This is a genomic window from Nonomuraea sp. NPDC049129 (assembly GCF_040648495.1).
GTDB lineage: Bacteria > Actinomycetota > Actinomycetes > Streptosporangiales > Streptosporangiaceae > Nonomuraea.
Genome location: NZ_JBEZDU010000034.1, coordinates 57,672 through 111,332, shown reverse-complemented (window position 1 = coordinate 111,332; position 53,661 = coordinate 57,672). Strand labels below are relative to the sequence as shown.

The window sequence follows — 53,661 nt, the reverse complement described above, 5'->3', positions numbered from 1 at the left end:
CAACCCATTGGACGCGCCATCCTGATTGACCGCCGACCCCCGCACCACCGCCAGCACCCGATGACCCAACCGCCGCGCATCCGACAACCGCTCCAACAAGACGAAGCCCACTCCCTCGGCCCAGGCGGTCCCGTCGGCCGCCGCCGCGAAGGCTTTGCACCGCCCGTCCGGGGCGAGCCCGCGCTGACGGCTGAACTCGACGAACATCCCCGGCGTGGCCAGGACCGCCACCCCGCCCGCCAGCGCCAGCGTGCACTCTTCGTCCCGCAGCGCACGGGCCGCCAGATGCAACGCCACCAGCGAGGACGAGCACGCCGTGTCCACCGTGATCGCCGGGCCCTCCAGGCCGAAGGTGTAGGCGATCCGGCCCGAGGCGACACTGTTGGTGCCACCGGTCAGCAGATAGCCGTCATGCCCGCTGCCTGCCTCGTGCAGCCGCGGGCCGTACTCCTGCTCGGTCGCGCCCACGAACACACCGGTATGGCTGCCGCGCAACTCCGACGGCACGATCCCGGCCCGTTCGAAGGTCTCCCAGGCCACCTCCAGCAGCAGGCGTTGCTGGGGATCCATCGCTTCGGCCTCGCGCGGGGCAATGCCGAAGAACTCGGCGTCGAACTCGGCCGCGCCGGACAGGAAGCCGCCGTGCCTGGTGTAGGACGTCCCGGGGTGTTCGGGGTCGGGGTGGTGCAGGGCGGCCAGGTCCCAGCCGCGGTCGGCGGGGAACCCGGTGATCGCGTCCGTACCTGAACGGGCCAGTTCGAAGAGTGCCTCAGGGGTGTCGGCGCCGCCGGGCCAGCGACCGGCCATGGCCACGATGGCAATCGGTTCGTCAGAGCGGGATGAGACGGGTTCCGCCGCGGTGTCGCCCGGCGAGGTCAGGAAGCGGACGACGGCCTCGGGGGTGGGGTGATCGAAGGTCAGCGTGGCGGGCAGGGGCGGGCCGAGTACGGTGCTGAGACGTTCGCCGAACTCCATCGCGCCCTGAGAATCCAGGCCGAGTTCCTTGAACGTTCGGTTCTGGCCGATCTCGGCCGGGGTGTCATGCCCGAGCACCGCCGCCGCGCTCTCCCGTACGAGATCGAGGAGTTCCTCGGGCGAACGCGGGGCAGGCGTTGCTTCGGGCTCGGCGGGGGCTGGGTCCGGCGTGATCCAGAACCGTCTGCGTTGGAAGGCGTAGGTCGGCAGCGGCACCCGCCGTCCAGGCACGTTCCAGGTGACGGCGGCGCCGTTGAGGTGGGCGGCGGCGATCGCGGCCCGCGCCGATTCCTCCTCGGGGCGGCCCGCGCGCAGGATCGGGACGGCGACGGCGCTGCCCGGCTCGATGCCCTCGCGTATGAGCGTGGTGAGCGCCCCGCCCGGCCCGAGCTCCAGATATGTTGTCACGCCCGCGCTCGCAAGGTTCCGCACCCCTTCGGCGAAACGCACCGTTTCCCGGATATGCCGGGCCCAGTAGTCGGCTGAGCACAGCGTCTCGGCCCGCGCCGGCCCGCCGGTCGCGTTGGAGATCACGGGGATGCGCGGCGGCCGGAATCCGATCCCGGCCGCGATCTCGCGGAAACGCGCCACAGCCGCGTCCATGTGCGGCGAGTGGAACGCGTGGCTGACACGCAGCCGCCGCGTCCTGCGGCCCAGCTCCGACAGCCGGCCCGCGACCCGCTCCACCGCCTCGGCGTCCCCCGAGAGCACCACCGAGGACGGCCCGTTCACCGCCGCGAGGGACACCCGGTCCGACAGCAGCGGGACGACCTCCTCCTCGGTGGCCCGCACGGCCACCATCGCGCCGCCCCCGGGCGCCTCCTGCATGACCTGGCCTCTGGCTGCCACCAGCAGAGCAGCGTCGGCGAGCGAGAACACTCCCGCCACATGCGCCGCCGCCAGCTCACCGATCGAGTGGCCCACCACAAAATGGGGGATCAGCCCGTATCGCCGTTCCGCCAGCCGGAAAAGCGCGACCTCGATGGCGAACAGCGCGGGCTGGGTGTGGCAGGTCTGGTCGAGCAACGCCGACTCCGCGCTGCCGGGTGCCGCGAACAGCAGGTCGCGAAGCGGGCGGGCGAGGTGGCGGTCCAGTTCGGCGCACACCTCGTCCAGCGCCTCGGCGAACACCGGTTCGGCCGCGTACAGCTCCTGGCCCGCGCCGGCCCGCTGGCTGCCCTGACCGGGGAACAGGAACGCGGTCGGCCCGGGGTTCCTGCGCCCAGCGACGGCACCGGCCCCTCCCCCGGCCTCGGCCAGCGCGTCCAGGCGGCCGAGCAACTCGCCGCGTTCGCGGCCGAGCACCACCGCACCGTGCTCGAAGCGGGTCCGGGTGGTGAGCAAGGAGTGCCCGACGTCTACCGGGTCCAGTTCCGGATGCCTTCGCACGTGCGCCGCGAGCCGTTTCGCCTGCGCGCGCAGAGCTTGATCGGTGGTGGCCGACAGCGCCCATGGGATCAGCCCGGCCGCGTTCGGGGCAAGCGGTGTGCCGGGGCCGGACGCCGGAGGCCCTTCGGAAACGATGAGGTGGCAATTGGTGCCGCCCATGCCGAACGAGCTGACCCCGGCCACCAGTGGCCGGTGCGCGCCGGGCCAGGGCCCCGCCTCCCGCCGCAGGCTCAGGTTCAGCTCGTCGAGCGGGATCCGCGGGTTGGGCGTCTCAAAGTTGAGGCTCGGCGGAATCACCCGGTGCTGAATGCTCAGGACGGCCTTGAGCAGCCCCACGATGCCCGCCGCGCCTTCCAGATGGCCGACGTTCGTCTTGGCCGACCCCACCACCAGCGGGCGCTCGCGATTCCCCCCGTACGCGGCGTGCAGCGCCCGCGCCTCGATCGGATCGCCGAGCGGAGTACCCGTGCCGTGGAGCTCAACGTACTGGATGTCGCGCGGGTCCACGCCTGCCCGTGCGGTCGCGAGCGTCAGCACCTCACGCTGGGCGTCCGCGCTCGGCACGGTCAGCCCGTCGGTCGCGCCGTCGTTGTTGACCGCGCTGCCGAGAATCACTCCGTGCACGGTGCGCCCCGCGGCGAGCGCGTCGGCCAGCGGCATCAACACGACCACGCCGCCGCCTTCGCCGCGGGCGTATCCGTTGGCGCGTGCGTCGAAGGTGTAGCTGCGCCCGTCCGGCGACAACCCGCCGAACTCGGTGGCCGCCGCGGTGCTGTCCGCAGCGAGGTTGAGGTTCACCCCGCCCGCGAGCGCCAGGTCCGCGTCGCCCGCGCGCAGGCTCTCGCAGGCCAGATGCACCGACACCAGCCCGGACGACTGGGCCGTGTCCACTGCGAGGCTGGGGCCCCGCAGGCCCAGCGCGTAGGAGATCCGGTTGGCCAGCAGCCCTCGGTTGAGTCCGGTAAGGGTGTGCCGGGTGAGGGGGCCCGCGCGATGCCTCAGCACCGCATAGTCGTAGGCCATCGCCCCCATGAACACGCCCACCCGCCGGCCTGTCAGCGTCGCAGGGACGATGCCCGCCTCCTCCAGCGACTCCCAGCTCAGCTCCAGCAGCAGCCGCTGCTGCGGGTCCATCTCGGCGGCCTCCCGAGGCGAGATGCCGAAGAATGCCGCGTCGAAACGATCGACCTCGTCCAGGAAGCCGCCCCGAGCCGGGCTGCGGCCCTCTGGCGCCCGCGTGACAGCGTCGCCGCCCTCGGCGAGCAGCCGCCAGAACGCCTCCGGGTCGGACGCGCCGGGCAGCCGGCAGGCGAGCCCGACAATGGCGATGGGCGGAACATCAACACGAGTCATCGTGCGCTGAATTCCTCTCATAGCGGGACGCGCTCCAGACGGGATCGAGTCTTGCTATTCGTTCGACATTCACAACACCCTTATCGCCCCCTAGGCGAGGACGGCTGGTAGGGGAGCCTGCCGACCTGCATTTCGCCGCGTGCCCCTAAACGGTTTGACGCCTAATAGGGGTTGCGATGAAAAACATTTCTCGTAGCGTCCTTTTTCAGGGACTTTTGGCAAGGAGAATAATGATGGACGCGCTCATCGACGCCGCGGTACGCGGTGCGACAACGGAGGAACTCCTCCGCACCCCGGTTCCTGAGAGCTACCTGGCCGCCCACCTTCGCCACGAGGACGTCGGCCTGCTGGCCGGCGAGAAGGACAAGGACGTACGCCGGACCCTGCACGTCGGCCAGGTGCCGATGCCCGAGCTGGCGCCAGACGAGGTGCTGATCGCGGTGATGGCCAGCTCGATCAACTACAACACCGTCTGGCAGTCCACCTTCGAGCCGGTGTCCACCTTCGACATGCTCAAACGGCTGGCGAAGGCGGGCGGCTGGGAGGCCAGGCACGACCAGCCGTACCAGGTCGTGGGGTCGGACGCCGCCGGCGTGATCGTGCGTACCGGGCCGGGCGTGCGCAACTGGAAGGTGGGCGACCACGTCTGCGTCAACCCCACCTACGTCGACGATCAGGACCCGGTCACGCACGCCGACGGCATGCTCGGCATCGACCAGAAGGCCTGGGGTTACGAGACCAACTTCGGTGGGCTGGCGCACTACGCGGTGGCGCGGGCCAGCCAGTTGCTCCCCAAACCCGGGCACCTCACCTGGGAGGAGGCCGCCGTCATCCCGCTGTGCGGGGGCACCTCGTACCGCATGCTGGTGAGCGAGCGAGGCGCCCGCATCAAGCAGGGCGACGTCGTGCTGATCTGGGGGGCCGCGGGCGGGCTCGGCTCGTTCGCCGCTCAGCTCGTGCGCAACGGAGGCGGGATCGCCGTCGGCGTGGTCTCCTCCGAGGAGAAGGGCGAACTCGCCAGACGACTCGGCTGCGACGTCGTCATCAACCGTGAGGAGATCGGCCTCGGCGACGCCACAGAGGACACCAACAAGCGGGCCAAGCGCCTGGGACGTGCCATCCGCGCCACGACCGGCGAGGACCCCAGCGTGGTGTTCGACTACGTCGGCCAGGCGACTTTCGGCATGTCGGTCATCGTGGCGGCCCGCGGCGGCACGGTCGTGACCTGCGGGTCGAGCACCGGCTACGCGCACACCTTCGACAACCGCTATCTGTGGATGAACCTCAAGCGCATCATCGGCAGCCACGGCATGAACCTGCACGAGGCGACCCAGATGATGCGCCTGTACCAGCTCGGCAAGCTCTCCTCGGTGCTCTCGGCCGTCTATCCGCTCGCGGAGGCCGGTGAGGCCGCCCGCCTGGTGCAGCGCAATCAGCACGTCGGCAAGGTCGGTGTGCTCTGCGCGGCGCCCGGCGAGGGCCTGGGCGTCACCGACTCGCGGCTGCGGGCCGAAGTCGGCGAGCAATGGCTGAACCCGCTACGGACCCGGCAGAACTGACAGACGCGGAGATTCTCCAGCAATGACCACCCATCGCGACATCGATGTATTCGACCAGGATCGCTACCTCGACGCCGTTCCCCATGAGGACTTCGCGCTCCTGCGCGCGAACGCACCGGTGTACCGCAACTCTGACCCGCAGCTTTCTGAGGGGCACTGGGCTGTCACCCGGCACGCCGACATCTCCTATGTCGCCCGTCATCCCGAGCTGTTCTCCTCCCATGAGAAGGGCTCGCAGCCGCTGGAGTTCGACGAGGTCGCCATCACCATGCAGCGGATGATGATGGTCAACCAGGACCCGCCCGCGCACAGTCGGATCCGGAGCCTGGTCAACCGTGGATTCACTCCGCGAGTGATCGGGCGCATGCGTGACGGCGTCGCCCGGGAGTGCGAGCGGATCGTGGAGGCGTTCCTGGACTCGGGCGAGAAGGAGTTCGTCGGCCCGGTCGCGGCCGAGCTCCCGCTCGTGGTGATCGCCGAGGTGATGGGGCTTCCACGGGAGGACCGGCACCGGATCTTCGAGTGGTCCAAGGGCATTGCGGGCGAATCCGACCATGGCGCGGGCGGCGCCGAGGGCGCCCGCGCCGCCGCCGTGGACATGATGGCGTACGCCGGAGCGGTCGGCGCGGCCAAGCGCGGCTGTCCTGCCGACGACACCGTGTCCCGGCTGGTCAGTTCCGACGACAGCGGCGCGGCCTTGACCGAGGGCGAGTTCCAGGCGTTCTTCGTGCTGCTCACGGTGGCGGGGAACGAGACCACGCGCTACGCCATCGCGGGCGGGGTGGAGGCCTTCGCCGAGCATCCGGATCAGTGGGAGCGGCTGCGGGCAGACCCAGAGCTGGCGCGGTCGGCCGCCGAGGAGATCGTCCGCTGGGTCACCCCGACCAAGGTGTTCCGCCGTACCGCTATGGCGGACGTCGAGCTGGGCGGGCGGACCGTCAGGGTGGGTGAGAAGATGGTGATGCACCTGACCTCGGCCAACCGGGACGAGGCGGTCTTCGACGCCCCGTTCACCTTCGACATCGGCCGTGACCCCAACCCGCACCTGGGCTTCGGCGGCGGCGGCCCGCACTTCTGCCTGGGCCGCCACCTGGCGCTGCTGGAGATCGAGCTGATGTTCCGCACGCTCGCCGAACGCGTGGCGCGCTTCGAGATCAGCGGCCCGATCCAGCGGTTGCGCTCCTACCAGTTCAACGGGATCACCGACCTGCCGGTGCGGCTGATCCCCTGCTGAATCTCCGGCTACCCCTCCGCGCGCGGGACCGCCGCGAGCAGTTCCCGCGTGTAGGGGTGGGCGGGTACGGCGAAGATGTCCCCGGTCGCGCCGGCCTCCACGACGCGGCCGTCCTTCATGACGATGATCCGGTCGCTGACGTGGCCGATCACGCCGAGGTCATGCGAGATGAACAGCATCGCCACCCCGAGATCGCGGCGCAGGTCCGCGAGCAGGTCAAGGATCTGCGCCTGCACCGACACATCCAGCGCCGACACCGGTTCGTCGCAGACCAGCACGTCTGGTCCAGGCGCGAGGGCACGGGCGATCGCCACCCGCTGACGCTCGCCGCCCGACAGCTCCAGCGGCCGTCGCCGGAGCAGCGATTCGGCGAGCCCGACTTGGCCGAGCAACTCGGCGGCCCGCACGGCGCGCTCGCGGCCCCGGGGCGCTCCGGCCGCCCCGGCCGCCTCACTCAGGATCTTCGCGACCGTGTGCCGAGGATTGAACGAGCCCAGCGGATCCTGGTAGATCGCCTGGATGCGGCCTCGCCGCCGACGCCGGGCGCGTTCCCCGACGCCGCTCCACGGCTCACCGCGCAGCCGCACCTCGCCGGCGTCGGGTTCGAGCAGACCAAGCACGATGCGCGCCGTACTGGTCTTGCCCGAGCCCGACTCGCCGACCACGCCCACCGCCTCCCCGGACCTGAGCTCGAAGGAGACCCCGCTCACGGCGTCCCGCCACCCGCCACCGGGCGATCGGAACCGCCGGGAGATCCCCTCGACCGCGAGCAGCACCTCGCCTGGCTTGGAGCCTTCGGCCGCGGCGCGTCCCGGCGGCTCGACCGGGCCGATCTCGGGGTACCAGCACAGCGCGCCGCCGTCCGCCGTCCGCGGGAGGCTCACGCGGCAGCGTTCGTCGGCATACGGGCAGCGCGCCACGTAGGTGCAGCCGTCCGGCTCCGGGGCGGGACCCTGGGCCGGCGTGCGACTGAGCCGTTCGCCCTTGGAGTGCAGCGCAGGGACGGCGGCCAGCAGTGCGCGGGTGTAGGGATGCCGCGGTTTCGCGGTGATCTGCTCGGCCGGGCCGTGCTCGACGATCCTGCCGCCGTGCATGACCGCGATGCGGTCGGCCAGCCCGGCGACCACGGCCAGGTCGTGGCTGATCAGCAACAGCGCGGTGCCGCCCCGTTTCAGCTCCCGCAGCAGGCTCAGCACCTGCGCTTGGACGGTCGCGTCCAGCGCGGTGGTCGGCTCGTCGGCGAGCAGCAGCTCAGGCCCGGCGGCGATCGCGGAGGCGATCAGCGCCCGCTGCCGCAGCCCGCCCGACAGCTGGTGCGGGTATTGGCGTGCGCGTTCGGCCGGTTCCGGCACGCCCACCTCGGCCAGCAGCGAGCGCACCTTGGCGGGCGTGTCGGACCATGTGGTCACGCGATGCCGTCGCAGCGGCTCGGCGATCTCCGCGCCGACTCTGCGCAGCGGGTCCAGTGCCACCAGCGCGTCCTGGTGGACCATCGCGATCCGGCTGCCGCGCATCCCCCGCCAGCGGGACTCGTCCAACGCGGTCAGGTCGGTCCCGGCGAGGGAGATCTCGCGGGCGCGGATCGTGGACCGGCCGCCGGTGAGCCCCATGAGTGTCCGCGCGGTCACACTCTTGCCGGACCCCGACTCCCCGACTATCGCCAGGCACTCCCCCCGGTCCAGTTCGAACGACACCTCCCGCACCGCGGTCACCTGCTCCCTGCCATGCTGGAAGGACACGGTCAGGCCGTCCACGGTCAACAGCGGCGATCCCGTCACAGTGGGGTCCTTCCTGCGAAGCGGATTCGGGCGTACCTGCCCACGACATTGACCGCGATGACGACAAGGGTGAGGGCCGCTCCGGGGAAGACGGCGATCCACCAGGCCATGCCGAGAAACTCGCGTCCCTCGGCGAGCATTGATCCCCATTCAGGATCGGGCGGTTTGGTGCCCAGCCCGAGGAAGCTCAGTACCGAGGCGTACAGCAGCGCCGTGCCGAAACCCACGGTGGCCAGTGCCAGCACCGCGCCGACCGAGTTCGGCAGGATGTGCCGAACGATGAGCAGGGGCCGCGGCAGCCCGAGGCCGACCGCCGCCTCGACATAGCCCGCCCGCCGTACGACCAGCGCCTCCGCCCGCACCACTCGCCCGTACGCGGGAATGAGCGCGGCCGCGACCGCGAGGGCCACCGTGCCCGTTCCCGCGCCCATGACGGCGACCACGAGCAGCGCGAGCAGCAACGGCGGCAGTGCCAGGAAGATGTCGGCCAAGCGCATCAGCACCTGGTCGGCTGCCCGCCCGCCGAGCCCGGAGAGCAGGCCGAGCACGGTGCCGCCGAGCACGGCGAGCGTGGTCGCGGCCAGGGCGAGCAGCAGCGCGGACCGGGCGCCGTACAACACCCGCGCGAAGACGTCCCGGCCGAGTTGGTCGGTCCCGAACCAGTGGGCGCCGCTCGGCCCGCGCAGCGCGGCCCCCAGATCCGTGCCGATCGGCGATGCGCTCGCGAACAGCCCCGGCGCGAACGCCACCAATGTGAACAGCACGAGTGCCACGCTCGCCACCATCACCGAAGGCCGGGTCATACGGCGGCCTCCGCGCTGCGCAGCCGCGGGTCGATCACCAGATAAAGCAGGTCCACCACCGTGGACACCACGACGAACACCAGCGCGGACAGCAGGACGACCGCCATCACCACCGGCATGTCGCCACTGGTCACCGCCTGCAGGACGAGCGTGCCCAGTCCCGGCCTGCCGAACACCGTCTCAGCCGGCACCACCCCACCCAGCAGCGTGCCCGTCAGCCAGCCCGTGAGGGTCACCAGCGGCACCGCCGCGTGCCGGAAGGCGTGGCGCAGCCGTACCGCGGTCTGGCTCAACCCGCGCGCGCGGGCGGTGACCACGAACGGCTGCTCCAGCGCCGTCTCCAGCCCTTCGCGCAGCACCTGGGACAGCACGCCCGCCAGTGACAGGGCGAGCGTGAGCGCGGGCAGCACCAGCGAGGAGAGCCCGTCCGACCCGACGACCGGAAACAGCCCCAGATGGAAGGAGAAGAAGGTGAGCAGGAGAATGCCCACCCAGAACGACGGCGTCGAGACCGTCACCAGCTCGGCGGCCGAGGCGAGGGCCCGCAGGCGGGGACGCCGGCCCGCGGTGGCGATGGCGCTGATCGTCGCGATCAGCAGCGCCAGGGCCAGAGCCGCCAGGGCGAGCTGGACGGTCGGCCAGAGCTGCCGGGCGATCAGCGTGATCACCGGCTGCTGCAACTGGTAGGAGACGCCCAGGTCGCCGTGCACCAGGTTGCCGAGGTAACGCGTGTACTGCACCAGCACAGGCTGGTCCAGGCCGTAGTCGCGGCTGATCTGAGCGCGTACGGCAGGCGAGGCCGACGTCATTGGGCCGAGCAGCCGGGACACGCGGTCGCCTGGCAGGAGCTGGAGCGCCACGAACGTCAGGGTCGCGGCGCCCAGCAACACGGTGACTGCGCCCAGCAGGCGCCAGGCGACACCACGCAGCACGCTCATGCGCCGTCCCGCCAGGCGTCGTAGAACATCAGCCAGTTGTTCGGGTCGAGGCTCACCCCGTGCACGCTCGACGCGACCCCGGTAAGCGCGGTGGGCACATAGACAGGGACGGTCGCGCCGACCTTGATCACCTTATGCTGCGTCCTGGCGTACAGCTCCGTCCGGGTGGCCGTGTCGTTGGTGGCGGCTGCGGTCTCGGTCCACTTGTCCACCTCGGGGTCCTTGAGGAAGGAGGCGTTCTGCCCGGCGGGCGGGCCGTTGGCGCTGTTGAAGAAGGAGCGCAGCAGATCGGGTTCGAAGCGCGCCCAGCTGAGGTCGAGAATGCCGAACTGCCCCGCGTTGACCTTGGTGCTGTACGCGCCGACGTCGTAGCTCGGTCGAACGACCTCCACGCCGAGCTTCTTCAGGTCGGCCTGGATGGCCTGGGCCAGTACCTCGCGATTCTCCCTGGCGTCGCCGGAGGGCAGCGCGGGCCACTCCAGGGTGAGCCGCCTGCCGTCCTTGGTGCGGTACCCGGCCGCGTCCCGTCCCGTCCAACCGGCCTGGTCGAGGAGCGCGCCGGCCTTGGCCGGGTCGTACGGCCAGCTTCCTGTCAGGTCGCCGGCATAGGCCGGGGTGCTCGGCGACAGCGGACTCCATGCCCGCTTGTACTGGCCGAAATAGACTGTCCGGACTGCCTGGTCGATGTTGATGCCGCGCTGAACGGCGACGCGGACCCGTTCATCGGTCAGCGGGCCGTTGGTGGTGTTGAGGTAGAGGCTGTAGACCCCGCCGGGGAAGTCCCCCCGCAGGATCTTCACCGCCCCTCCCGCCTCGATCGTGCCGACCCGAGCGGGCGGCACCGCACGAGCCAGGTCGACCTGGCGGCTGGTCAGCGCGCCGACGCGGGTCGAGTTCTCCCGCAGGATGCGGATGACCAGGCGGTCGAGATAGGCGGGCCCCCGGTGCTTGGCCAGTTCTGACGGCCACTGGTAGCGGGGGTTGCGGGTGAATTCGATGCTCTGCCCCTTGACATGGTTGGTCTCGATGAACGGCCCCGAGCCGACAGTGACGGCCCCGCCGCCGCAGAGCTTGTCGGCGTTGGCCTTGAGCGCCGCCGGGGAGTACATGCCCAGGTAGCTGGTGCTGGCCGCCTGCAGGAAGGGGACGAAGGGCCGGGTGAAGGTGACCCGCACCTGGTACCGGCCGAGCACCTCGGTGCCCTGGTAGGGGCCGAGTAGGGTCACCGCGTACTGGGATTTGGTGTTTTTGTCGGTGATGTGGTCGAAGTTGGCCTTCACCGCTTCGGCGTCGAACGGGGTGCCGTCGCTGAAGGTCACGTCCTCGCGCAGGTGGAACGTGTAACTTTTCAGATCCTTCGCGCTGCTCCAGGACGTGGCCAGCCAGGGATGGAATCTGCCGGAGGCGTCCTCCGCCACCAGGGAGTCCAGCACGTTGCGCTGGATTTCAGCGGTCAGGTCCTGGGTGCTGACGTGCGGGTCGAGGCACAATGGTGCTGAATCGACGGCGTAAGTGAGCATTCCGCCGCTTTTCGGAACGCTCGATCCACCCGCGGAGCCGCCGCCGGACCCGCAGGCGGCCAGCAACAGCAAGGCGGCGGAAAGTCCGATGCCAAGGCTCGTTTCGTTTCGTGAAGAGCGCATGAATGATTGCTCCGGCGACTCACTGAGAAGGGGATTCCGGAATATTCTGGACCTGCCAGGGAAATGGTGGCGACCCCAGAAGTCCTGCTCCGATAAGGGTCGCGGGGACGGAATTAGGGGGTGCCGGCCTCGATTTCGGTAAGCAGCCTCCGGGCGAGGGCGTCGGCGTTCCTGAAGGCGATGCTGTTGGCGTGCGGCCGGGTGAACCCCACCGGCGTGAAACCACCGCCCACTCCGTGTCCCAGCGCGAACCGGCGAGAGTGCACGCCGTCCCGGGTAACCAGCCGGTGCGCGTCCACGGCCACCCTGCCCAGGCGGTACACCGTCCCGTCTGCGGTCAGGCTCTCCTCGGTCACGTCCCCGCGGGCGTGCAGGGCGCGCAGGAGAGGATCGCGGGTGCGGCGCAGAGAGGTCTCTGGCAGCCGGGACTCTACCAGCGCCCGTGTCTCGATCACCACGCCGGGCACGCTGGCGCTGGTGGCACGGAAGACGCCGTCGGCGGCGGTGACCGTGCCCGTCGCGCCCAGGAAACGGATGACCCCGGCCCGGGCCAGCCCGGCGAGTTCGAGCAGACGGCGAGGCGGTGGCCCGCTGGCGTAGAAGCTGAAAACGCTCTGCGCCCAGTCGCCCAGTTCGACCGCGCGGGCACGGGCCGAGAGCCGGCCTGTGGCCAGCGCGAAGCCGAGAGCGCCGAAAACGCTCAGCATCCCGTGGCAGAGGCCGAGGTCGGCGCTATGCTCGGGATCGGCGTGGCGGCGCACGTCGCCGATGACGTACCTCTGCGTCCACGCCCCGAGCTCATCCAGGCTGCCGAAGGAGCGCCCGGCCAGGGGGTCGAGCATCCGGTCCAGGTCGAACCGGTCTTCCTGCTTGATCACCGCGGCCTCGATCAGTGGCCTGGCCGCGCCGTCCGCGTCGTAGTGGCGCTGAAAGTCGGACCAGGACATGGTCACCCGGTCGGGATGACCGTTGAACAGCTCATGGTAGTAGTGCCAGCCGAGCTCCTTGATGATCAGCGGACCGAGGTCGTCCCGCAGGGACAGCGGCCCGCGCTCATCGTGCAGCGCGGTCAGGGCTTCCGGCGTGAGGTAACGCGCCCCGGCAGACTGTCCTCCCCGAAGTTTGACGGTGATCTTGGAGTGGTTGGGCACACCGCGCCGCGAAGTCACGTACATGATCGGCTCGTGACCGGTGGGCCGGTAGTCGTAGCCCGGCCCGAATCGGCCCCCGCGCCCCTCCGTCAGCAGCACCATATCGTCGATGAAACCCAGTCCCATGCCGCGCATGACGACCGGCTCGCCCGGGGCGAGAATGCTCAGATCGGTGTCGGCCGCGTAGTGCGGCGGCAGGTAGGTGAGGCCGTGAGTGGCGGCGTAAGCGGCGAGTTCCTGGTGCTCTTGGCCGGATTCGGCGTCCAGATGGCCCTGGGTCAACACGACGGCGTCGGCCTCGATCGGCCCCGCGCGGCCTGCCACCCACACGTGCTGACGGCCCGCCCGCTCGGTGAGATCGACGACCTGGCCGCGGTGCGCCCGTACGGTCACTCCGAGCGGAGCCGACTCGACGATGTGCGTGAAGCACCAGGACAGGTAGTCGTTCAACTGCCTTCGGGTGGCGAAGGACCCGGGCCGGAGTTCGGATGACCATTCCCGCAGCGACGGCCCGTGCCTGATGGGTCCCGCCATCCGCACGCTGTCATCGGTGAACATGGTCACGTCGTCCGCCGTCGAGTTCATCCACAGCAGTTCGGGCTGATCCCGCCGCCACACCCGTCCGCCGCCTGGCGGGTGCGGGTCTATCAGGTGGACTTCGAGCAGTCGTGGACCGAGGACCCCGCAGTTGGCGACCAGCCGCTCCAGCATGATCGTCCCAGCTGGCCCTGCTCCCACGATGGCGATGACCAGCGCTCCACCCACGCCCTCCTTCATGATCCTCCTCGGTCGCGCCTTCAAGGCAACGTGACTCTAAAAATGACCACGAACCCGGCCAACCCTTAACACCCCCTAATGCAGGGCTCGGAGCCATTGACTGTGAACCCTTTTGTAGGAGGGTCGCGGTGTCATGGGGTGGTGGCGTGCCAGATCTGCGGCGCGCGGCCGTTGCAGGCCCATTGAGGTGATCTCAGGGAAATAATTCTGATGATGAACGATATTCGGGGCACCGGTGGTGGCGTTTCGGGCCTTTCTGGAGAAGCCGTCGAAGGCCGGAGACAGACGAACGCCGACGGGTGGGCACGCCCAAGGGCAGCCGTGCGCTGACCCCGTTCTGGCAGGCGGTGCTGATCCTGCGCTGGTTCCGGGGCGAGCACGACAGCCCCAAGCTCGGCCGGGATCACGTTGATCTCGATCGACCGCTGCACCGAGCAGACCCTACAGCGGCCCCGACAGTGGGCGGCTGATGCAACGCGAGGCGATGGAACTGAAGGTGTGGCGACCCGGCGCGGACGACCCGAAGCGTCACCCTGTCAGCAGCCTGTTGCAAGCGTCTGTAGCAGACGATCGAAGGCTGGGATATCCGCATATCCGACCGGACGAACGAAGGGAATCTCCGTCACGCCATTGTTCCGCCTTCTCGGAAATCGACGCAAACTGGAATGGTAGCGGAGGACAGCGAATGCGCACGAGAAAGCCTGTGGCTCTGGCCGCCGCAGCCCTCCTCACCGCCGCCTTCGTCGGCATCGCCACCCCCGCTCACGCCGCGCCCACCGACTGCTCCACCGGCCGGGACGGCAAGACCGTCTGGGTTTACTGCAGCGGCGGGTACGGCCAATACCGCGTGAGCATCTACGTCATCAACCCCCCGACCGGCTCCTGGCCCGAGTACGGCCCCTGCGTATACCCCGGGCAGCGCTCGGAGTACACCCCCTACCACAACTACTCCTTCCTCGGGCCGGCGGTCGCCTACTGCTGACAGGGTCAGAGCCGCCCAGTGTGGCGTTCGATGGCCGGCACCCATCGATGAGAACAACTCAAGACCACTCGTACGCCCTGCTCGCGAACGCGCTGCGGTGCCACAACCTCTACCGGACGACCTGGCTGACCGCCAAGGCCACACTGTTCCGGCTCACCCAGGCCGAGACGATCGAGCTGTCGGAGACGAGCCTGCGTGATCGCCGGGTCGCCCGATGGTTCGTGGTTCCGTACGTCGCGGGGATCGCGGGCATGGTCTGGATATTCGCCACGGACGTGTCCGCCGCCGGCTCTGCGTGAGCGCCGTCTGCGCCGGGCCGGCGAACTCCTCTGAGGTGCGGCCCAGTTGCAGGTGTCGCGCGCTCCGCTTCCACACGAGATCCGGGATGGCCTTCACGCAGACGCCCGAACCACGGCGATGGCAGACTGTGATCGTGCGACCACCCCGAGCGAAATTCTTCAACACCACCGGCCCGTGCGATCCACGACGCCACTACATGCTGCCCCCCGTGCCGAGGCTCCCAGAAGCGCGGGCGCTCATCGAGATGGACCGCTACTTCGTGCTGCACGCGCCTCGGCAGACCGGGAAGACGACCATGCTGCGCACCTTGGCTTCCGACCTGACCGCCGAGGGCGACATCGCCGCACTGTCGCTCTCCTGCGAGCGCGCCAAAATCTTCAGCGACGACATCGCCGCCACGGAGACGATTCTGCTGGACTCGCTCCGCAGGGCCGCCGACTTGTCGGGATGGCCCAAGGAACTGCTGCCGCTGGATCCCTGGCCTCAGGTTGCGCCGGGCGGTCGGTTCAGTGCGGCGCTGAGCGAATGGTGCCGCCGCAGCCCGCGCCGCATGGTCCTGATTCTCGACGAGATCGATGCCCTCCAGGGCTCCAGCATGGTCAGCATCCTCAGCCAGCTCCGCGACGGCCACCACGCCCGGAATGAGGGCCGTCCCTTCCCTTCGTCTGTGGTGCTGTGCGGGCTGCGCAACGTGCCCGACTACAAGGTCACCCCCGGAGGCAACCGCGATTGGTCGAATCCGGCCGGCCCGTTCGCCATCATCACCGAGTCACTGCGTATGGGCGACTTCACCAACGACCAGATCGCTGAGCTGTACGACCAGCACACTCAGGCAACCGGTCAGGAGTTCACAAAGGAGGCGGTGGGCCGGGTCTTCGAGCTGACCCAGGGACAACCCTGGCTGGTCAATGCCCTCGCTTACGAGATCACTTTCGAGATGGGGGTGAGCGGCACCATCACCACCGCACAGGTCGATGAGGCCAAGGAGCGGCTGATCCAGGAGCGCCCCGTCCACCTGGATGCCCTCCGGGCACGACTCTACGAGCCCCGGGTGGAACGGGTGATCCGGTCGATCATGGAGGGAACACCGCCGGGCACGGACACTTCCTCCGACGACGACGTCTCCTACGTTCGCAATCTGGGTCTCATCCGGGAAACCGGAGCGCCAGAGATCGCCAACCCGATCTACCGCGAGTTCCTGCTGCGGCACTGGTTCCTGTTCTCCGACCTGCAGAACCGGGAACAGCATGGACCTTTCACCGACGAGGAGCTGGCCGAAGCCTGCCTGAGGATCTTCGGGTCCCCAGCTCGAGATGGTGGCAGAATGTGACCATGCCACCACCCCGAGCAAGATATTTCAATACCACCGGCCCCTGCGATCCACAGCTCCACTACATACTGCCCCCCACACCACGGCTTCCCGAAGCGCGGACACTCATCGAAATGGACCGCTACATCGTCCTGCACGCCCCCCGGCAGACTGGGAAAACCACCGTCCTGGACGCTCTGGCCTCCGGCCTGACCGCCGAGGGCGACACCGCCGCCCTGATGATCTCCTGCGAGCGCGCCAAGTCGGCCGGCGACGATGTCGGCTGGGCGGAGTCGCTTCTGCTGGACTCCCTCCGCGAGGCCGCCGATCTGTCGGGCTGGCCGAAGAAGCTGCTACCGCCGGATTCCTGGCCGCAGGTCACGCCGGGTAGCCGGTTCGGTGCGGCGCTGCGGGAGTGGTGCCGACGCTGCCCGCGCCGGGTGGTGCTGTTCCTCGACGAGATCGATGCCCTGCAGGGCAACAGCCTTGTCAGTGTCCTCGGCCAGCTCCGCGACGGGCACAACAAGCGATCGAAGGGCTATCCGTTCCCCGCGTCGGTGGTGCTGTGCGGGTTGCGCGACCTGCGTGACTACAAGGTGGCCTCCGGCGGCGAACCCGGCCGGTCCAACCCGGCCAGCCCGTTCAACATCATCGCCGACTCGCTGCGCCTGGGCGACTTCACCGCCGACCAGATCGCCGAACTCTACGACCAGCACACGCAGGCGACCGGCCAGGAGTTCACCAAGGACGCGGTGGACCGGGTCTTCGAGCTCACCCAGGGACAACCCTGGCTGGTCAACGCCCTCGCCCACGAGATCACCTTCAAGATGGGGGTGACCGGTTCAATCAGTGACGGGCAGGTGGAGGACGCCAAGGAGCGGCTGATCCGGGCCCGCGCCACCCACCTGGACTCCCTGGCGGCCCGGCTGCACGAGCCCCGGGTCAAGCGGGTGATGGAACCGATCGTGAGCGGAGACTTCCCCCGTGCCGAGCTCACCTTCTCCGACGACCTGTCCTACGTCCGCGATCTGGGCCTGATCAAGCAGAAGCCTCCGATGGAGGTGGCCAACCCGATCTACCGGGAGGTCATCCTGCGCGTGCTCGGCGATGTGTCGGAACAGTACGTGCGCGCCGACCCGCACAGCTTCGTACTGCCCGACGGCCGGTTCGACCTAACGGCGGCTACCTCGACCGCGAATACGCCGCCGGAACCAAACGGCTCGACGTCTTCGTTCGCTGGCCGTACAGGGGCCCTGACGGCGAAGGGCTGATGCAACGCGAGGCCATGGAACTGAAGGTGTGGCGACCCGGCGCAGACGACCCCAAATCCGAGGGTCTGGCCCAGCTCGACCGCTACCTCGACCGACTCACCCTCACTACCGGCGTCCTGGTCATCTTCGACCGCCGCCCCGAAGCCCCATCCTGGAAGGAACGCGGCGGCTTCGACCAGGCGGCCACACCGTCCGGGCGCCAGGTCACCCTTCTGCGTGTCTAACACTGCCTTGGTTTCTGCTGGGCCGGCAGCATGCCGCGTACTCGCGATCGTCAGCCCACGTACGAGTCGTAGCCGAGTTTGATCGCGACCGCCACCCCGCACGCCGCGGCCACATACCGCAGGCTCTGGCCGGGCATCCGGCGGACGATCTTCGGTCCGAGCCACCCGCCCAGCAGGAACCCGGCCGCCAGCGGCACCGCCGCCCCCCAGTCCACCGGTCCGAACAGCGCGAACCCCAGCCCGGCCACCGCGTTCGCCAGCCCGGACAGCATGTTCTTCGCGGCGTTCAGCCGGGCCGGTGACTGGTCGAGAAAGCCCGCCAGCACCGCGAACATCAGGATCCCGCCCGCCGCCCCGAAGTACCCCACGTAGATCGACACGACGAACAGCGCCACCCGCAGCAACACCCCGTGCTCACCGCCCGGCTTGACGGTCGGCCGCCGGACCAGCAGCAACGAGGCGCCCGCGATCAACCACGGAGCGATCAGCTCGAACGCCCGCGCCGGGGTCACCAGCAGCAGCAACGCGCCCGTCGCCCCGCCGAGCGCGGTCACCCAGCCCAGCCGCAGCACCCGGGCGCCCTGCCCCACCAGCTCCGGCCGCGACCCGACCGCCGCGCCCACACTGGTGAACATCAGCGCGACGGTGTTCGTGACGTTCGCGGTCAGCGGTGGCAGGCCGAACGCCAGCAGCGCCGGGTAGGAGACGATCGACGCCAGGCTCACCACCGTACTGACCACGCCGGCGGCTACACCTACCCCGAGCAGGCCGAGCACATCACCGACGATCACCCGACCATGCTAGGCCGTGCCCGTTTTATCCAAACAAGCCGGGTATGCGCCGCCCGATGCCAGGCGTGCGCCGCGCCCCTGTAGTCAGGGCATCTGTGGTCAGGGCACCGTTTCGCCGTCGCCCAGCCCGAGCAGGTCGACCGACCGCCTGCGCATCTCCACCTTGCGGATCTTCCCGGTGACGGTCATCGGGAAGGCGTCCGCGACGTGGACGTACCGCGGGATCTTGAAGTGCGACAGCCGCCCCGCGCAGAACTCCCTGACCGCCCCGGCCGTCAGCGGCTCGGCGCCCTCCCGCATGATGACCCAGGCCATCAGCTCCTCGCCGTACTTCTCGTCGGGCACCCCGATCACCTGCACGTCCGCGACGTCCGGATGCCGGTACAGGAACTCCTCGACCTCTCGCGGGTAGACGTTCTCCCCGCCGCGGATGACCATGTCCTTGATCCGCCCGACCACGTTGACGTAGCCGTCGTCGTCCATGGTGGCCAGGTCACCGGTGTGCATCCAGCGGGCGGCGTCGATAGCCTCGGCGGTCTTGTCCGGCTCGTCCCAGTATCCGAGCATGACCGAATACCCGCGCGTACACAGCTCACCCGGCTCGCCGCGCGCCACGGTCAGCCCGGTCTCCGGGTGCACGATCTTCACCTCGACGTGCGGCAGCACCCGGCCGACGGTCTCGGTCCTGCGGGCCAGGTCGTCGTCGGACCTGGTCATCGTGGACACCGGGGACGTCTCGGTCATGCCGTAGCAGATGGCGACCTCGCGCATGTTCATCTCGCTGACGACGCGCTTCATCACCTCGACCGGGCAGGGCGACCCGGCCATGATGCCGGTCCGGAGCGTGCTCAGGTCGTACCCCTTCGCCACCCCCAGCTCGGCGATGAACATGGTCGGCACGCCGTACAGCGACGTGCATCTCTCGTCCTGTACGGCCCGCAGCGTCGCCTCGGGCTCGAAGCTGGGCGCGGGGATCACCACGCAGGCCCCGTGCGAGGTGGCGCCGAGGTTGCCCATGACCATGCCGAAGCAGTGGTAGAACGGCACCGGCAGGCAGACCCGGTCGGCCTCGGTGTAGTGGATCAGCTCACCGACGAAGTAGCCGTTGTTGAGGATGTTGTGGTGCGACAGAGTCGCGCCCTTGGGGAAGCCGGTGGTGCCGGAGGTGTACTGGATGTTGATCGGGTCGTCGCACGACAACTCCGACATGCGAGCCCGCAGCCGGTCCTCCGCGACGGTCTCGGCCAGGAGCGCGTCCCAGCCCGGATCGTCCAGGTAGATGGCGTTCGCGAAGCCGATCTCCTCGACCATCGCGCGATAGTCGCTGGTCTTGTGCGTCTGGGCGCTGATCAGCAGCCGCATGCCCGACTGCTTGACGACGTACTCCAGCTCGTGGCTCCGGTAGGCCGGGTTGACGTTGACCAGGATCGCGCCGATCTTCGCCGTGGCGTACTGCACGAGCACCCACTCGGCGCGGTTGGGCGCCCAGATGCCCACCCGGTCGCCCTTCGCGATGCCCTTGGCCAGCAGGGCGAGCGCGAGGCGGTTCACGTCGGCGTCGAGCTCGGTGTAGGTCCATCGGTGTCCGGTGGGGACATCGACCAGGGCCTCTCGGTCGCCGAAGGCCGCGACGGTCCGTTCGAGGTTCTCGCCGATCGTCTCGCCCAGGAGGGGGGTCGGCGCGGTGGCGCTGGAGTACGACTGCATGTCCACAGTGTCGGTCTCCTCCCGTCGTACGCACCAGACCCACCCGCGCACCACCACGGCGGCGGTTACGTCGCCGTCGCCGTGGTGGTGCGGGGTCTACCGATTCAGGTGGATCGGGTTCAGCACCTGCGCAGGCCGTACTTGCCGGGGTCGGCGTCGAAGGCGCTCGGTGTGTGCACCACGGAGGCCGGTACGTACCCGAAGTTGCCGAACCTGTCGCCGACGGTTCCGTACCAGGTGGTGTTGCCCCCTGGATGGAGCTCTCCCTGTGTCCAGCAGGTGAACCAGCTCTGCGTGGTGTCGAGGAAGTCCACGGCGTCGACGGGCCGGGGCTCGTGGAACACGGGGAGTCCGCCCTCGTCGTTGGTGCAGTGCAACCTGCCGTCGTGCGGGTCGACCCCGCAGGCGTCGGCGGAGGCGGCGGGCGAGGCCAGCCCGAACAGCGCGAATGCCGTGGTGGCGATGGTCGTGGCGATGACCTGATGCTTGTTCATCTTTGTGTCTCCTTCGGTGTTGTTCTCTTGGCGGGTCCGGACCTCGGCGGAGTCACGGTCCGATGAGGTCGTAGTCGGCCAAGGTGCACTCGCGCAGGCCCGGCGCGGGGTCATGGGCGGTGGCCACATGGACGGCGGGCAGGAAGCCCCAGCCGCGGTAGGGCGGCACCGCCTTGTCGCCCGCGGCGAGGTACCAGATGTTGTTGCCGCCGGCATGCGGGCCGCCCTCGACCCAGCACTGGAACCAGCTGAAACTGCTCGTCAGTACGCCGGTCTCCGCGGTCTGGTAGGAGGCGTCGTACGACAGGGTGACGTTCGGGGTGTTTCCGCAGTAGAGCTTGCCGTCGCTCCGGACCCCGCACTCCGCGGCCGCGGCCGCCGCCGGGGCCGGGATGGCGGCGCCCCCCGGGAGGGCACCGAACAGGGCCGCGGTCAGGAGGGCGTTGGCCGTGACATTGCGGATCATCATGGTGGTGGTCTGCCTTTCTGCTCCGTCAGGTGCGGCGGGTTCGCCGCGTCGAGAGCCAGCGAAGCCGCCCAGCCCAGGTGTCCAACAGGAGCTCGGACGGACTCGGACGGAATCGGACCATCCGATGGCCAGGCCCGGACGGCAGGTCGCCACTGCCGCCATCCCTCGGACACGCTCAGTAAGCGCTCGTACACTTTGCGGTACGGAGGAGCCGAAGGCCGGGAGGGCGGGGGTTCGAGGCGATGAGCGAGGGTGGCGAGGAGTCCCAGGTCGTCAGGCAGGTGTCCCGATCCGGGGTGGAGTCGGTGACCTGCCACGAGGATCTGGTGAGGTTGCTGGCCGAGCAGTTCGCGCGGGCCGATACGTCACTGCGGGAGCTGCAGCTGCGGGCGGACAAGGCGGGTGGGACCCGGCTGCCACGGGCGACCTGTGCGGACATGCTGGCCGGCCGGCGCTTCCCCAAGAAGGCGTTGATGGTGGCCTTCCTGCGGGCGTGCCGGGTGCCCGAACAGCAGCTCCCGGCGTGGGAAAGGGCATGGGAGCGGGTACGAGTCGCACGGCTGCCCGCCGGGCCGGACGAGGCAGGGCCGGCCCCTGTCCCCCGCCGAAGCTGGCGCCAAGCCGCCGTGTCGGCCGTGTTGGCCGCGCTGGCGACCGCAGGCGCCCTGAGCGTCATCTTCGATCAGCGGGGTGCGTCACAAAGCGTCGTGTCCGACGGTTTCGGCGGCCCTGTGGCTACCGGCCGCATCGTCAGCGATGACGGCCGTGCGTTCAGCGCCGGCGGGTCGAGCCGGTTCACCGCGACCGTCGATCCCGCCAACAGCGGAGTGCGGCTGATCCGCCGCCTGGACGCGGGCGTCGCCCGGCAGTACGCCACCATCACCGTCAACGGGAATCCGGCCGGGTCGTGGCGGCAGCTGCCCGGCGACAGCACCTACAAATGGCGGGAGCAGATCGTCGAAATCCCGCGAACCCTGACCGCGCGTCGCCGCTCTCTCACCATCGTCAACACGTTCGTGTCCTCATCCCTGGGCTACAACGAGTTCCTCTACGTCATCGAGCAGAAGATCAACGGGGCCTGGGCAACTGCCGACACGGTCGACATCGGCCCTGACCACACCGCCAGTGAAGCCGCGCACGGCTATCACATCGTCGCCGAGGGCTGGGCTGGTACCCAGACATTCACCTATCCACCGCGCGAGGAGGATCGGCGAGTCGAGTGAACTTCGGGTTATCGGAGGGCATCGGTGATGGCGAGGGCGGTGGTGCGCCAGATCGGGGCATGCGGGTCAATCACCGCGAAGTGGTCGCCGGACATTTCCAGATACGTCACGTCATCTCCGGCCTCCCGGGCGGCCCTGGCGTAGCGGCGCGCGAAGTCCACCAGGTCCAGCTCGTCCCCGGACCCTTGGACGATCAGCTGGCGCACCCGCAACGGCAACCTGAGCAGCGGACTCGCCGTACCGACCTCGAGGCCGGTACTGGAGGCTGTGCCGAGGGCGGCGGCGACCGCGCCGGAGCCGAGCCAGCGCCTGTCGCCCTCGACGAGGTCGAGCATCCCCGCCAGCGAAACGACCAGCGAAACCCGCGCCCCGTCGGCCACGGCGCGGAAGGCCAGCTGCGCCCCGGCGGAGTGACCGACGACGGCAACCCGGCCGAGGTCGATCGGCGCGTCCACGGTCGACAACGCGGCCAGCCCAGCGGCCACATCTTCGGCGGTCGCCCGCCACCCGTGCAGGTCGGGACGCCGGTATTCGAGGTTCCACACGGCGAGGCCCCGGCCGACGAGGTCGAGGCAGAGCGCGTCCATGAGATCGGCCGCCCAGTTCGACCGCCAGTTCCCGCCATGAACGAGCACCACGACGGCTGGCCTGTCCACCGCCCCCTCGGGAAGGTACAGCTCACCCCACTGATCGCGATGCGCCCCGTACGCGATCCGCATCCGCGGATGCCGCAGACGGTGTATGGCATGCCGAATCGCCCAGATCAACCCCTCGACGCCACGCCCGTGAACGTGCGTGGCCCCCTCCCCCACTTCAGCCCCGTCCACCCGGGCGAGATCCAGCCACACCAGAGGCCCAAGGCACTGCCCCATGAGCCGTCGCACCTCATCCACCGGCCCCGGAACCACCACGACGGCCGCGGCGGGCAACTCACCGTCGCCGCCCGCCATACACACCATGACTTCGGCCGCGTCACGAGCGTGCACGAGCGCGCCAGAGACCCCGAGGGCGGCGAACTCGCGTTCGGCGATCTCGCTGAGCAACGCGGCGTCGGCGACCAGCCCTGGGCCGACGACCACCAGGACATCCCTCACGATTCCCGACACTACAGAACCTGCCGCCACTGGTCCGCTCTTCGACCTCGCATCGTCGGGATGAGGATGCTGGGCGATACGTCCCGATTCCAGGCGGAGGCCATCGACAACGGCACCCAGCATCGGGAGCCTCGGTGCCGGTAACCCAACGGCCGGTGTTCCGTGGGCCGGCGCGACAGCGGCTACGAGACGGCTTCCAGCGGTAGGTCGTTGCCGAGCCAGATAGCTGCCAACGCCTGAACCGGCACGTTGAGTGCCTCGCCGAGGCAGACGATCGTGCCGAATCCGGGAGAGGGCAGTCGTCCGGTCTCGATCTTGCGCAGGGTCTCCGGCGAGATGCCGGCCGCGTGCGCGACTTCCGCCAGGTCGCGTCCGGCTCGTGCGTGACGCAGCAGGGCGCCGAGACGCCTGCCGGCTTCGATCTGCTCAGGTGTGAGCGGTTGACGGACCATGCTCCCAAGATAGGGCTGGTATTACTATACCGGCAAGCTGTTAAGGTGCCGGTATAGTAATACCAGCATCCTGTGACGCGAGGTAATCATGATCGAACTGAAGACGCCTGCGGAGATCCAACGCATGCACGTGGCCGGGCGCTTCGTCGCCGAGGTGCTCTCCGAGGTCGGCCGGCTCGCCGACGTGGGCGTCAACCTCCTGGACCTGGAGCACCACGTGCGCGGCATGATCAAACGGTCCGGGGCGGAGTCGTGCTACTGGGACTACGCGCCGTCCTTCGGACGCGGCCCGTTCCGCAACGTCATCTGCCTGTCGGTCAACGACGCCGTCCTGCACGGAATACCCCACGACTACACGCTGCGTGACGGCGACGTACTCAGCGCGGACCTCGCGGTCAGCGTCGACGGCTGGGTGGCCGACTCGGCGCGCACGGTCGTCGTCGGGACCGCCGCCGAGGAGGACCTGCGCATTATCCGCGCCACCGAGGAAGCGTTGGAGGCGGCGATCGAGGTGGCGCGTCCGGGCAATCGCCTGGGTGACATCTCGGCGGCCATCTGGGCGGTAGCCCACGACTACGGCTACCCGGTCAACACCGAGTTCGGTGGCCACGGCATTGGCCGCACCATGCACGAGGGGCCCCACGTTTCGAACAAGGGCCGGGCGGGGCGCGGCCTTACGCTCCGGCCGGGCCTGACCCTCGCGCTCGAACCCTGGTTCGCCCGCACGACCGACCGGATCGTCTACGACGCCGACGGCTGGACCATTCGGTCGGCGGACGGCTCGCGCACGGCCCACTCCGAGCACACGGTAGCCATCACCGAGGACGCCCCCTTGGTGCTCACCCGCCGCATAGCGGAGTGCGGGTAGACGTGCAGAGGTTCCTGCTGACGCGGCTGGATGAGGGTTGTCGGTGACAGTGACGCCCCGGGAGCCGACGGGCATAGGTTGAACCATGTGCGGGTAAACCAGCTTCACCCCTGGCCGACGAGTACCGCGGAGGCGGAGGCGATCCAGGAGCGCCTCCGGCTTCACCTCGAGCTGACCGGCCCGACCTCGTTCACGTTGGTGGCGGGACTTGACGTGCACTACCACGGCGAGGACGAGGTGGCCGCCGCCGTGGTGGTGCTCTCCACGACCGCCGCCACGGACGACCACGCACAGGGCATGGCGGGCGATCTCGTGGTGGTCGAGCAAGTGGTGGTTCGTGGCAAGGCGCGGTTTCCGTACGTGCCGGGGCTCTTCGCCTTTCGCGAGTTGCCCGCGCTGGTGGAGGCGCTCGAACGGCTCACCGTCACCCCTGACCTGCTCGTCTGCGACGGGTACGGCCTCGCGCACCCACGCGGGTTCGGCCTTGCCTGCCACCTGGGCGTGCTCACCGGACTGCCCGCGATCGGCGTGGGCAAGACCCACTTCGTCGGCACCCACGACGCCCCGGACTCCGCTCGGGGCGCATGGACGCCGATCGAGCTGGACGGCTCGACCGTGGGCCGCGCCCTGCGTACGCAGCGGAACGTCAAGCCGGTGTACGTGTCGCAGGGCCACCGCATCACCCTCGACACGGCCTGCGCCGAGGTCCTGCGGCTCTCGCCGTACCACCGCCTGCCGGAGCCCATCCGCAAGGCCGACCACCTGGCCAGACACGGCGACCGGTAACCGTCGATCACCCGTGACCGACTCAGCGGCGCCAAGCCCAGACCAGCAGCCACACGCTCAGCCCGAAGACCGCCATCCCGAGCGGCACGTGCACGGTCAGCACACCCGCCCCGCCCACCGCCGACTGTACGAACCCGAGCAGCAGAATCGCCAGCCCGACCAGCGCGGGCCAGCCCGCCCCACGCCCCGGCCGCCACACCAGCACGGCCGCGACGAGCAGCACCAGCCCCAGCACGTGTACGGCCAAGGCCCCCATACCGTGCGACCCTGCCGACGCCCCGCTGAGCAACTGGCCGGCCGTCACGGCCTGGAAGAGCACCGCCAGCGCGTTCAGTGCGACAATGATCTTGAACGTGGTCAGATATCCGCTCCCCTTGGCGGCCTGAGTTACCACTCGCTTCTCCTTTGACCTCGTGAGGTCTCAAGGATCTTGCGGTCACGACAGCGCGGCATCCGACGCCCGTCGTCATCCTCTGTACGCCAGAAGGCGTACACGGCGAGGCCCGCCCCTTCACTGACGTCCGGGCCCTGCCGATGCGGACGCCGCCGTGAACGGGGCAGCGAGCAGAGCAGCCGCCCCGGGGCTCGTTACCCAACCGATTCTTGATCAACTCGGCGGCGGCTCGTTAGGGTTGGGCGCCTTCGCCCCCCAGGAGTAGCCTCATGCGCCGCCACCGTTTCGGCCGGATCGCGGCCGTCTTCGCCATGATCTACCTGGCCGCCGTGGTCGTCCTCGCCGTCGTCGTCGAGGTCACCGGCGACATCACCCCCCTCTGGGTGGTCGTCGCGGACCGGAGTGACTTCGCGGCCGACGACCTCCGGCCGTGGTGGTGGCTCGTGGTCCTGCTGGTCCTGATCGCGACGGTGCAGGCCTGGGCGTACTGGCAGGTGCTGCGAGGACCTGAGCGCGGCCAGCCGGCGCGGCACGGCAGGGAGGTCCGCCTGCTCCGGGCCACGCTCTATGTCAGCGTCGGACACGACCTGCTCCTGCTGCTGCCCATCCCGTACACCTGGTGGATGGAGCTGATCCCCGGAGCGATCCAGCTGCTGACGGCCTGGCTGTTCTTCCGTGTGCTGCGCGGCACCACTCTTCGATGGTTGCGGCGCATCGTCCTCGTGACGGGGATGCTCCACGCGGTGAACGGCCTGGCCACCGCCGCCACATGGAGCCTGGGCGCCGGCTCGCCCGCCTGGATGGCCGGTCTGTTCGGGGTAGGGGAACTCATCTGGCCGGCGTGGGCGATATCGGTGCTGGTGGCGCAGGCGCGGGATCCGCGCTGGAGCCGGACGACCGTGCGGATCGGCGTGGTCGCGTTGGTCATATCGCTCCTCCGGCCCAGCTCGCTGCTGACGTTCAGCTACGCGAGCGAGGTGCCCTGGGACCAGCTGGTCTACGTACTCCTCGGCGCGCTGTCCGTCTTCGGGCTGGTCTGGTGGGCCCGATCCGCGCACGACCTGGGCAGCCTCATGCCCCCGGCGCCCCGGCCGCGGTCCGTGCGAGCGCCCGCCAGACGATGGCCGCTCCCCGTAGTGGCGATCGTGCTCCCGCTGCTCCCGGCGGCCGTCAATCTCGCGCACGGAATGCCGTTCTGGCTCGGGCCGACGAACGCGTTGTGGAGCATCGTGCAGGAGCACGGCAGCTCCGAACTCCTCATCACCTGGTACGCACTCGACCTCCTCGTAGGCGTCGGCCTCCCGTCACTGCTCATCTTGGCCGCCGTCCGGCGCCGCACCCAGCGCCTCATGCGGGCCACGACGTTGTCGCTGTTCTCCCTGGCCGCCGTCGCCGCCGTGAGCGCGTTCACTGAGACGGCCTCCGGCCCCCTCTTCGGGGAGCTGCCGCTCTACCCCGCCGGCCTGTTCGTCAAGGACGGCGCGCTGGTCTCCACCGGCATCTCCCCGCTGTGGTACGGCCTCGCGCTCACCGCGTCCGCCCTCATCCTGACGTTCCTGTACGCCGCCCCGCCCGCCCATCGCGGCCGACGCCACGTGCTCGTGGCGGGCATCGCCTCGGCTGCGGCGCTCTGCCTTCTCCCCGCGGCGGACCAGGCCCGCGGACCCGCCACCACGGCCGAGGAATGCCATCCGCCCCCGTACTGGGAACAGGAACAACCGGAGCCGCCCCCCGAGCTGACCGCCGAGCAGCAGTTCGTCTGCGCCCTCCGCGGTCAGGGCACCGGCCTGGCGCGGTTCACCGCCACCACACCCGACCAGGCCGTGCTCGCCTACGGACGCCGGCTGTGCGAACTCCACACGCGTAACGACCCGCGCGAGCTGGCCCGCTGGAAGATCGACCGCAACACCCTGACTTACATGATCGCCGAAATCTGCCCCAGCGCCGCCGCCATCGTCAAGGCCGGGCGCGCCAAGCAGGACCAGGAGATCGCGGAGATGCGGGCGGAGGCTCAACGCATGTGCGACGCGACGCCACGCCACCATCCGCGCATCAAGCCGGCCACGGCGATCCGGATAAAAGAGCCCCAGATGACCGACTACGGCGTCCTGCAGACGTACGAGAACGAGGACGGGGACCCGAACCTGGACCCTGGCAACGGGCTGGTCTCCTCCGAACCCGGCGCTCTGGCCGTCATCACGAACCCCGAATTCGATCTCTGCGTCACCGTCGAGACCTACCCGCGCCGCCCACCCGTGGAGACCAAGGGCTGGGACACGGTCGTCGAGGTCGGCTACCGCAGTAGCACGGGAGAGATCGTGCTCTCGGACAATGTCAGCGGCACCGAACTGCCGGACCTGTCACTCAACGGCCGCGCGGGCCACTACCGGATCCGTGTGCACTACGCCTGGTTCCCGTGGAAAGGCGAAGATCAGGGCGGCCAGCGACTGCTGATCATGGCGTACCCGGCTCCCGGCGACAAGGAGGCCGTCTACCGCAAGTGAACGTCCTTCCGGCGGACGCATGCCCGACATCGTCCACATGCACGGCAAACCGTTCTCGCCGCGGTGATACAACCTGCGGAGTGACAACGGGGTCACAAGCGGTACAGGCGTTCCAGGACCGCGGCCACCCCGTGATCGTCGTTGGACAAGGTGCGCCGCTCGACGGCCGCCATCACCATGTGGTGCGCGTTGGCCATCGCGTACCCCGCCCCGGCGAAGGCGAGGACCGCGAGGTCGTTGGGCATGTCGCCGAACGCCACCACCTCGGCCGCGTCCACCCCTCGCTCCTCGCACAGCCGGGCCAGCGTGCCGGCCTTCGTCACCCCGGGAGCGCTGATCTCCAGCAGCCCGCTGCCGCCCGAGTGCGTCACCTCGGCCTGGCCCTCGACGGCCGCGACGGCGGCGGTGAACATCTCGTCCACCGCGTGCGTCGCCGACCAGGCCAGCAGCTTGACGACCGGCTCACCTTCCTCGCAGGCGTCCACGACCTCGCGGGTGAAGGGCAGGTCCGGGAGGATGCGCCTGGTGTAGCCGGGCTCGACCAGGACGTGCCGGCCCGTCTCCACCGCGAAGGCGACACCGGGCAGGGCCTCGCGGAGCGTCTCCATCAGCTTCCTCGCGGCGGCCAGGTCGAGCGCGTACGTGCTGGTGATCTCGCGGGTGTCCAGGTCGTAGACGATGGCGCCGTTGCTGCAGACCGCGGTGCCGGTGACGTCCGCCATCGCGGCGATCGGGTCCACGCCGCGTGGCGGCCGGGCGGTGACGAACACGATGTCGGCGCCGGCGTCGCGGGCGCGCCCCAGGGCGCGGCGGGTGCGCGGGGACACTTGGCCGGTGGAGTCGAGGAGGGTTCCGTCAAGGTCTGTTGCCACGATACGGGGTGCGATCACCCCACCATTAAATCCGCTGCGGCTGAGCGACCCGTTGGGGTATATGTCGGCGTTAGGGAGGAATTCATGGCGAGCAGTCCCAGGCGTACCACGCTGGCCACCGTCGCCGCTTCGGCCGGCGTGTCCGTGGCCACCGTGTCCAAGGTGCTCAACGGCCGCCGCGAAGTCGCGCCTGACACCCGTACGCTGGTGCAGTCCCTGCTGCTGGAACACGGCTACGTCCCGCGCTCGTCACCCCGGGACCTGGCCGATGGGTCGGCCACGGTCGAGATGTGGGTGGACGAGATGTGCGCCTACTCCACCGAGATCATCAAGGGCACGATCGACGCCGGCGCCGAGTCGGGCGTGGCGGTCGTCGTCAGCGGTACGAAGGGCATGGCCGGCGGCGGCACCTCCTGGGCTCGCGACCTGGTCGCCGCCGGGCGGCGGGCGATGATCACTCTTACCAACGGGCCGACCAAGGCCCAGCTGGCCGCGCTGTCGCGAGTACGTTTACCCGTGGTCGTCATCGACCCCCTGAACCTGCCGGACGCCCCCGTGACCAGCGTCGGCTGCACCAACTTCGCCGGCGGCCTGTCCGCCACCCAGCATCTGCTCGCCCTCGGCCACCGCCGCATCGCCTACCTCGGCGGTCCCGCGACCGCGGCCGTCAACCAGGCACGCATGCATGGCTTCCGCGCCGCCATGGAAGCCGCGGGCGTGCCCGTACCTCCGGAATATGTCCGTACTGCGGGCTTCTGCTATCCCCACGGGGTGCAAGAAGGAGCCGCCGTGCTCGACCTGCGCCCCGCGCCGACCGCCATCTTCGCCGCCGGCGACGAGAGCGCCCTCGGCGCCATCCAGGCCGCCAGGGCGCGTGGCCTGCGTGTCCCCGAAGACCTCAGCGTCGTCGGCTTCGACGACACCGAGATCGCCACCATGACCTCGCCGCAGCTGACCACCGTACGCCAGCCGCTGCGCGAGATGGGCGCCGTCGCCCTGCGCACCGCCCTGCGTCTGGCCGCGGGCGAGAAAATCGACTCCCGCCACGTCGAACTCGCCACCGAACTCGTCATACGCGGCTCCACCCTTGCCGCCTGACCGCTCAGAACACTCAGAGGCGCATCTCTGACGGCATCGTCGTGGCCGCGTTGAGGAGTTCCACGCCGAGCAGTTCTCCCGACTCCGCGTAGTCGAGCACGACATCCTCCGACAGGGTCTGCCGTACCGCCTCTCCTGGCACTATTTCGTGCTTCATCGCGATATAGGCGACGTCGTGCTCCTTCTCCCACCGGACGTACACCGTGTGCTCGCGTCCGTCGGTGGGCTCCTCGTCCCAGCTCAGCAACCCTTCCTTGGCCTCGTGCGAGCCGGCGAGCGCGGCCCGCACCATGGTCATGGCGAGTTCGAGCGCCTGGAGCGAGTCGACGCCGGTGACCTTGCGATCGTGCTCCCACCCGGCGAGCCCGTCGATCCGGTAAGGGCACGACCACTCCCCCGTCGGCTCCTCGATCGGCAGCCCGATCGTGACGACGACCTCGCGTAGCGGCTCGGTGCGCAGCGTCAGCGTGCGGTGGGCGATCTCGTACATGTCAGCTGATCTACCCCGGAGGCGAACTCTGGAAGACTGGAGGCGAGAAGAGGCAGCCCATACCGCCATGGTCGAAAGCCTTTCCCGCATCAGAGCGGCGCCGTTAGTCTGCGTACGTCGCGAGGGGAGTCCAGTGGTGAATGAGTCGTTCGGGACACGGTTGCGGTCCAGGCTCGACAAGTACGGCCCACTCTGCGTAGGCATCGACCCCAGCCCAGCGCTGCTCGACGCGTGGGGGCTCGACGACTCCCCGGCCGGGCTGGAGCGGTTCAGCCGTACGGTGGTCGACGCGATCGGCGACGTGGCGGCGGTGGTCAAGCCGCAGTCCGCGTTCTACGAGCGCTGGGGCAGCCGGGGCATCGCCGTGCTGGAGAGCGTCATCGCCGACCTGCGTGAGGCGGGCACGGTGGTGATCCTCGACGTCAAGCGGGGCGACATCGGCAGCACGATGGCCGCCTACGCCGAGGCGTACCTCGACCGGGGCAGCCCGCTCGCGGTCGACGCCGTGACGCTCAGCCCCTACCTCGGGTTCGGTTCGCTGGCGGGCGCGATCACGTCGGCCATCGCCAACGACGCCGGCGTCTTCGTCCTGGCGCGCACCTCCAACCCGGAGGCCGTGGCGCTGCAGACGGCGGTCGCGGGCGAGATCTTCGCGGGCGCCGCGGCGGCGAACGCGGGCCGCGCCCCCCTGGGTCCGGTCGGCGTCGTGATCGGCGCCACCCTGCCGTCGCTGGAGCATCCGCTGGAGCAGCTCAACGGCCCCATCCTGGCGCCGGGCCTGGGCGCGCAGGGCGCCGCTCCGGCCGACCTGGCCCGGCTGTTCGGTCCGGTACGGCAGGCGGTCGTCCCGTCGGTGTCGCGGGCCGTGCTCGCCGACCCGGAGCGGATCCGCGAGCTGGTTCAGCGCTACCGCGACGACTGCGCCCGCCACCTGTCCTCCTGACGGGCTCGCTCCCGGACTAGGGACATCCCTAGGTTCCGTCCTGACGCGGCTCGTGCTCCGGCGTACTGATCATTGAGGTTCTGCCGCGGTGACCTCAGCCCCGCAGGTCCTGGGCTGATCAGAACGGCCGGAGCCGAGGAGCCTTCATGTCCGCTTTCCCATACGCCGACGATCTCGCCGAAGAGCTGGCCTCGATGGCCGGGGAGGTGCCCGCCACGGTGAGCGTGCTGGGGCTCGCCGTGCCCGAGCCGAGCGCGGTCCAGCGCCGCCTGGAGGAGCTGGTCCTGGCCGTCGCCGGTCCGCGCGACGGCATCTCCTTCGAGACGGTGACCCACCAGGATCGGACCACGGTGTGGCTGCCGGGCCGGTTGCGGGCCGTGGGATTCCACGCGTCGGGCTCGATGACCGTGCATCTCGACCTGCCGCCGTCCGAGGACCTCTTCGAGAACGACCCCGGTGACGCGGAGCTGACCGGCATGCTGCGCGCCGCCGGGGATCGGATCGGGCTGCCGTCCCTCGTACCGGCTGAGGACGAGTTGGCGTTCGAGCGCCTCTGGCGGGTCAAGGCGGCGGCCGGGGAGCGCTGGACCGAGCCCAGCCTGTGCCGGGCGCTCGGCTCGTTCCGGCATTACGTACGTGATCTTCCGGTGTACGGCCGGGCGTCGTCCACTGTGGAGCTGGGCGCGAGCGGCGGGGTGACGTCGCTGAGCGTGTCGACCCGCCGCTTCGCCGGTGACGGGGGCGGCGCGACGGTCGCGGAGCCCGGGGTGCGGACGCCGATCCAGGCGGCGCGGGAGGTCGCCGCCCGGGTAGCGGAGTCCTTCGCCGGCATGGAGGACACTCGGCTGACGCCGCAGTGGTTCCGTTTCGGCTACCTGAGTCTCGGTCGCAGGCGGCCGCAGACATTGCTCACGCCGTTCTACATCGCGAGCATCAGGGTCCAGAGCGAGACGGAGGTCTCCGCGCACGTGACCGCGGTGCCGGGCTGCGACGGACGGTTCTCCCCGACGCTGAACCTGGTCCCCAAGCCGCGCCGCGTGGCTTAGGCGACTGAAACCGCTCGGTTGACGGCGGCGAGGAGGGCGCGGACGGAGGCGGTCAGCACCGAAGTGTCGCGGCCCGCTCCCCACCGGACCGTCTCCCCCACCCGCGCCTCCACGTACGCGACGGCCTGGCTGTCCTGGCCCGGCCCGGTGGCATGCTGCGCGTAGTGGAGGATGTCGACCCCGCCCAGCGCCCCGGCCAGCGCCGACAGCGGGCCGTTGCCGGTCCCCCGCAGCTCGCCGCCGCCATCACGCCGGGTGCCGGCGAACTCGTGGACCCCCGGCCCGGTCTCCGCGGTGCTCCAGTCGGCGAGCGCGTACGGCCCGTCGTCCGCCGGTTCCAGGTAGGCGGCCTGGAAGAGCCGCCACAGCTCCGCGGCCGTCACCTCCGCCCCGCTGCCGTCCGTGGCCCGCTGGACGACCGCCGAGAAGTCGATCTGCAGCCGTCGCGGCAGGTCGAGCCCCTGGTGGGTGCTGAGCAGGTAGGCGATGCCGCCCTTGCCCGACTGGCTGTTGACGCGGATCACGGCCTGGTAGTCGCGGCCCACGTCGGCGGGGTCGATCGGCAGGTACGGCACCTCCCAGGGCGCCTGCTCCACGGGCACGCCCAGCTCGGCGGCTCGCTTGGCGTGGTGGGCCAGGCCCTTGCCGATGGCGTCCTGGTGGGTGCCGGAGAAGGCGGTGTAGACCAGGTCTCCGGCGTACGGGTGGCGGTCGGGTACGGGCAGCCGGTTGCAGTGCTCGACCGTACGGCGGATGGCGTCGATGTCGGAGAGGTCCAGCATCGGGTCCACGCCCTGCGAGTGCAGGTTGAGCGCGAGCGTGACCAGGTCGACGTTGCCGGTGCGCTCGCCGTTGCCGAACAGGCAGCCTTCGACCCGCTGCGCCCCGGCCAGCAGCGCCAGCTCCGCGCAGGCGACGCCGGTGCCGCGGTCGTTGTGCGGGTGCACCGAGAGGATCACCGAGTCGCGGCGGGCCAGGTGGCGGTGCATGTACTCGATCTGGTCGGCGTAGACGTTCGGGGTGGCGGTCTCGACCGTGGCGGGCAGGTTGTGGATGACCGGGCGGTCCGGGCTCGCGTCCCACAGGGCCGTCAGGTCGTCGCACACCTCCAGTACGTAGTCGGGCTCGGTGAGGTTGAACACCTCGGGCGAGAACTCGTACCTGATCGCCGGCCCCGGACGGGCGTCGGCCAGGCGGGCCACGTGCGCGGCCGCGTCCTTGATGAGGGCGCGCAACGCCTGCCTGTCGTGGCCGAGCACCACGTCACGCCAGACGGGAGCGGTCGCCGTGTAGAGGTGGACGACGACGCGCGGCAGTCCCTCGACGGAGGCGAAGGTCCGCTCGATCAGGTCGCGCCGGGCGGCCGTGAACACGACGATCGTCACGTCCTCCGGCACCGCCCCCGGCACGGCCAGGTCGCGGACGAAGTCGAAGTCCGTCTGGCTGGCCGACGGGTAGCCGACCTCGATCTCCTTGAAGCCCATGGCCACCAGCAGCTCGAACATCCGCCGCTTGCGCGCCGGGTCCATCGGCTCGGCCAGCGCCTGGTTGCCGTCGCGCAGGTCCACGGGCACCCAGAGCGGCGCCCGCTCGATGCGCCGCGCGGGCCAGCCGCGCTCGGTCAGCGGCACCTCGACGCGGCGGTGGGCGGGCTGGTAGCGGTGGTACGGCATGGCGCTGGGGCGTTGCCGGTTCCAGTCGTGCACGGGGTTTCCTTCCGGTCGTTCTCAGGGGTTCGACCGGCACTGCGGAGCCACCGCGGCGGGGTGCCGGTCGATTCAGGCCCCGCCGCGGCGGCCGAGAAGGAGACCACGTGACGTCATGCCGGGTACACTAACCACAACACAGGTCCTCAGACAACCTGAGAGGTTCATCCGCGATGCCGCTCGGCACCCTCCGTCCCAGCCCTCTGGTCGAACAGGCCACCGAGCACCTGCGCGAGCAGATCACCGGCGGCCACTGGCCGGTCGGCACCCGGCTTCCCGGCGAGAACGCCCTGGCCAAGACCCTCGGCGTGGGCCGCTCCACGGTCCGCGAGGCGCTGCGCGCGCTGGCGGGCGCCGGGCTGGTGCAGGCCCGCCAGGGCAGCGGGGTGTTCGTCATCGCCACCGAACCGGCCGCCGACTGGCCCACCCGTCTGCGCCGGGCCGCGATCACCGACGTCTACGAGGTGCGGATGATGGTCGAGACCCAGGCCGCCCGCCTGGCCGCGGCCCGCCGTACCGACGAGGACCTCGCCTCACTGGAGGCGGCCCTGCAAGCACGGCGGGCGGCGGCCGGGGGCGGTGACGCGGGGTTCGTGGACGCGGACATCGCGCTGCACGCGGCGGTCGTGGCGGCGGCGCGCAACCCGGTGCTCGACGACCTGTTCGCCGAGTTCGCCCCGGCGCTGCGGGGTCGGCTGGTGGACGTGGTGGAGCTGCTCGGCCTGCGGGAGACCGAGCCCAATCCCGGCGACGACGCGCATGCCGCGCTGGTGGCCGCCATCCGGGAGGGGGACGGGCAGGCGGCGAGCGACATCCTCCAGGCGGAGCTCGAACAGACGCTGGCCATGCTTCATCGCAACGCCGTCTGACAATCGGCTCGGTCCATCGGGAGTGTCAACCAACAGGACAAACGGTGCTGCCGCTGTGCGGCGGCCCGTCGCGACTTCGGGTGGGCCTGTTCATCGGCGCTTCAGCAAATGGACGTTTGACGTCATTAGGGTCAGGACGCTCGTATTCGCCGGTGTGAAAGGCCGTGCCATGTTCCGTCCCGTACTCGTGGGTCTGGCGCTCGTCGTGGGCCCGGCGGTCACCGCCGCCCCCTCCTTGGCCGAGGCCGCGCCGCGGCCCGTGGTGGTCAAGGACGTGAGCATCCCGCCCGTACCCCTCAAGGACCTGCAGCGGTCCATCGCCGACGATCGCGGGGTCAAGCTGGGCGGGGTCGGCAGCGGGCTGTTCCCGGCCGGGCGGCGCGGGGACTACTGGATGGTCACCGACCGCGGCCCCAACGGGCAGGTGGGCGCGGACAAGCGGCGCACGTTTCCCATACCGGAGTTCGCCCCCGCGATCGTGCAGGTGGCCACCCGGTTCGGCGTCGAGATCAAGAAGTACGTCCCCCTGGTCGGCACCTCCGGCAAGCCGATCACCGGGCTCAGCAACCAGGCCGGCCACGACGAGGTGCCCTACACCTGGGACGGCCGGACCGCGCTGCCGTACAACCCGAGCGGGGTGGACACCGAGGACCTGGTGCGGACCACGCGCGGCGACTTCTGGCTGGTCGACGAGTACGGACCGTCGCTGCTGCACGTCTCCGAGCGGGGGCGAGTGCTGGCGCGCTACGTCCCCAAGGGGCTCAACCTCACCGGCGCCGACTACCCGGTCAAGGAGACGCTGCCGGCCATCCTCGCCTCCCGCCAGCAGAACCGCGGGTTCGAAGGGCTGGCGATCGACGGCGACACCTTGTACCTCGCGGTGCAGAGCCCGCTGGCCAATCCGGACAAGAAGACCGGCAAATCCTCCCGCGTCGGCCGGATCCTCACCTTCAGCATCCGCGCGGCGCGGGTGACCGGAGAGTACGCCTACCGCTTCGAGGACGTCACGACCTTCGACCCGAAGGTGAACGGCGACCAGAGCGAGATGAAGGTCTCCGGCCTGGCGTACGTGGGCGGCCGCCGGCTGCTGGTGGACGAGCGGACCGATAATGTCGCCCGGATCTACCAGATCGACCTGGCCAAGGCCACGAACCTGCTGGGCGGGCGGTACGACGACCCGGCCACCGCGCCGTCGCTGGAGGCGCTGGCCGACCTGGGGGATGTCAAGGTCGCGGCCAAGTCGCTCGTCGCCGACCTGTCCGAGGTCGCCCCCACTCTGCCTGGCAAGGTCGAGGGCATCGCCCTGCTCGACCCGCGGACGCTCGTGGTCGCCAATGACAACGACTTCGGGCTCGGTGAGTTCGGGGCGGACGGGCGGCTGGTGGACAGCGGCGTTCCCAGCCGGATCCTCACCATCCGCCTGCCGCGCCCGGTTCGCTAAAGGACGTGGAGGCCCCGGATTGCCGGGGCCTCCACTTGGGAAGTCAGATGTCGAACTCGCCCAGTTTCGCGCCGCCCACGAAGGCGCGGAAAACGCCACCTCGCAAGATCAGCGGCTCGACGTCGGGCTGCTCGGAGTCCCTGAGCGCGTATCGGTCGCCGCTCAGTTTGGCCGCGTAGAGGCAGTCGCCTCCGCTGGAGCCGGAGAGTGTGGATTTCGTCCACTCCGCGGCCATCAATTCGGCGCGCAGCTCGTCACTGATCTTCATACTTTGCCGCCACCTCACGCACTAGTCGCTCGCTTGTGTGTATGGGATGCGCCCATTTGTGAATCGCGTCGTATCTGACACTAACTCTTCGCACCACCTCCTCGCGGTCCGATACGGAGCCATGTGCAGCGTCTTCGAGGGAGATGTGATCCGGCATGCCAGGGCCTTGAGCAAGGGCGAAGCCACCCAGCAGGCCCGGCGTAGCCCCCACTCCGAGGGGGACGATCTGTATCGAGACGAAGGGGGTGACCATCATCTTCAGCAAGTGCTCAAGCTGCTCCCGCATGACCTCGGCGCCCCCGATGGGGCGGATCAGAGCGCACTCGTCGAGCAGCGCCCAGTACATCGGCGGCTTGTCGCGGTCGAACACCGCCTGACGCTGAAGCCGGGTCGCGACGGCCTCCTCGATCCAGTCCTGGGTGACTCCTGGCTCGGCGGAGAGGATCGCTCGCGCGTACGCGGCCGTCTGCAGCAGGCCCGGAACGACAAGAGGCTGCCAGGTTCGGATGGTGTGGGCGTTTTCTTCTACCTTTGGCCACTCTCTGAACCACTTCGGCCCCGACATCCTGCTGATGGGCAGCAGCCGAAGCAATTCCCCATTCAGGTCCAGGGCCGTCTCGGCCGCGAGGGTGAATTGCCGGGTCGGGTTGCGCTTGCCGCGCTCGATCAGGCCGATCAAGCTCTCGCTGCACGGGATCAGCGCCATATGGCCATCTGAGAGAGACCGACCGCCATTCGGGCTTCCTTGAGGACCGCACCGTAGGAGTTCTGCTCGTCTGGGGATAGGGCCTGTTCATCCACGGACATGCCACGCTCCTCGAAATGCTCCGGACCGTTCTTCCCGACATCGCACACACAAAGACGCACCGCGACTGTCTGGATACGAACAGTTGCTTGCCGAATACAAAGCTAGCCGGGAAGCGGCACTCTGGCGATGTTTCTCGGAGCACAGACAGGCCCTCCGGACATGTCCGCTGCATCCTGTCTGGTTAATAAACCGGATAAGCCCGCCGCATTCCGGACAGAACATGGACGGTGACAGGGAATGACTCGCGAACCGCTGGGGAAAACGACCGAACCCTCAGAACCTCATCCACGCCATTCGCCGATCAGCGAAAGTGCCGCGGCCGAGCATGACCAGGCCCTGGCCGAGCTGCGCGAACTGCTGACCAGGCGCGGGATACACAGCTACGTCGTCGAGTGGCTCAAGCTCACGCTCCGCTCCGCGCCCTTTCCCGCCGACGCGCTCAGCAGCCTGGATCGGTATCCCCCGGAACTCGTGGTCTTCGCTCCCCAAGGGTGGCGGGTCGCCACGGTCCGCATAGCCGCCGACCGGTCAGCGGCGTATGTCGTTGAAGTGGCGCGAATCGGAGCAAATAACGGCTTGATGCCGGACATTCGCTATATCGTCCCGTCGGGAAAACCGGCAAAAGCCGCCGCTTTGATCCCCGGCTGATCCCCGCCGTCGGTCCTGGCCTTTTTGACGGCGGGGTGCGGCAAGGGTTGCCGTCAGCCGGTGGGACCCGCTTCGGGCCGCACCTCCTTTTCGGCGCCGTCGCCAGCCTCTTCGCCGGTTTCTGCACGCCTTTCGGCGTCAACTGTGGCCTCGGCCTCAGTCTCGGGGGCGGTTATCTCGGGCGTGGGGATCGCGGGGTTCGTGTCGGTGTCGGGCCAATCGGCGGGTACGGGGCGAGGCGCCCTCGGGGTGCAGGCCCCTGACCGCTCCGCCACCACGTCGCTCTCGCCACCATCCCGGTTCACCGCATCGGGCAGGTCTTCATTCATGACCCCCACCTGCCCAGCATCAGGCGAGCGAGTCGTCGATCTCCGCGCGGCTGGGCATCGACGTGCTCGCGCCCTCGCGCTGCACCGACAGCGCCGCCGCCACCGAGGCGAAGCGGAGGGCGGGGGCGGCGGGAAGGCCCTCGGCGCGGGCGACCGCGAGCGCGCCGACGAAGGTGTCGCCCGCCGCCGTGGTGTCCACCGCCTTCACCTTCACGGCGGGTACGCGCAGCCGCTCGCCCGACCGTGAGCCGTACAGCGCCCCCTCGGAACCCAGCGTGATGACGGCCTCAGGGACCCGCGCGAGCAGCGCCTCCAACGCCGCCTCGGCGGAGTCGGTCCCGGTGATGTCGGCGGCCTCGTGCTCGTTCGGGACGATCAGCGTGACCGCGTCGAGCAGCGCGTCCGGCAGCGGCTGGGCGGGCGCGGGGGTGAGGATCACCGGTACGTCCGACACCTGCCCGGCCTGCGCGGCGGCGACCACCGCGTCCATGGGCAGCTCCAGTTGGAGCAGCAGCGCCCGTGAACCGGCGATCACCGCGACGTCGTCCTCGGTGGGCCCGGTGACGGTACCGTTGGCGCCGGGCACCACGATGATCGAGTTGCCGCCCTCGTCGTCGACCACGATGTGCGCGATGCCGCTCGGACCGGGCACCTGCCGCAGCTGGGCGACCTCCACTCCGGCCGCGGCCAGGGTGGTGCGCATCTCGGTGCCGAAGCCGTCGTCGCCCACCGCCCCCAGGAACGCCACCACGGCACCCGCGCGGGCCGCCGCGATGGCCTGGTTGGCGCCCTTGCCGCCGGGGATGGTACGGAATCCGCGCCCGGTGACCGTCTCGCCCCGCTTAGGGGCCTGGGACACGTAGGCGACGAGATCCATGTTCGCGCTGCCGAAGACCGAGATCATGCCCTCATCATCTCCTGTGTACGGCGCGCCAAATCGCCCAGCCCCACCCCATCGAAGCCGGTCAGGCTGCTGGCCAGGGTGTCGCGCATCCTCCACCGCTCCGGAACCCCGCCGTTCAGCGCGCCCGCGACGGACCCGGCCGTGGCGCCCGCCGAGTCGGTGTCCCAGCCGCCGGCGACCGCTCCGGCGATGGTGGCGGTGAAGTCGCCCCGGCCGTGGATCAGCGTGGCGGCGACCAGGGCGGCGTTGTTGATCGTGTGCACCCAGTGCAGGGCGCCGTGCCGCTCGTGCAGCCGGTCGACGACCCGCTCGAAGTCACTCTCCGCCGAGGCGTCCTCTGCCGCCTGCCGTACCGCCTGGTGGAGCCGTGATCGCGGCGGGACGACGGACAGCCCGGCCTCGATCACCTCGGCGGCGGAGGCGGCGACCAGGGAGCTCGCGCACATGGCGGCGGCGAACATGGCGCCGTAGATCCCGTTCGCGGTGTGGGTGAGGCGGGCGTCGCGCCAGGCGTACTCGGCCGCGGTGGCCGGATCGCCGGGATTGACCCATCCGTACACGTCGGTCCTGATCAGCGCGCCGATCCACTCGCGGAACGGGTTGCGGTACGTCGCCGTCTCCGGCACCTCCACCCCGGCCAGCAGGTTGCGGTAGGCGACCCGTTCGGCCGTGAACGTACGGCCGGCGGGCAGCTCGTCGAGCCACAGCTTGGCCACGTCGTCGGTGGTGAAGCCGCGGCCGTGCCGTTCCAGGACGGACAGGGCGAGCAGCGGGTAGTTCAGGTCGTCGTCCTCGGGGACGCCGTCGATGTTCTCGGCCAGCGAGTTGACGGCGCTGCGCCGGTTCCACGGCCAGCGTTCGGCGATGTCGGCGGGCAGGCCCTTGGCGGTGAACCAGCCGGTGATAGGCCAGTTGCCGGTGGCCTCGGCGATCTCCCTGATGCCCGCGCGGGGGATCTTCTCGACCGGCTTGCCGAGCACGCAGCCGGCCGCCCTGCCCTGCCAGGCCCCCAGCACGCGGCCCGGATCGACCTCCCGGAGAACGGCGGGCGCGGGCCAGTTCGGGCAGGCGGCGATGATGGCGGGCAGGTCGGACGGCTCATCGAGGTCGAGTGGTGACGGGATGGCGGCCAGCTCGTCCAGCAGGTCCTCGGCGAGCGGCCGCAGCCTGAGCGCGCCGGGCTCGGAGGCTCCGGCGCGCGGCGGGGCGTCGTGGCCGCCCGCGGCGTGCCACCGCTCGGCGATGTCACGCACGTCCCTGCCGTCCTCGGCGGCCTGGCGCAGCTCATGGCCCACCAGGTCCTCGGGCTGCACCCAGGTCAGGCGGATCATCGGCCCACCGGCCCTTCCGACCGCGCTCGGCTGAGGCGGATCATTGGCTGTCGAGGGCGGCGAAGGCGGATTCGACGGCGCGGCGGCGGGCCGCGTCGTCGGCGTGCACCCGGCGGGCGACCTCGGCGATCACCCGGCCGGGCGCCTCCAGGTCGGTACGGCTCGCCTCGGCCACCTGTGAGACCCACTCGCCCGGGATCGAGCCGAGCCCGCCCAGGGCGCCGGCGATGGCGCCGCCCATGGAGGCGATCGAGTCGGCGTCGCGGCCGTAGTTGACGCCGCCGAGCACGGTGTCGCGGTAGTCGCCCTTGGCCACCACGAGGAAGCCCAGCGCCAGCGGCAGCTCCTCGATGCTGTGCACCCGGCTCGGCCGCCGCGCGCCGAGCCCCTGGTCGCGGTAGGTGTCGGCGACCGTGTCGAACGGCCGCATGGCCGCCCGCAGCGTCTCGAACGACCCGTCCCAGTGGCCGAGCCCAGAGGCCGCCTCACAGACCGCCTCGATGGCGGCTCTGGTGCCGTCCTTGGCCAGCCGCAGGCAGGTGGCCACCACGGAGTCGAAGGTCGCGCCGGGCCGCATGGCCTCGGCGACGGCCGCCGCCATGACGCCGGCCGCCTCCCGGCCGTAGCTCGACTGGTGGGCGCCGGTCAGGTCGATGGCCTCGGCGTAGGCGGCGTCGGGGTCGGCGGCGTTGACGATGCCGACCGGCGCCACGTACATGGCCGCGCCGCAGTTGACGATGTTGCCGACACCGGCCTCGCGCGGGTCCACGTGGCCGTAGTGCAGCCGGGCGACGATCCACTTCTCGGCCAGGAAGATCCGCTGGAGCGGCAGCGCCTCGGCCTCCAGCTCGGGGATCCACCGGCGCTCACCCATGAGCTCGGGTACGAAGTGCTCGGCCATCGAGTACGCCCCGAGGTGACCCGCGACCTTCTCGTAGACGCGGATGAGCGCGTGCGTCATGAGGGTGTCGTCGGTGATGTGGCCGTCGCCCTTGTGGTAAGGGGCGATGGGCCGGGCGTTGCGCCAGTCCTCGTTGTACGGGGGCACGATGCCCTCCACGTGCCCGCCGTACCTGGTGGTGATCTGTTCGGGAGTCCAGCCCTCGGTGGCGCCGCCCAGCGCGTCACCGACCGCCGCCCCCGCCACGCAGCCGGTCGCCCTGTCCTCAAGCGGCGTCATGCGAGTTCCTCCAAGAGTTCGATGAGATCTTTTCCTGCCAGTTCCGGCAGACAGCAGCCTGCCAGTGTGCGCGCCGACGCGGTCCACCCCTCCGGGATCGCGTCGAGCCCGCCGCACGCTCCGGTGAGCGCCCCGGTGAGCGCGGGCGCCGAGTCGGCCAGCGTGGCCAGGCACGCGGCGGCGGGTACGGCCGAGCTCAGGACACCGCCCGCCACCTCGGCCAGCGCCAGCGCCACGGGCACCGTCTGCGCGGCGCCCACCCCGTAGCTGTAGACGTGGTCGAGCAGCGCGGCGTCGAGCGCGGGCACGGCGGCGAACGCGTCGCCCGCCTTCCGCGCCACATCCAGCGCCAGCCGGGCGTTGTGCCCGATAGCGCTGTCAGGCGGCAGTACGGCCAGCGCCGCCTCGGCCGCCGCGGTGGCGGAGCCCGTCGCCACCGCCTCGGCCACCGCGGCCGCCATGGCCAGGGCCCCGAGCAGCCCGTCACCGGCGTTGGTCACCTGGGCGTCCTCGGCCGGGTCACGGCCGAGCGCGCCGAAGGCGACGGCCCTGACGGCAGCGGCGTCGTCGAAATGGTGTGGATTGTCGTGGCCGCTGGCCGGGGGCTCGACGCCCTTGGCCAGATTGCCGAGCGCGGTGGCCACCGAGATGCGCGCCCGGATGTCGTCGCGGCCCACCAGCTCGCCGAACGCCTCGGCGCGCGGCCGGTCGATGGTACGCACCGTCCAGGCCAGCCACTCGGCATCGTCGGACGGGCCGACGGCCAGCGGCGCCACGGGCTGGTTCAGCGCGAACGGCACCGGCAACGTGGTCACCCGGTGCTCCTCCGCGAACGTGTCGAGCTCGCGCAGCAGCCGCCTGCTCCATGGCGCGTGCAGCGCCGACCGGTGCCTGGTGGCGGGCCAGCCCACGGCGTCTCCCACGGCGAGCCCGACGAAGGCTCCCGCGATCCTGTCCCCCGACATGAGTTCCTACAGTCCTTCCGCCAGTTCGTCGGCGACGTCCAGCACGTGCCTGCCGGCCACGACGGGCAGGCATTTGCCCGTCACGGGGCCAATCTTGCTCGCCCAGCGTTCCGGTACGCCGTCCCGCCCCTGCCCGGCACCCGCGATGGCGCCGGCGATGGCGCCGATGGTGTCGGCGTCGCGGCCGAGACTCACCCCGAAGGTGATAGTCGCCTCGACGTCGCCGCCGCCCGCCAGGTAGGCGGCGAGGGCGAGCGCCACGGCCTCGGGCGCCACATCGGTCCAGGGGTAGTGCTGGACCACCACGGCTTGGTGAAGCGCTTCGACGATATGCGGCTCGTCTTGGCCCGAAGTGATCACGTCGCGTGCCCGGACGATGTCGCGGGCCGTCCACGAGTCCGCGGGGATCACCGCCAGCGCGGCGGCCACCACCTCGTGCGGGGCGGCCCCGGTCATCGCGGCGGCCACCGCCCCGGCGACGGCCCGGCCGCCCAGCACACCCTCACCCGACTGACTGACCCGCCCGTCCTCCTCGACGAGCCGGGCGGCCTCCGCCGGATCGCCGGGGCAGAACACGCCGTACGGCGCCGCCCGCATGGCCAGCCCGTCGGACCAGCCATGCTGGTGCACGAGCCCGGTCAGCGGCGGTTCGAGCCCGCGCCTGAGCGCCTCGACGGTGCCGAGCTCGGAGAACCCGGCCCCGCGCATCGGCCCGGTCACCCGGGGGATGATCTCCGTACGGTATGCGTGGGCCACGTCGCCCGAGGTCAGCGCGTGCCCGTGCCGTACCAGCAGCGAGGAGGCGAAGATCGCGTACTCGGTGTCGTCCGTGCCCCCGCCCTCGATCTCGGTGAGCCGGCCCCACCGCCGGCGGATCTCCGCCGGCGTGAGGTTCTCCGCGGGCGCCCCGAGGGCGTCGCCGGCCGCCAGGCCGAGCAGACACCCCCGGGCCCTGTCCCGATAAGTCACCGCTGGTACCGCTCCAACACCTTGTTGCCGTCCGCCACCAGCTTCGCCGCCGCGTCGTCGATCGAGATCTTGTTGGCGAAGTACTGCTGCAGGACCGGCGTGGCGACCTTGCTCTTCCACTCGTCGAACCCGTTGACCTTGAGGAACGGCGCGACGACGAGGTTCTTGGCGGAGGCGGTGGCCACGTCCCAGCCGTTCTCCTTGGTGGTCATCGCCGGGTCGGCGGCGGCCTTGGCGGAGGTGGGCAGCAGCCAGTCGCCCTTGGCGAGCTTGGCCTGGTTGGTGCCGTTGAGGAAGAAGGAGATGAACTTCAGCGACTCCTCCGCGTGCTTGCTGTCGGCGGCGACGGACAGGGTCTGCGAGACCGCGCCCTGGTCGCTGGTGGTGCCCTTCAGCGGCGGGAGGGTGACCCAGTCGAAGCCCTTGGGGGCCTGCTCGACGACCTGCTGGCGCAGGTAGACGCCGACCGGCAGCATCGCGTACTTGCCGGCGAAGAAGCCGGGCAGCGGGTCGGCGGTGCCCATGCCGAGCGCCGAGGTGTCGGCGGACTTGTCCTTGTAGAGCTGGTCGTGGATGCGCTGGAGGACCTGCTTCTCCTCCGGGCCCACCTTGACGGTCGTCTTGCCGTCGGTGGTCTGGAAGAAGGTGCCGCCGAAGTTGAGCGCCAGGTTCAGCGTCTTGTTGACCGGCGACTTCATGGGCCAGGCCACGCCGAAGGAGCCGCCCTTGGTGAGCTTCTTGCTGACCTCGGCGAACTCGTCCCACGTCCACGGGTTGTCGGAGGTGGGGATGCGCACGCCGGCGCCGTCGAGCAGCTTCTTGTTGGCGATGATGACCTGCGACTCCTGCAGGAACGGCACGCCGTACACGCCCTGGTTGCCCTTGCCGTCGTCGAAGGTGACGGTGTCCCAGGCGGGCTGCGGGATGTCGCTCTTGAGGTCGGCGGGCACCTTGTCCTTGATGTCGAGCAGGTAGCCCTTGGAGGCGAAGCCCGACAGGGCCGGGGAGTCGTCGTGGATGACGTCCGGCGGGTCGCCGCCCTCGAAGGAGGTGACGAGCTGGTCGTTGACGTTGTCCCAGCTGCCCTGGACGTAGGTGACCTGGATGGTCGGGTTGGCCTTGTTCCACTCGTCGACGAGCTGCTTGTTGGCCGCCACCGACTCCTTCTGCCAGGCGAGGCTGAGGAAGTTGAGCTTGACCGGCTCCCCGGGCTTGGCGGACTCGCCGGAGCCGGCGTCGCCACCGCCCCCACCGCACCCGGCGGCCAGCGCGACGATCGCCGCCGCCGCCAACGCGGATTTGATACGCATAAGAGCCTCCTAGCCCTTCACAGCGCCGGCCATCAGGCCGGACCTCAGCCGTCGCTGGATGATTGCGAAAAAGATCAGGCTCGGGATCGTCGCCATGAGCGACGCCGCGGCCAGCGGGCCGAGCCTCGACACTCCCTCAGGGCCGGTGAACCTCACCAGCGTCAGCGGCAGCGTCATCACATCGGGGTCCTTGAGGACCACGAGCGCGAACAGGAACTCGTTCCACGAGGAGATGAACGAGAACAGCAGCGTCGCCACCACGCCCGGCGCGAGCAGCGGCGCGACGATGCTGACGATCGAGCGCAGGCGGGTCGCGCCGTCCATGGCCGCGGCCTCCTCCAGCTCGCGCGGCACGGAGCGCACGTACCCCTGGAGCATCCACAGCGCGAACGGCAGCGTGAACGTCACGTGCACGACCACCAGGCCGAACAGCGTGTTCACCAGATCGAGCTGCTTGAGCACCATGAACAGCGGGATGATGATCAGGATGAACGGGAACACCTGGCTGACCAGCACCCACCCGAGCGCCACCCGCTTGAGCACGCCCTTGTAGCGGGCCAGCGCGTAGGAGGCGGGCAGCGAGACGGCGACCGTCAGCACGGAGCTGGACAGGGCCACGATCAGGCTGCGCAGCCCGGCTCCCACCAGGTCCTGCTCACCGAAGGCGTCGCTGAAGTTGGCCAGCGTCGGCCGGTCCGGGATCCACGTCGGGTGCAGGTTGGCCATCTCCTGCGGCGTCTTGAGCGCCGTGGACAGCAGCCACACCAGCGGGAAGGCCAGAAAGACCATGTAGGCCAGGAGTGCCGCGTACTGCGGGATCTTCTTCATGACGTCTCCCGCATCTGCCGCCAGAGATAGAAGCCGAGCAGGGCCAGCACGACGATCACGATGGTGACGCCCATGGTCGCCGCGTAGCCGAAGAAGCCGTAGCGGAACGCCTCCTCGTAGGCGAACAGCATCGGCAGCCTGGTCCGCCCGCCAGGCCCGCCCTGCGTCAGCACGTAGACGAGGGTGAACTGGTTGACGTTCCACACGAAGTCGAGCGAGGTGATGGTGACGATCACGGGCCGCAGCTGCGGCAGCGTGATGCTCCAGAACTTGCGCCAGGTGGCCGCCCCGTCGACCTCGCCGGCCTCGTAGAGCTCTTTGGGGATGCCCTGCAGACCGGCCAGGAGGACGACCGTGGTCTGCGGCATGCCGCTCCAGACGCCCATGACGATGATGGCGGGCAGTGCCCAGGAGAAGTCGGCGAGCCAGTTGATGTCGGTGCCGAACGTGGTGTTCACGATCCCGGCGTCGGGGTGGTAGACCAGCCGCCACATCAGGCCGATGACCACGGGCGGCATCGCCCACGGCACCACGGCCAGCACCCGGGCCAGCCCTCTGAACCACAGCTTCTGGTTGAGCAGCAGCGCCAGCCCCAGGGAGGCCAGGAACTGCAGCACGGTCACCGACACGGCCCAGATCAGGCCGATCCTGATCGACGCCCAGAAGTCCTCGTCGGCCAGCAGCGTGCCGAAGTTCTCCAGGCCCACGAAGCTGGTGACGTGGTTGCGGCCAGACTCGGCGTCGGTGAAGGCCAGGCCGATGCCGTAGAGCAGCGGGCCCACGCTGAACAGCAGGACCGGCACCAGCGCGGGCAGCATGAGCACCCACATCTCGCGGGTCTGCCGTGAGACGCCGCTGGGTCGCCTGCGCCGCGTCTGCGGGGGCCTGGTCGCGGTCGCCGTCATGAAGACCTTCCTCCCTCGGACGCCTCGCCCGCCGTGGACGCGCGGACCGCCAGGCGGGGCAGGACGGTGACCAGGCGGGGCTCGCGATCGCCGTTCTGCAGCCGGTCGAGCAGCAGCTCGGCGGCGGCCTTGCCGCGTTCAGCGGAGCCCAGCGAGACGCTGGTGAGCGACGGCCAGGAGGCGGCGGCCAGGTCGGTGTCGTCCATGCCGACCACCGCGACGTCCTGCGGCACCCGCTTGCCCGCCGCCCGCAGCACGTCGAGCGCGCCCAGCGCGATCAGGTCGTTGGCGCACATCAGCGCGTCGATGTCGGGCGCCCGCCGCAGCAGCGTCGCCACCGCGCGACGGCCCTCCTCACGGTAGAAGTCGCCGATCTCCACCAGCTTCTCCTCGTACGGCAGGCCGACCGCCGCCAGCGCCTCCCGGTACGCGGCGCCGCGGGCGGCACCCGGCACGGTGTCGAGCGGGCCGTTGACCATGCCGATCCGGCGGCGGCCGAGCATGTGCAGGTGGTCGATGGCGAGCCTGACGCCGGTACGTGAGTCCGCGCGTACGTTGTCGACCGGCGTCCCGTCGGGCACCGAGCCGATGATCACGACGGGCGCCCGGGCGGTGGCGAGCATCCGCAGGTGCGCCTCGGTGACGCGCAGCGGGCTCATGATCAGCCCGTCGACGTAGCGCTCGCCGAGGCTGTGCAGCACGTCGATCTCGTCGGCGGCGACGGCGTCGGTCGAGTGCAGGACCAGCCGGTAGCCGGCCGCCTTGAGCACGGGCTGGATCTCGCGCAGCATGGCCAGGTAGGCCGGGTTGCCGATGTCGGCCATGGCGAAGGCGACCTGGTGCGTGCGGCGCGACTTGAGCGACCTGGCCACGGCGTTGCGCACGTAGCCGAGTTCGTCGGCGGCGGCCATCACCTTGCGCACGGTCTCCTGCCTGGTCGGCAGGCCGTTCAGCACCCGCGAGACCGAGGCGATGGAGACGCCCGCGCGCTCGGCGATCGTGGTGATCGTGGGTCCGTCGGCCAAGGCTGTCCCTCCATGCGCGTCGAACGAATCCGTAAAATCGCTGTAAACGTTTACGGCGTGTGGGACATGAAACATGCACGTTACGCATGGGGTCAAGTCACGATCACATAACGCGAGGTCAACGAGCGCCGCCTGGCTCCGGGGCGGAACCAGGCGGCGCTCGTAGCGAGGTGAGGCCGGGACGGAGGCGGGGACTCCAGCCGCGGAAGCCCGTACCCGATCAGGTCAGCGCGAGTCGGCCGGGACCGGTACGGGGACGCGGCTCAGGGCGCGGATGGCCGGCGCGCCCGCGAGGGCGACGGCAGCGGCCAGCAGGGCCGGGACGATCAGCGCGAACCGCAACGTCCAGGACTCCGCGAGATATCCGAGCAGCGCGGGCCCCACCAACAGCCCGCTGTAGCCGAACGCCGTCACCAGCGCCAGCGCGCGGCCGACCCGGTTGCCCGCCGCACCCACCGCGCTGAAGATCACCGGTACGACGGTGGCCAGCCCGACGCCCACGAGCGCCCAGCCGGACCACGCGCACACCACGTGGAGCGCGTCGGCGGTGAGCGGAGCGACGAGGACGAGCACGTAGCCGCAGGTGGCGAGCACGCCGGCGAGCTGGATCGTGCGCACCGAGCCCAGACGGGCCCGGATCGGGTCGCCCAGCAGCCGTACCGTCGTCATGGCCACCGCGAAGATCGTGTACGCGATCGGCGCGGCGGCCGGGTCGGTGTGCAGCACCCAGCGGGCGTGCAGGGCGGCCCAGTCGATGGCGGCGCCCTCGCTCAGGTGCCCGGCGAACGCGGCCAGGCCCAGCAGGGCCACCAGGCCCCAGCGCAGCGGGCTGCTCCCGGTCGCGCTCTCCTCCCGGGTGACGTGCTGGGGCGGGTCCGGCAGCAGCATCCGCGCCGCCGGAACGTACAGGAACGGCACCACGATCGCCGCCCCGACCAGCAGCGCCTGCGGGTCCACACCGACCTTCAGCGCCCCGGCGGTCAGCGCGCCGCCGACGGCGCCGCCCAGGCTCCACGTGCCGTGGAAGGCCGAGATGATCGGCCGGCCGTAGACACGTTCGACCTCGACCGAGTGGGAGTTCATGGCCACCTCGGCCACCCCCAGGCCGATCCCGAGCAGCACGGCGAGAACGGCCAGCGCCGGGTAGGAGGGGGCCAAGGCGGGACCGAGCAGGACGGCCGCCGACAGCGGGCCGCCGACCCAGCAGACGACCCTGCTCGACCACTTGTCCACCAGCGGCCCCGCCACCAGCATCGACACCAGCGCGCCACCCGAGACCAGCAGCAGGACGCTGCCGAGCCGGGCCGGTCCGAGATCCAGGCGGTCGTTGAGCGACGGCAACCCCGCCGCCCACAGGCCCATCACGAACCCGCTGAGAAAGAAGAAGGAGAAGACTGCGATACGGGCGCGCTTGGCGTCACTTTTGTTCACGGCTAGAGCATAATAACCCGGATGAGGCTTCGACAATGGTGATGAATGGGGCAACGACGAGTGCCGGTCTGCGCGCGTACAACCGGGTGCGGCTGCTGCGGGCCGTGCACGACTGCGGCGCGACCCGTACGCGCTCCCGTCTGACCCAGGACCTGGCACTGGCCCGAGGCACCGCCTCGGTGCTGGTCAGCGGCCTGGCCGACGACCGGCTGCTGCACGAGGAGCCGTCCGCGGCGCACGGCAGAGGACGCCCCACGCAGGTGCCCGGCCCGCATCCCGAGGGGCCGCTGGCGCTGGCCGTGGACCTCCGGGAGGACTCGTGGGAGGTCGCCGCCTGCGAGCTGGGCGGACGCGTCTCCGTCCTGGACGTACGGCGCCACGACGGCACGCCGGAAGGAGCCCTGGGGCCGCTCGGTGAGGTGCTGCGCGGGCAGGTCGGACGCCTCGGGTCCCGGGTGGTCGGGGTGGGCGTCGCGGTGGCGGGGCCGGTGCGCGACGGCGGCCTGGTGGACGTGGCCCACCTGCGCTGGCGCTCGGTGGACGTACCCGCCCTGCTCGGTCTGGGCGCCGTGGTGCCGGGTGGCGGGCCGCGGGTGGGCAACGACACGGCCTTCGCGGCCTTGGCCGAGGCGCGGCGGGGACGTTTGCGCGGGATCGGGGTGGGGCTGCACGTCCACGTGGACTTCGACCTCGGCGGCGTGCTCGTGGTGGACGGACGCCCGCTGGAAGGGGCCGGCGGGATGGGCGCGGAGTTCGGGCACATGCCGCTCACGGGCGGCGACGCGCCCTGCATGTGCGGCGCGCACGGCTGCTGGGGGCTGGAGGTGGGGGCGAACGCGCTCCTGCGCCACATGGGCCTGGCGTACGGCGGCGGCCAGGGCCGCGACGACGCCCGCCGCATCCTCGCCACTGCCGACGCAGGCAGCGGCACGGGCGACGGGACGGACGACGCGGCGGGCGGGGGCACCAGTGGTGGTACGGGCGGCGGCCAGGTTCCGAGCCCGCACGACCACACGGGCGGCGGGGCGGCATTGCGCGCGGTCAGGACGAACGCGCAGGCGCTGGGCCGGGGACTGGCGGCACTGGTGAACGCGCACGATCCGGCGGTCGTGACCCTGTCCGGTCTGGGCGTCGACCTGTACGACCGGGCCCTGCCCACCCTCATGGAGTCGTTCGGCCGCGGCCTGATGACGATCCGCCACGAACGGCCGCCCGTGATCGCCCCCTCGGCCCTGGGCTGGCAGGGTCCGCTGGTCGGCGCCATGGAGTCGGTGTTCGACATGTTCCTCACCGTCTCCGGCGTCGAATCCTGGCGCGGCAGCACGTGATAGGGACCGGCTGATCGAGCCTCGGCGAATAGAGCACGGCCCCGTGAAGCGCGGGGAAGCCTTGATCCCGCATCCTGCTCCTTCCCCCGAAGAGCACCTCCATTCCGACATGGTACGCGCGCATACCCCCTGACCTGCAACAACCCGGCTTCGCCGGAGCGTTGCCGGGTCGATCGAGGCCCTCGCGACACGCCCGAACGCCGAATGTGACGGATACCACGCGCAAGGGCGGAAACCACCCACACGAGTCGTGATCTTGCCGAGCAGGCATCCCGAGAGGGACGGCACCGCACGCCGACCTGCGGCTCCGCCGACCCGGCGGAATCCCGCCGGAGAGCTCTATGACCTGGTCAGAGACCGTTTCGCGGGCCGCGAAGGCGATGTCGGCCGGTGGGCGGGCTACGGTGAGGAGAACCTCGTGGTCGGCGGCATGGGCGTCAGCGGAGGCACGCTCGCGCGGGAGGTGGCGGGCGCCGAGACGGCCGTTTCGGCGTGGCGCACACGCTGAGCGGGCGCTTTTCGCAACACGAACCGCTGGTATCCGCCATGATTAGCCACTGCACTACGGGTTACAGGAATCCCCGACCCCAAACTCCCCTAGGAGAACCGAGATGGCACTTCCGACTCTCACCCCCGAGCAGCGCAAGGCGGCTCTGGAGAAGGCCGCGGAGGCACGCGCGGCCCGCACCGCCCTGCTGGGCAAGGTCAAGGCCGGTGAGCTGACCTTCGCGCAGCTGCTGGAGCGCGACGACGACATCGCCAAGAAGATCAAGGTGTCGCAGGCCCTGCGCGCCGTCAAGGGCGTCGGCCCGGCCAAGGCCACCGCGCTCATGGAGGAGGCCGGCGTCGACGAGAAGCGCCGCCTCGGCGGCCTGGGCGCCCAGCAGCGCAAGAAGCTGGTCGACGCGCTCGGCTGACCACCGGGCGGCCAGGTCCGCGCGGAACGCCGCGCGGACCGGCCGGCGCCCTGGACGTACCGTGTGTGTCAGGACCCGCTTGGGCGTACAGGGTGGGTCAGGACCGCAGATAGGCGAGGACGGCCAGCACGCGCCGATGCTGATCGCTGTCGTCGGCGTAAAGCCCGAGCTTGCTGAAGATGCTCCTGATGTGCTTCTCAACGGCCCCGTCGCTGATGACCAGCTGCCGGCCGATGGCCGGATTGGACTTGCCCTCGGCCATCAGCCCGAGCACTTCCCGCTCCCGCGGCGTCAACTGCGCCAACGGGTCGTCCCTGCGCCTGCGCACCATCAATTGGGACACCACCTGAGGGTCGAACACGGTCCCGCCGGCGGCGACCCGCCGCAGGCCCTCCATGAACTCGTCCACGTCCACGACCCGGTCCTTCAGCAGGTAGCCCACCGCGCCTCGGGCATCGGCCAGCAGGTCGTCGGCGTAGGAGACCTCGACGTACTGCGAGAGGATCAGCACCGGCGCCCCCGGAACCCGGCGGCGCGCCTCCACGGCGGCCCTGAGCCCCTCGTCGGTGAACGACGGCGGCATCCGCACGTCGACCACGGACACGTCCGGCCGGTGCTCGGCCACCGCCTTGACGAGGCCGTCGCCGTCACCCGCCGTCGCGACCACCTCGCAGCCGAACTCCTCCAACAACCTGACCAGGCCCTCCCTGATCAGAACCGCGTCATCGGCCACGACTACCCGCACGGAACCTCCGCCACGATCACCGTCGGCCCGCCGTCCGGCGACTGCACGGCCAGCTCCCCGTCGACCGCGCGGAGCCGGTCGGCCAGACCGGCGAGACCATGTCCCTTGGCGACGTGCGCGCCGCCGACCCCATCATCCCCGATGGTGAGCATGAGAATGTCACCGATGTGGACCAGCTGGATCGTGCAGACGGTGGCGCGGCTGTGCTTGGCGACGTTCGTGAGCGTCTCGGCGACGACGTAGTAGATGGCGTTCTCGACGGAGGCCTGGTAGCGCCGGACGGTCTGCACGTCGAGATCGACCGGGATGGTGCAGCGTCCGGCCAAGGCGGCCAGGGCCGGGGCGAGGCCGCGGTCGGACAGGATGGGCGGCGCGATGCCGCGTGACAGGGCGCGCAGCTCGTCGAGCGTCTCGCGGGTGGCGGTGATCGCCGAGCTGATCGTGGCCTGCGCGGCCTCGGGGTCCCGCTGCATCTGCCGCTGCGCCCTGGACAGCTCCATGGCCAGCGAGACCAGCCGCTGCTGCGGGCCGTCGTGGATGTCGCGCTCCAGCTTGCGCAGCGCGTTGGCCTCGGCGGAGACGGCCGCGGCCCGGCCTTCGGCCAGGTCGTCGATGCGCTCCTGCAGCTCGGCGACCCCGGTCAGCAACGCCCGGCCGACCCCGGCGCGCAGCAACGCGGCGGCGCGCACCATGAACGGCAGGATGAGCATGCCGAGCAGGCCGAGCACGACGTAGAAGGCCGAGTTGACCCAGTAGTTCTGCTCGAACCCGAGCAGCTGGGGCAGCTCTTCGTTGCCGGGGATGCGCGAGGTGATGACGCCCCACAGGGGGTAGCTC

The 53,661-nt window shown here is 70.3% G+C and carries 52 protein-coding genes (1 of these 52 cut by a window edge); 21 read left to right on the top strand and 31 right to left on the bottom strand.

The genetic code is table 11. The features are described from left to right. The coding region (locus AB0B64_RS53830; protein ID WP_358201533.1) for a beta-ketoacyl synthase N-terminal-like domain-containing protein at nt 1–3,717 on the bottom strand (3,717 nt) is incomplete at its 3' end. A gap of 230 nt (nt 3,718–3,947) precedes the next feature. Here AB0B64_RS53830 and ccrA point away from each other — a divergent pair. Together ccrA and AB0B64_RS53820 are read left to right on the top strand one after the other, a co-directional pair. Beyond that, nucleotides 3,948–5,276, top strand: a complete 1,329-nt coding sequence (ccrA, locus tag AB0B64_RS53825; RefSeq protein WP_357959573.1) for a crotonyl-CoA carboxylase/reductase — start codon at nt 3,948–3,950, stop codon at nt 5,274–5,276. A gap of 22 nt (nt 5,277–5,298) precedes the next feature. Beyond that, a complete protein-coding gene (locus AB0B64_RS53820; protein WP_357959570.1) occupies nt 5,299–6,510 on the top strand; it encodes a cytochrome P450 in 1,212 nt (403 codons plus the stop codon). A gap of 8 nt (nt 6,511–6,518) precedes the next feature. Here AB0B64_RS53820 and AB0B64_RS53815 read toward each other — a convergent pair whose 3' ends face one another. The 5 genes from AB0B64_RS53815 to AB0B64_RS53795 form a co-directional block, all read right to left on the bottom strand. Continuing rightward, nucleotides 6,519–8,288, bottom strand: coding sequence for an ABC transporter ATP-binding protein (locus tag AB0B64_RS53815; protein WP_358201521.1), 1,770 nt, complete (start codon nt 8,286–8,288; stop codon nt 6,519–6,521). Beyond that, nucleotides 8,285–9,091, bottom strand: coding sequence for an ABC transporter permease (locus AB0B64_RS53810; protein WP_357959564.1), 807 nt, complete (start codon nt 9,089–9,091; stop codon nt 8,285–8,287). Before AB0B64_RS53810 ends, AB0B64_RS53815 begins: the two co-directional genes overlap by 4 nt. Beyond that, the gene (locus tag AB0B64_RS53805; protein ID WP_357959561.1) at nt 9,088–10,029 is read right to left on the bottom strand and encodes an ABC transporter permease; all 942 of its coding nucleotides are present in this window, start codon (nt 10,027–10,029) and stop codon (nt 9,088–9,090) included. Before AB0B64_RS53805 ends, AB0B64_RS53810 begins: the two co-directional genes overlap by 4 nt. Beyond that, a complete protein-coding gene (locus AB0B64_RS53800; RefSeq protein WP_357959558.1) occupies nt 10,026–11,549 on the bottom strand; it encodes an ABC transporter substrate-binding protein in 1,524 nt (507 codons plus the stop codon). The genes AB0B64_RS53805 and AB0B64_RS53800 overlap by 4 nt, the downstream gene beginning before the upstream one ends. A 236-nt stretch (nt 11,550–11,785) precedes the next feature. After that, nucleotides 11,786–13,600, bottom strand: coding sequence for an FAD/NAD(P)-binding protein (locus AB0B64_RS53795; RefSeq protein ID WP_358201508.1), 1,815 nt, complete (start codon nt 13,598–13,600; stop codon nt 11,786–11,788). A 299-nt stretch (nt 13,601–13,899) separates the two neighbouring features. Here AB0B64_RS53795 and AB0B64_RS53790 point away from each other — a divergent pair, with 299 nt between their 5' ends. The 6 genes from AB0B64_RS53790 (at nt 13,900) to AB0B64_RS53765 (ending at nt 17,686) form a co-directional block, all read left to right on the top strand. Next, nucleotides 13,900–14,070, top strand: coding sequence for a hypothetical protein (locus AB0B64_RS53790; protein WP_357959552.1), 171 nt, complete (start codon nt 13,900–13,902; stop codon nt 14,068–14,070). Nucleotides 14,071–14,285: 215 nt separating this feature from the next. Then, nucleotides 14,286–14,582, top strand: coding sequence for a hypothetical protein (locus AB0B64_RS53785; protein ID WP_357959549.1), 297 nt, complete (start codon nt 14,286–14,288; stop codon nt 14,580–14,582). 47 nt (nt 14,583–14,629) lie between these two features. Next, a complete protein-coding gene (locus AB0B64_RS53780; RefSeq protein WP_358201497.1) occupies nt 14,630–14,881 on the top strand; it encodes a hypothetical protein in 252 nt (83 codons plus the stop codon). A 134-nt stretch (nt 14,882–15,015) separates the two neighbouring features. Beyond that, complete coding sequence (locus AB0B64_RS53775; RefSeq protein ID WP_358201490.1) at nt 15,016–16,212, top strand: ATP-binding protein; 1,197 nt, start codon at nt 15,016–15,018, stop codon at nt 16,210–16,212. Nucleotides 16,213–16,325: 113 nt separating this feature from the next. Next, nucleotides 16,326–17,462, top strand: a complete 1,137-nt coding sequence (locus AB0B64_RS53770; RefSeq protein WP_358201482.1) for an ATP-binding protein — start codon at nt 16,326–16,328, stop codon at nt 17,460–17,462. Nucleotides 17,463–17,476: 14 nt separating this feature from the next. Further along, nucleotides 17,477–17,686: a hypothetical protein gene (locus tag AB0B64_RS53765; protein WP_358201474.1), complete on the top strand. Its 210-nt coding sequence runs from the start codon at nt 17,477–17,479 to the stop codon at nt 17,684–17,686. 50 nt (nt 17,687–17,736) lie between these two features. Here AB0B64_RS53765 and AB0B64_RS53760 read toward each other — a convergent pair whose 3' ends face one another. The 4 genes from AB0B64_RS53760 to AB0B64_RS53745 form a co-directional block, all read right to left on the bottom strand. Continuing rightward, entirely contained in the window at nt 17,737–18,477 is a 741-nt protein-coding gene (locus AB0B64_RS53760; RefSeq protein WP_357959534.1) for a sulfite exporter TauE/SafE family protein, read from the bottom strand. Nucleotides 18,478–18,576: 99 nt separating this feature from the next. After that, on the bottom strand, nt 18,577–20,184 hold the full coding sequence (locus AB0B64_RS53755; protein ID WP_358201550.1) for an AMP-binding protein: 1,608 nt from the start codon (nt 20,182–20,184) through the stop codon (nt 18,577–18,579). A 119-nt stretch (nt 20,185–20,303) separates the two neighbouring features. After that, nucleotides 20,304–20,678, bottom strand: coding sequence for a hypothetical protein (locus AB0B64_RS53750; RefSeq protein WP_358201467.1), 375 nt, complete (start codon nt 20,676–20,678; stop codon nt 20,304–20,306). A gap of 52 nt (nt 20,679–20,730) precedes the next feature. Further along, nucleotides 20,731–21,147, bottom strand: a complete 417-nt coding sequence (locus AB0B64_RS53745) for a hypothetical protein (protein ID WP_358201459.1) — start codon at nt 21,145–21,147, stop codon at nt 20,731–20,733. A 242-nt stretch (nt 21,148–21,389) separates the two neighbouring features. Between AB0B64_RS53745 and AB0B64_RS53740 the strand changes: the two genes are divergently transcribed. Then, nucleotides 21,390–22,370 carry a hypothetical protein gene (locus AB0B64_RS53740; protein WP_358201453.1) on the top strand — a complete coding sequence of 327 codons (981 nt, stop codon included), beginning with the start codon at nt 21,390–21,392 and terminating at the stop codon, nt 22,368–22,370. A gap of 8 nt (nt 22,371–22,378) precedes the next feature. Here the strand turns inward: AB0B64_RS53740 and AB0B64_RS53735 are convergent, their stop codons facing one another. Together AB0B64_RS53735 and AB0B64_RS53730 are read right to left on the bottom strand one after the other, a co-directional pair. After that, nucleotides 22,379–23,464 carry an alpha/beta hydrolase gene (locus tag AB0B64_RS53735; RefSeq protein ID WP_358201447.1) on the bottom strand — a complete coding sequence of 362 codons (1,086 nt, stop codon included), beginning with the start codon at nt 23,462–23,464 and terminating at the stop codon, nt 22,379–22,381. A 182-nt stretch (nt 23,465–23,646) separates the two neighbouring features. Continuing rightward, entirely contained in the window at nt 23,647–23,916 is a 270-nt protein-coding gene (locus AB0B64_RS53730; RefSeq protein ID WP_357959521.1) for a helix-turn-helix transcriptional regulator, read from the bottom strand. Between the two features lie 88 nt (nt 23,917–24,004). Between AB0B64_RS53730 and map the strand changes: the two genes are divergently transcribed. After that, nucleotides 24,005–24,784: a type I methionyl aminopeptidase gene (gene map, locus AB0B64_RS53725; RefSeq protein ID WP_358201436.1), complete on the top strand. Its 780-nt coding sequence runs from the start codon at nt 24,005–24,007 to the stop codon at nt 24,782–24,784. Between the two features lie 87 nt (nt 24,785–24,871). Further along, entirely contained in the window at nt 24,872–25,570 is a 699-nt protein-coding gene (locus AB0B64_RS53720) for an endonuclease V (protein ID WP_358201432.1), read from the top strand. A 22-nt stretch (nt 25,571–25,592) separates the two neighbouring features. Here the strand turns inward: AB0B64_RS53720 and AB0B64_RS53715 are convergent, their stop codons facing one another. Beyond that, nucleotides 25,593–25,964 (bottom strand): hypothetical protein, encoded by a 372-nt coding sequence (locus AB0B64_RS53715; RefSeq protein ID WP_358201426.1) that lies wholly within the window; start codon nt 25,962–25,964, stop codon nt 25,593–25,595. Nucleotides 25,965–26,233: 269 nt separating this feature from the next. On the opposite strand from AB0B64_RS53715, the gene AB0B64_RS53710 reads away from it, so the two are divergent. Then, nucleotides 26,234–28,468: a hypothetical protein gene (locus AB0B64_RS53710; RefSeq protein WP_358201420.1), complete on the top strand. Its 2,235-nt coding sequence runs from the start codon at nt 26,234–26,236 to the stop codon at nt 28,466–28,468. A gap of 92 nt (nt 28,469–28,560) precedes the next feature. Here AB0B64_RS53710 and AB0B64_RS53705 read toward each other — a convergent pair whose 3' ends face one another. Further along, entirely contained in the window at nt 28,561–29,358 is a 798-nt protein-coding gene (locus AB0B64_RS53705) for an HAD-IIB family hydrolase (protein ID WP_358201415.1), read from the bottom strand. A gap of 66 nt (nt 29,359–29,424) precedes the next feature. Between AB0B64_RS53705 and AB0B64_RS53700 the strand changes: the two genes are divergently transcribed. After that, complete coding sequence (locus tag AB0B64_RS53700; RefSeq protein ID WP_358201411.1) at nt 29,425–30,438, top strand: substrate-binding domain-containing protein; 1,014 nt, start codon at nt 29,425–29,427, stop codon at nt 30,436–30,438. A gap of 13 nt (nt 30,439–30,451) precedes the next feature. On the opposite strand, the gene AB0B64_RS53695 is transcribed toward AB0B64_RS53700, so the two are convergent. Further along, nucleotides 30,452–30,928: a DUF2283 domain-containing protein gene (locus AB0B64_RS53695; RefSeq protein WP_357959500.1), complete on the bottom strand. Its 477-nt coding sequence runs from the start codon at nt 30,926–30,928 to the stop codon at nt 30,452–30,454. Between the two features lie 136 nt (nt 30,929–31,064). On the opposite strand from AB0B64_RS53695, the gene pyrF reads away from it, so the two are divergent. Both pyrF and AB0B64_RS53685 read left to right on the top strand, forming a co-directional pair. Continuing rightward, nucleotides 31,065–31,871 carry an orotidine-5'-phosphate decarboxylase gene (pyrF, locus tag AB0B64_RS53690; RefSeq protein ID WP_358201402.1) on the top strand — a complete coding sequence of 269 codons (807 nt, stop codon included), beginning with the start codon at nt 31,065–31,067 and terminating at the stop codon, nt 31,869–31,871. Nucleotides 31,872–32,017: 146 nt separating this feature from the next. Beyond that, nucleotides 32,018–32,917: a hypothetical protein gene (locus tag AB0B64_RS53685; protein WP_358201395.1), complete on the top strand. Its 900-nt coding sequence runs from the start codon at nt 32,018–32,020 to the stop codon at nt 32,915–32,917. On the opposite strand, the gene leuA is transcribed toward AB0B64_RS53685, so the two are convergent. Further along, complete coding sequence (leuA, locus tag AB0B64_RS53680; RefSeq protein ID WP_358201545.1) at nt 32,914–34,590, bottom strand: 2-isopropylmalate synthase; 1,677 nt, start codon at nt 34,588–34,590, stop codon at nt 32,914–32,916. The two genes, AB0B64_RS53685 and leuA, sit on opposite strands and share 4 nt — an antisense overlap. Before the next feature lie 206 nt (nt 34,591–34,796). Here leuA and AB0B64_RS53675 point away from each other — a divergent pair, with 206 nt between their 5' ends. Both AB0B64_RS53675 and AB0B64_RS53670 read left to right on the top strand, forming a co-directional pair. Next, nucleotides 34,797–35,492 carry an FCD domain-containing protein gene (locus tag AB0B64_RS53675; RefSeq protein ID WP_357959491.1) on the top strand — a complete coding sequence of 232 codons (696 nt, stop codon included), beginning with the start codon at nt 34,797–34,799 and terminating at the stop codon, nt 35,490–35,492. A 169-nt stretch (nt 35,493–35,661) separates the two neighbouring features. Then, on the top strand, nt 35,662–36,933 hold the full coding sequence (locus AB0B64_RS53670; RefSeq protein ID WP_358201390.1) for an esterase-like activity of phytase family protein: 1,272 nt from the start codon (nt 35,662–35,664) through the stop codon (nt 36,931–36,933). Nucleotides 36,934–36,976: 43 nt separating this feature from the next. On the opposite strand, the gene AB0B64_RS53665 is transcribed toward AB0B64_RS53670, so the two are convergent. Next, a complete protein-coding gene (locus tag AB0B64_RS53665; protein WP_358201384.1) occupies nt 36,977–37,201 on the bottom strand; it encodes a DUF397 domain-containing protein in 225 nt (74 codons plus the stop codon). Further along, nucleotides 37,188–37,907, bottom strand: a complete 720-nt coding sequence (locus tag AB0B64_RS53660) for a DUF5753 domain-containing protein (RefSeq protein WP_358201378.1) — start codon at nt 37,905–37,907, stop codon at nt 37,188–37,190. Before AB0B64_RS53660 ends, AB0B64_RS53665 begins: the two co-directional genes overlap by 14 nt. A gap of 339 nt (nt 37,908–38,246) precedes the next feature. On the opposite strand from AB0B64_RS53660, the gene AB0B64_RS53655 reads away from it, so the two are divergent. Next, complete coding sequence (locus AB0B64_RS53655; protein WP_358201370.1) at nt 38,247–38,657, top strand: hypothetical protein; 411 nt, start codon at nt 38,247–38,249, stop codon at nt 38,655–38,657. Nucleotides 38,658–38,710: 53 nt separating this feature from the next. Here the strand turns inward: AB0B64_RS53655 and AB0B64_RS53650 are convergent, their stop codons facing one another. The 11 genes from AB0B64_RS53650 to AB0B64_RS53600 all read right to left on the bottom strand — a co-directional run bounded on the left by AB0B64_RS53650 (nt 38,711) and on the right by AB0B64_RS53600 (nt 49,834). Then, entirely contained in the window at nt 38,711–38,986 is a 276-nt protein-coding gene (locus tag AB0B64_RS53650; RefSeq protein ID WP_358201365.1) for a hypothetical protein, read from the bottom strand. 19 nt (nt 38,987–39,005) lie between these two features. After that, the gene (rbsK, locus tag AB0B64_RS53645) at nt 39,006–39,890 is read right to left on the bottom strand and encodes a ribokinase (RefSeq protein ID WP_358201359.1); all 885 of its coding nucleotides are present in this window, start codon (nt 39,888–39,890) and stop codon (nt 39,006–39,008) included. Further along, nucleotides 39,887–41,221, bottom strand: a complete 1,335-nt coding sequence (locus AB0B64_RS53640; RefSeq protein WP_357959471.1) for an ADP-ribosylglycohydrolase family protein — start codon at nt 41,219–41,221, stop codon at nt 39,887–39,889. The genes rbsK and AB0B64_RS53640 overlap by 4 nt, the downstream gene beginning before the upstream one ends. A gap of 40 nt (nt 41,222–41,261) precedes the next feature. Then, entirely contained in the window at nt 41,262–42,401 is a 1,140-nt protein-coding gene (locus AB0B64_RS53635) for an ADP-ribosylglycohydrolase family protein (protein ID WP_357959468.1), read from the bottom strand. Continuing rightward, the gene (locus AB0B64_RS53630) at nt 42,398–43,366 is read right to left on the bottom strand and encodes an ADP-ribosylglycohydrolase family protein (RefSeq protein WP_357959465.1); all 969 of its coding nucleotides are present in this window, start codon (nt 43,364–43,366) and stop codon (nt 42,398–42,400) included. Before AB0B64_RS53630 ends, AB0B64_RS53635 begins: the two co-directional genes overlap by 4 nt. Nucleotides 43,367–43,372: 6 nt before the next feature. Then, complete coding sequence (locus tag AB0B64_RS53625) at nt 43,373–44,335, bottom strand: ADP-ribosylglycohydrolase family protein (RefSeq protein WP_358201351.1); 963 nt, start codon at nt 44,333–44,335, stop codon at nt 43,373–43,375. Continuing rightward, nucleotides 44,332–45,645, bottom strand: a complete 1,314-nt coding sequence (locus AB0B64_RS53620) for a sugar ABC transporter substrate-binding protein (RefSeq protein WP_357959459.1) — start codon at nt 45,643–45,645, stop codon at nt 44,332–44,334. Before AB0B64_RS53620 ends, AB0B64_RS53625 begins: the two co-directional genes overlap by 4 nt. Nucleotides 45,646–45,654: 9 nt before the next feature. Then, nucleotides 45,655–46,473, bottom strand: coding sequence for a carbohydrate ABC transporter permease (locus tag AB0B64_RS53615; RefSeq protein ID WP_357656572.1), 819 nt, complete (start codon nt 46,471–46,473; stop codon nt 45,655–45,657). Then, nucleotides 46,470–47,378, bottom strand: coding sequence for a sugar ABC transporter permease (locus AB0B64_RS53610; RefSeq protein WP_357959456.1), 909 nt, complete (start codon nt 47,376–47,378; stop codon nt 46,470–46,472). Before AB0B64_RS53610 ends, AB0B64_RS53615 begins: the two co-directional genes overlap by 4 nt. Continuing rightward, a complete protein-coding gene (locus AB0B64_RS53605) occupies nt 47,375–48,403 on the bottom strand; it encodes a LacI family DNA-binding transcriptional regulator (RefSeq protein ID WP_357959453.1) in 1,029 nt (342 codons plus the stop codon). Before AB0B64_RS53605 ends, AB0B64_RS53610 begins: the two co-directional genes overlap by 4 nt. A gap of 225 nt (nt 48,404–48,628) precedes the next feature. Beyond that, a complete protein-coding gene (locus AB0B64_RS53600) occupies nt 48,629–49,834 on the bottom strand; it encodes an MFS transporter (RefSeq protein ID WP_358201335.1) in 1,206 nt (401 codons plus the stop codon). A gap of 41 nt (nt 49,835–49,875) precedes the next feature. Between AB0B64_RS53600 and AB0B64_RS53595 the strand changes: the two genes are divergently transcribed. The 3 genes from AB0B64_RS53595 (at nt 49,876) to mihF (ending at nt 52,079) form a co-directional block, all read left to right on the top strand. Then, on the top strand, nt 49,876–51,162 hold the full coding sequence (locus tag AB0B64_RS53595; RefSeq protein WP_358201326.1) for an ROK family protein: 1,287 nt from the start codon (nt 49,876–49,878) through the stop codon (nt 51,160–51,162). A gap of 250 nt (nt 51,163–51,412) precedes the next feature. Further along, a complete protein-coding gene (locus AB0B64_RS53590; RefSeq protein ID WP_357959444.1) occupies nt 51,413–51,670 on the top strand; it encodes a hypothetical protein in 258 nt (85 codons plus the stop codon). 103 nt (nt 51,671–51,773) lie between these two features. Further along, nucleotides 51,774–52,079, top strand: a complete 306-nt coding sequence (gene mihF / locus AB0B64_RS53585; RefSeq protein ID WP_225301079.1) for an integration host factor, actinobacterial type — start codon at nt 51,774–51,776, stop codon at nt 52,077–52,079. 97 nt (nt 52,080–52,176) lie between these two features. Here mihF and AB0B64_RS53580 read toward each other — a convergent pair whose 3' ends face one another. Both AB0B64_RS53580 and AB0B64_RS53575 read right to left on the bottom strand, forming a co-directional pair. After that, nucleotides 52,177–52,824 (bottom strand): response regulator transcription factor, encoded by a 648-nt coding sequence (locus AB0B64_RS53580; RefSeq protein WP_357959441.1) that lies wholly within the window; start codon nt 52,822–52,824, stop codon nt 52,177–52,179. After that, on the bottom strand, nt 52,815–53,661 hold the 3' portion of the coding sequence (locus AB0B64_RS53575; protein WP_357959439.1) for a sensor domain-containing protein. 389 nt of this gene lie beyond the right edge of the window; only the last 847 of its 1,236 coding nucleotides appear in the window; the start codon falls outside the window, past its right edge; the stop codon is at nt 52,815–52,817. The genes AB0B64_RS53580 and AB0B64_RS53575 overlap by 10 nt, the downstream gene beginning before the upstream one ends.

What these genes read in the sequence shown, in the direction of transcription:
- AB0B64_RS53670 (WP_358201390.1), top strand. Translation starts at nt 35,662, where the DNA reads ATGTTCCGTCCCGTACTCGTGGGTCTGGCGCTCGTCGTGGGCCCGGCG.
- AB0B64_RS53635 (WP_357959468.1), bottom strand. Translation starts at nt 42,401, where the DNA reads ATGACGCCGCTTGAGGACAGGGCGACCGGCTGCGTGGCGGGGGCGGCG.
- AB0B64_RS53615 (WP_357656572.1), bottom strand. Translation starts at nt 46,473, where the DNA reads ATGAAGAAGATCCCGCAGTACGCGGCACTCCTGGCCTACATGGTCTTT.
- AB0B64_RS53800 (WP_357959558.1), bottom strand. Translation starts at nt 11,549, where the DNA reads ATGCTCACTTACGCCGTCGATTCAGCACCATTGTGCCTCGACCCGCAC.
- AB0B64_RS53820 (WP_357959570.1), top strand. Translation starts at nt 5,299, where the DNA reads ATGACCACCCATCGCGACATCGATGTATTCGACCAGGATCGCTACCTC.
- AB0B64_RS53745 (WP_358201459.1), bottom strand. Translation starts at nt 21,147, where the DNA reads ATGATGATCCGCAATGTCACGGCCAACGCCCTCCTGACCGCGGCCCTG.
- AB0B64_RS53750 (WP_358201467.1), bottom strand. Translation starts at nt 20,678, where the DNA reads ATGAACAAGCATCAGGTCATCGCCACGACCATCGCCACCACGGCATTC.
- AB0B64_RS53770 (WP_358201482.1), top strand. Translation starts at nt 16,326, where the DNA reads ATGGACCGCTACATCGTCCTGCACGCCCCCCGGCAGACTGGGAAAACC.
- mihF (WP_225301079.1), top strand. Translation starts at nt 51,774, where the DNA reads ATGGCACTTCCGACTCTCACCCCCGAGCAGCGCAAGGCGGCTCTGGAG.
- AB0B64_RS53695 (WP_357959500.1), bottom strand. Translation starts at nt 30,928, where the DNA reads ATGTACGAGATCGCCCACCGCACGCTGACGCTGCGCACCGAGCCGCTA.
- AB0B64_RS53675 (WP_357959491.1), top strand. Translation starts at nt 34,797, where the DNA reads ATGCCGCTCGGCACCCTCCGTCCCAGCCCTCTGGTCGAACAGGCCACC.
- AB0B64_RS53740 (WP_358201453.1), top strand. Translation starts at nt 21,390, where the DNA reads ATGAGCGAGGGTGGCGAGGAGTCCCAGGTCGTCAGGCAGGTGTCCCGA.
- AB0B64_RS53610 (WP_357959456.1), bottom strand. Translation starts at nt 47,378, where the DNA reads ATGACGGCGACCGCGACCAGGCCCCCGCAGACGCGGCGCAGGCGACCC.
- AB0B64_RS53630 (WP_357959465.1), bottom strand. Translation starts at nt 43,366, where the DNA reads ATGTCGGGGGACAGGATCGCGGGAGCCTTCGTCGGGCTCGCCGTGGGA.
- map (WP_358201436.1), top strand. Translation starts at nt 24,005, where the DNA reads ATGATCGAACTGAAGACGCCTGCGGAGATCCAACGCATGCACGTGGCC.
- AB0B64_RS53620 (WP_357959459.1), bottom strand. Translation starts at nt 45,645, where the DNA reads ATGCGTATCAAATCCGCGTTGGCGGCGGCGGCGATCGTCGCGCTGGCC.
- AB0B64_RS53710 (WP_358201420.1), top strand. Translation starts at nt 26,234, where the DNA reads ATGCGCCGCCACCGTTTCGGCCGGATCGCGGCCGTCTTCGCCATGATC.
- AB0B64_RS53655 (WP_358201370.1), top strand. Translation starts at nt 38,247, where the DNA reads ATGACTCGCGAACCGCTGGGGAAAACGACCGAACCCTCAGAACCTCAT.
- AB0B64_RS53730 (WP_357959521.1), bottom strand. Translation starts at nt 23,916, where the DNA reads ATGGTCCGTCAACCGCTCACACCTGAGCAGATCGAAGCCGGCAGGCGT.
- AB0B64_RS53640 (WP_357959471.1), bottom strand. Translation starts at nt 41,221, where the DNA reads ATGATCCGCCTGACCTGGGTGCAGCCCGAGGACCTGGTGGGCCATGAG.
- AB0B64_RS53755 (WP_358201550.1), bottom strand. Translation starts at nt 20,184, where the DNA reads ATGCAGTCGTACTCCAGCGCCACCGCGCCGACCCCCCTCCTGGGCGAG.
- ccrA (WP_357959573.1), top strand. Translation starts at nt 3,948, where the DNA reads ATGATGGACGCGCTCATCGACGCCGCGGTACGCGGTGCGACAACGGAG.
- AB0B64_RS53785 (WP_357959549.1), top strand. Translation starts at nt 14,286, where the DNA reads ATGCGCACGAGAAAGCCTGTGGCTCTGGCCGCCGCAGCCCTCCTCACC.
- rbsK (WP_358201359.1), bottom strand. Translation starts at nt 39,890, where the DNA reads ATGATCTCGGTCTTCGGCAGCGCGAACATGGATCTCGTCGCCTACGTG.
- AB0B64_RS53595 (WP_358201326.1), top strand. Translation starts at nt 49,876, where the DNA reads ATGAATGGGGCAACGACGAGTGCCGGTCTGCGCGCGTACAACCGGGTG.
- AB0B64_RS53700 (WP_358201411.1), top strand. Translation starts at nt 29,425, where the DNA reads ATGGCGAGCAGTCCCAGGCGTACCACGCTGGCCACCGTCGCCGCTTCG.
- AB0B64_RS53780 (WP_358201497.1), top strand. Translation starts at nt 14,630, where the DNA reads ATGAGAACAACTCAAGACCACTCGTACGCCCTGCTCGCGAACGCGCTG.
- AB0B64_RS53685 (WP_358201395.1), top strand. Translation starts at nt 32,018, where the DNA reads ATGTCCGCTTTCCCATACGCCGACGATCTCGCCGAAGAGCTGGCCTCG.
- AB0B64_RS53650 (WP_358201365.1), bottom strand. Translation starts at nt 38,986, where the DNA reads ATGAATGAAGACCTGCCCGATGCGGTGAACCGGGATGGTGGCGAGAGC.
- AB0B64_RS53805 (WP_357959561.1), bottom strand. Translation starts at nt 10,029, where the DNA reads ATGAGCGTGCTGCGTGGTGTCGCCTGGCGCCTGCTGGGCGCAGTCACC.
- AB0B64_RS53660 (WP_358201378.1), bottom strand. Translation starts at nt 37,907, where the DNA reads ATGGCGCTGATCCCGTGCAGCGAGAGCTTGATCGGCCTGATCGAGCGC.
- AB0B64_RS53810 (WP_357959564.1), bottom strand. Translation starts at nt 9,091, where the DNA reads ATGACCCGGCCTTCGGTGATGGTGGCGAGCGTGGCACTCGTGCTGTTC.
- AB0B64_RS53795 (WP_358201508.1), bottom strand. Translation starts at nt 13,600, where the DNA reads ATGAAGGAGGGCGTGGGTGGAGCGCTGGTCATCGCCATCGTGGGAGCA.
- leuA (WP_358201545.1), bottom strand. Translation starts at nt 34,590, where the DNA reads ATGCCGTACCACCGCTACCAGCCCGCCCACCGCCGCGTCGAGGTGCCG.
- AB0B64_RS53665 (WP_358201384.1), bottom strand. Translation starts at nt 37,201, where the DNA reads ATGAAGATCAGTGACGAGCTGCGCGCCGAATTGATGGCCGCGGAGTGG.
- AB0B64_RS53765 (WP_358201474.1), top strand. Translation starts at nt 17,477, where the DNA reads ATGGAACTGAAGGTGTGGCGACCCGGCGCAGACGACCCCAAATCCGAG.